Raw genomic sequence first — 57,671 nt, forward strand, 5'->3', positions numbered from 1 at the left:
CGATGCACACGCCCCCCACGCTGATGGGGGTGCCGGCATGCCAGCGGGCCTCGGCGGCGCGCGCCATGCTCAGTGCAGCCTCGGCATCGAGCGCGTAGGTGGCGCACAGCACGGGTTCGCAGCGCTCGATGTGCTGCAGCACCGCCTGGGTCACTTCGACGGGCGACAGGCTGCCGTCGCGGTAGGCCGCCACCATGGCAGAGGCGGAAAGGGCGTGGAGATCACTCATGGGTCAGGGGTCCTGGGGGTGGGAAAACAAAGGAGAGGAGCACCGTGGCGCTCACATCGGGTCCAGCGGGTAGATGGGGCGGCGCACCCGTTTGAATTGCAGCGCACCGTAGTCGGAGGTGGTCACGCCCAGGCCGTCGCACTCGATCACCTCGCGGGCCAGGTCGCCAAAGCCGGCGCGCCAGTGCACCCGGCTCTTGAGGATGACAAAGCGCTTTTGCAGCGGGTCGACGCCGACGCTGGAGAGGCAGTTCAGGTCAAACGGCTCCTGGTGCTCGGAGATCAGCACGATCTCCAGGCCGCCCACCGCCAGCACCACGGTGGGGCCCAGCCGGGTCTGCACGCCCTGGTACATGGGCCCGCGGTTGCGAAAGCGCCCGTCAAAGGCCAGCTTGACCCGGCCCGTCACGCTCAGGGGCGGGCTGTCGCGGCGCAGCGCGGGCATGGCCGTCTTGCCGCCCAGGCTCAGCGTGATCTCGCTTCCGATGCCGGCGGCCAGCGCCTGCTGCACGGCCTGCGGGTCCCAGATGGCGTAGAAGACGGCCTCGTCCAGCCCCTGGCGCAGCACCTCGGACAGCACTTCGGTGGTGTCCATCGAGCCGCCCGAGGCGGAGTTGTCGCAATGGTCCAGCAGCACCACGGGGCCCGAGGGGTCGACAGGGCAGGCCTTGGCCCGGGCCACGGCCTCGGCCAGTGGGGTGGGGTGGAACACAAAGCCCTCGCGGGCCTGCCAAGCCTGGGCCAGCAGGGCCTCGCAGTGCTGGCGGGCCACCTCGGGCGCCGCATCGGTGCAGACCACGGCGCTCAGGCCGGCCTGGCTGATGTCGGCATGCGGAAAGCCCACGAACACCGAGGCTGCCAGCACCTCGGCACGGGCCTCCAGGGCCTGGCAGCGCGCCTGCAGCGAGCGGTTGGGCTCGGCATGCGTGCCCTGGCGCATCACATGCGGCAGCATGGGGGCCTGGCCCCACTGCATCACGGGGCGGATGGCGCCGCTCAGGGTGCGCAGGATCAGCTCGGCGGCGCGCACGCCCGCGGCATGGATATCGACATGGGGGTAGGTGTGGTAGCCGGTGATCACGGTGGCGTGGCGCACCATGTCGTCGTACACATTGGCGTGCATGTCCAGGGTGACGCCCACGGGGATGTCGGGGTCGATCTCGCGCAGGCGGCGCAGCAGCGTGCCTTCGGCATCTTCCAGCGATTCGGTGACCATGGCCCCATGCAGGTCGAGCAGCACGGCATCGAAGCCGCCGCGCGCCACGCGCGACAGGATGGCCTGGCTGATGCGCTCGTAGGTGGCGTCATCGGTGGGGCGGCTGGGTTGGGCCTCGGCGGCGGTGGCGATCACCACCTCGGCGCCCACGCGCTCGGCCACGTCGATGAAGCCGCCCAGGGCCAGGCCGGTGCCGCGGTAGGCGGCCAGCAGGCTGGCCTGGTCGGCATCGGCCGGCACAGCGCGGTAAAAGCGCTCCATCGGGGTGGGCACCGGCGAGAAGGTGTTGGTCTCGTGCTTGAACTGGGCCAGCAGAAGTCGCATGGTGGGGGTCCTGTGTCCTGTGTCGTGAAAAGGGTCAGGCCCGGCGGGCCAGCTCGGCCCGGGGGGCTGCGGCCAGCAGGCGGCGGGTGTAGTCGTGGGCCGGCTGCTGGAACACCTGGGCCGTGGGGCCTTGCTCGACGATCTCGCCCTGGCTCATCACGATCACGCGGTCGCACAGCTGGGCCGCCACCCGCAGGTCGTGGGTGATGAACAGGATGCCCAGGCCCAGGTCGGCCTGGATTTCGCGCAGCAGGGCCAGGATCTGGGCCTGCACCGACACGTCCAGGGCCGACACGGCCTCGTCGGCCACCAGCACCTGCGGCTGGCAGGCCACGGCGCGGGCAATCGCCAGGCGCTGCCGCTGCCCGCCCGAGAACTGGTGGGGGTAGCGGTCAAGGGCGGTGCGGGGCAGCTGGATGCGGTCCATCAGCTCTTCGGCGGTCTGGCGGGCCTGGCGCTCGCCCATGCCGAAGTTCATCGCCCCTTCCATCAGCGACGAGCCCACGGTGCGGCGCGGGTTCAGTGAGCGGTTGGGGTCCTGGAACACCACCTGCACACGCGAGCGCAGGGGGCGCAGCCGCCCCTCGGGCAGGCTTTGCACCGGGGTTTCGCCCCACAGGATGCTGCCTTCGGTGGGGTCGATCAGGCGGATCATGCAGCGCGCAAAAGTGGATTTGCCCGAGCCCGACTCGCCCACCACGCCCACGGTCTCGCCGCGGTGCACGGCCACGCTGGCGTCGCGCAGCGCGGTGTTGGGCTTGGCCCGGCCCAGCCAGTCGCGGCGCACATAGGTCTTGCCCACGCCGGTGGCGCTGAGCAGGGCGCGCCCGCCGGGCAGCTCACGCGGGGGGGGCGGGGTCATGCCGGGCACGGCGTCCAGCAGCATGCGGGTGTAGGCCTCGCGCGGCGCGTGGAGCACCTGCTCGGCCGGGCCCTGCTCGACCACGCGGCCGCGGTGCATCACCATCACCTGGTCGGCAATCTCGGCCACCACGCCCATGTCGTGGGTGATGAAGAGCACGGCCGAGCGTTGCTCCACCTGCAGCTCGGCGATCAGGCGCAGGATCTCGGCCTGGGTGGTCACGTCCAGCGCGGTGGTGGGCTCGTCGCAGATCAGCAGCCGGGGCTTGAGGATGATGGCCATGGCGATCACGATGCGCTGCCGCTGGCCGCCCGAGAGCTGGTGTGGGTAGCTGTCGTAGATGCGCTTGGGGTCGGGCAGGCGCACCCGGTCGAAGATGGCCAGGATGTGGGCCTTGCGCTCGTGGGCGGGCCACTGGGTGTGGGTGCGCAGCAGCTCGTCCACCTGTTCGCCGCAGCTGTGCACGGGGTTGAGGGCGGTCATGGGCTCCTGGAACACCATGCCCATGCGGGTGCCGCGCCAGGCACGCAAGCGCGATTCGGGGGCCAGGCGGGCCTGGTCCATCAGGGTTTCGCCGGCCAGGCGGATGTGGCCCTGGGTGGCCTTCAGGCCCTTGGCCAGCAGGCCCATGACGGTGGTGGCCAGCACGGACTTGCCCGAGCCCGACTCGCCGACGATGCACAGGGTCTGGCCGGCTTCGATGCGCACGTCCAGGTGTTCGATGGCAAAGGGGCGGTCGGCATCGGCCGGCAGGGCCACCTGCAGGCCCTGCACGTCGAGAATCACCTCGGCGGGCCGGGGTTGAGGGGGCGGCGCCGAGTCCAGGAAGACGGGGGTGGGGGAGGTCAGGGTGTTCATGGCAGGGGGGCTCGCTCAGGCTCGCTTGGAGAACTTGGGGTCCAGCACGTCACGCAGGCCGTCGCCCAGCAGGTTGATGGCCAGTACGGTGGGCACCAGGAACAGCGCCGGAAACATCACATTGCCGGGGCTCTGGGCAAACTGCACCCGCCCTTCAGCCATGATGTTGCCCCAGGTGGGCACGTCGGCCGGCAGGCCCAGGCCGAGAAAGCTCAGGATGGCCTCGGTCAGCACCGCCGAGGCGGCAATGAAGGTGCCCTGCACGATCAGGGGGGCCAGCGCATTGGGCAGGATGTCGCGCCACAGAATGGTGAGGTTGGAAGAGGCCAGGGCCCGTGCCGCCTCGACAAAGGGCTCGTCGCGCAGGCCCATCACCAGGGCGCGCACCAGCCGTGTCACGCGGGGGATCTCGGGCACGGCGATGGCCAGGATCACGGTGGGCAGGCTGGCCCCCAGCATGGCCACCAGGGTGATGGCGACCAGCACGGCGGGGATGGCCATCATGCCGTCCACCAGGCGCATCACCACCGCGTCCACGGGCCTGAAGTAGCCCGCCAGCATGCCCAGCAGGCAGCCACCGGTGATGGCCAGCACGGCGGTGCACAGCCCCACACCCAGCGAGACGCGGGTGCCGAAGAGCACGCGGCTCCAGATGTCGCGGCCGAAGTTGTCGCTGCCCATCCAGAACACATGCTGCAGGGTCTGGCCGTCGGGCAGGGTGACTTCGCCACGGGTGCCGGCGGCCACCGAGATGAAGCTGGGGTCCATCGCCGACGGGTCGAAGGTGCCCAGCCACGGGGCCAGCACGGCCAGCAGCAGCAGGACGGCCAGCACCGCGCAGCCCAGGCGCACGGCGCTGTTGCGCCAGAGTTTGTTCCAGTTGCTCATGGGAGATCCGGGGAAGGGGGGTCAGTAACGGATGCGCGGGTCGAGGAACAGGTAGCTCAGGTCGACCAGCAGGTTGATCAGCACATAGGCCAGCGCAAAGAACAGCACCACGCCCTGCAGCACCGGAAAGTCGCGGTTCAGCACCGCATCCACCGTGAGCTGGCCCAGGCCGGGGATGGCGTACACGGTCTCGGTCACCACCACGCCGCCCAGCAGCAGGGCGGCACTGACGCCGATCACGGTGATCACCGGCACAGCGGCGTTGCGCAGCGCGTGGTGGGTCAGCACGGCCAGTTCGGTGATGCCCTTGGCGCGGGCGGTGCGGATGTAGTCCTCGGTCAGGGCCTCGCTGACGGCGGCGCGGGTGACCCGGGCCAGCAGGGCCACATAGGTGACCGACAGGGTCAGGCAGGGCAGGATCAGCTGGTGCAGCCAGGGCCAGACACCGGCCTCCAGGCGCCGGTAGCCCTGCACCGGAAACCAGTGCAGCTGCAACGCCATCACATAGATCAGCACATAGCCCACCACGAACACCGGCACCGAGAAGCCGGCCACCGAGAACGCCATCACGGCCTTGTCCAGCCAGCTGCCCATGCGCCAGGCGGCCAGGGTGCCCAGGGGCAGGGCCAGCACGATGGCCAGCAGCAGGGTGCCGGCGGCCAGCGACAGGGTGGGCTCCATGCGCTGGGCGATCAGCTCGACCACGGGTTTGTTCATGAAGAACGAGTGGCCCAGGTCGCCCTGCAGCACGGCCCCGCCCCACAGGCGGAACTGCTGCCACAGCGGCTGGGTCAGGCCCAGCTGGGCGCGGATGCGGTCCAGGTCTTCACTGGTGGCGCTGTTGCCGCCGATCACGGCGGCCGGGTCGCCGGGCGTGAGCCGCACGATCATGAAGACCGCCACGGCCACCACCAGCAGCACCGGCAGGGTGGCCAGAAGTCGTTTGGCCAGGAAAGAAAGCATCAGGAAATCTCCGGAAAACAAAGGCCCCTGGGCCGGCTGCGCACACGCTGGTGAAGGTGAAGGCGCAGGCCAGGCCCATCAGGCTGGGAGGCAGGCAAGTCAGAGAGCCAGGGCCCTGATCAGGGCTTCTTGATGTTCCAGTACACCTGGGCGCCGGCCGGCACCAGGCCGGTGATGCCCTTGCGCACGGCAGCCGGCTGGCTGTACTGGCCCACGGGCACGTGGGTCACGGTCTCGAAGGCGCGCAGCTGGGCGGCCTGGGCCAGCTTCTTCTTGTCGGCGTCGGTGCTGGCCTGCGAGAACTGCAGCTTGATCTTCTGCAGCTCGGGGTCGTCCTGCCAGCCGAACCAACCCTTGTCGCCACCGGCATTCATCATGGCCATGGTCAGGGGGTTGAGGATGTCGGAGGCGGTCCAGGAGGTCATGAAGGCGTTCCAGCCGCCGGCGCTGGGCAGGTCTTTCTTGGCGCGACGGGCCACCAGGGTCTGCCAGTCCATGGTCTGCAGGTCGACCTTGAAGCCCGCCTGCTCCAGCTGCTGCTTGGCCACCAGGGGCAGCTTGGCGATGGCGCCCAGGTCGGTGGGGCGCATCAGCACCACCGGCTCGCCCTTGTAGCCGGCCTCGGCCAGCAAGGCCTTGGCCTTGGCCGGGTTGGCGATGCCGGTGTACTCACCGGTGGCATCGGATTCAAAGGGCGTGCCGCAGGGGAACATGCTCTTGCAGTAGCGCGACATGCCGGGGGCGCCCACCTGGGTCTTGAGGAAGGCTTCCTGGCCCATGGCCAGCATGGCGGCGCGGCGGATCTTCTCGTTGTTGAAGGGCGCGTGCAGGAAGTTGAAGCGGAAGATGAACTGGTTGCCCGCGGGTTGCGCATCCACCAGCGTCAGGTCGGGGTTGCTGCGCAGGGTGGCGTATTGCTCGAAGGCGGGCTGCTCCAGGATGTCGACCTCGCCGTTGATCAGGGCGTTCATCTGGGTCTGGGCATCGCGCACGATCACCCACTCGACCCGGTCCACATACACGTTCTTGCCGCCGGTGGTGCCCGAGGGGGCTTCGGCGCGGGGCTTGTAGCGGGCGTTCTTCAGGAACACCACCTTTTCGCCGGGGCGGTACTCGTCGGCCTTGAAGGTGTAGGGGCCCGAGCCGATGGTTTCCTTGATCTGGGTGTCGCCCGGGGTGTCGGCCACGCGCTTGGGCATGATGAAGGGCACGTTGGCCGAGGGCTTGCCCAGGGCTTCGAGCACCAGGCCGAAGGGCTCCTTGAGCACCAGCACAAAGGTCTTGGCGTCGGGGGTCTCGTAGCGGTCCAGGGCCTTGGCCAGCTGGCCGCCCATGGTGTCGCGGCTGGCCCAGCGGGTCAGCGAGGCCACCACGTCTTCGCTGGTGACGGGCTTGCCGTCGTGGAACTCCAGGCCGTCGCGCAGCTTGAAGGTCCAGGTCTTGTTGTCTTTGGACACGCTCCACTTGTCGACCATCTGCGGCTTGATGCGGCCTTCCAGATCGGTGCCGAACAAGGTGTCGTAGATCATGTAGCCGAAGTTGCGCGAGATGTAGGCCGTGGTCCAGATCGGGTCGAGCACCGTGATGTTCGAGTGCGGGATGATGCGCAGCGTCTTGGTGTCGGCCAGGGCACCCAGGTGGGTGCCGGCGGCGGCCAGGCCCAGCAGCAGGCCGGCGGCCAGCTGGCGGCGGCGTGCGCTGTTGAAGGAACGTTCGGACAAGGCTTTGTGCAGTGGCAGGGGCATGGACAGGTTCCTGTTCGGTAGCTAGGGGGGGTGACGGTGCCGTTGACGGGCTGCGGTCGCTGTGCGGGGCCGCCTTCAGCGATGGGGGTATTTAGTCACGTCCGATACCAATTGACTATGTACAGTTGAGGCCATGAAGATCAGCACAGTACGCACCCGATCCGCGCCTGCATGCCCCAGCAGCAGGCCCCTGGCGCACCGTTTTCAGGCATGCGCTGCCGCTCTTGGCAGGGGTGCACCACGATGATCACCTTGCAGCCCGACAGCGCCACGCCGCTGGTGCGCCAGGTGTTCGAGGCCCTGGCCGCCCTGATCGACAAGGGCAGCCTGCGCCCCGGCACCCGATTGCCCTCGGTGCGGGGCCTGGCGCGCGAGCAGGGCATCAGCACCATGACGGTCACCCACGCCTACCAGCGCCTGGTGGCCGAAGCCTATGTGGAGGCACGCCGCGGCAGCGGCTACTACGTGGCGGCCCCGGCCAAGGCGCAGCCGCGCCACCGCCCCTTTGTGGGCCGCACGCAGGTGGATTCGCTGTGGCTGATCCAGCGCGTGTTCGAAGACGACAGCGCCTTGCTCAACGCCGGCTGCGGCTGGCTGCCCCCCGACTGGCTGCACCTGGAGGGCGTGCGCCAGGCCCTGGCCAGCCTGGCGCGCAAGAGCCCCGCCGGCCTGGCCCATTACGGCACGGCCCACGGCTACCTGCCGCTGCGCCAACAGATCCAGACCCAGCTGGCGGCCCGCGGGGTGCAGGCCAACCCGCACCAGCTGGTGCTCACGCATGGCGCCACGCAGGCCCTGGCGCTGCTGGGGCGCTGCCTGCTGCAGCCGCGCGACACGGTGCTGGTCGATTCGCCGGGGGCCACCAACTTCTTCGCCGCGCTGCGCGCCATGGACCTGCGCCTGATCGGGGTGGAGCGCCGGCTGGACGGCCCCGATGTGCAGGCCCTGGCCACCCTGGCCCAGCGGCATCGGCCCAAGGCCTTTTTCACCACCACCACGCTGCACAACCCCACCGGCAGCCAATGCTCACCGGCGGTGGCGGCCCAGGTGCTGAGGCTGGCCGAGCAGCATGATTTTCATGTGGTGGAGAACGAGGTCATGGCCGGCCTGGAGCCCCCGGGTTCGGTCAACCTGGCCGCCCTGGCGCCGCTGGGGCGGGTGTCTTATGTGGGCAGCTTCTCGAAGACCATCACGCCCAGCCTGCGGGTGGGCTTTGCGGCGGTGAGCGAGGATCTGGCCGAAAAACTGGTCTACCAGAAGATGCTGGGCAGCCTGACCAGCTCCGAGCTGACCGAGAAGCTGGTGCACACGGTGCTGGTGGACGGGCATTACCGCAGCCACCTGGCGCGCCTGGGCGAGCGCCTGGCCCAGGCCCAGCGCCAGGTGTGCGACGGGCTGGAGGCGGCCGGCATGCAACTGTTCACCCGCCCGCAGGGAGGGCCTTTTGTGTGGGCCGGCCTGGGCCGCGACGGGGTGGATGTGCAGGCCGTGGCCCAGCGCGCGGTGGCCGAGGGGCTGATGCTGGCCCCGGGCAACCTGTTCCGGCCCGACCTCAAGCCCACGCCCTGGCTGCGCTTCAACGTGGCCTATGCCCATGATCCTCGGCTGTACCGGTTCTTGAGCCTGGAGGTGAAGCGCGCTGCGCGCCACTGAATCGGGAGCGTAAGAGGGGGCGCAAGAGGGTGGGGCAGCGGGTGAAGGAGGTGATGCAGCCACCGCCTGATCGGGTGGGCTGCCCGCCCACACGCTAAAATGCCGGGTTTTCCACGCACCGCTCGGGTCAGGGCGGGCCGGTCCCATTCAGCGACCGGCCGTTCTGCCCCCAGCCCCTGCAGCACCACCCAAACAGGCCGCCCAAGTGACCTCGCACCCCTCGCCCACGATGCACCACCTGCACATCAGCACCTTTGAAGGCGGCAACGCCCTGAGCGCTTTCCGGGTTCAGCAACTGCTGCCCCGGCTGCAAGTCATCCACGACCGCATCTCCGGCATCGCTGCGCGCTTTGTGCACCTGGTGGCGTCCGAACAGCAGCCCGACGCGGCCACCCGCGAGCGCCTGGCCGCCTTGCTGACCTACGGCGACCCCTACACCGGCCCCACCGAGGGCGAACTGCTGCTGGTCAGCCCGCGCTTTGGCACCGTGTCGCCCTGGGCCTCCAAGGCCACCGACATCGCCCACAACTGCGGCCTGGCCCTGAAGCGCGTCGAGCGTGTGACCGAGTACGTGATCACCCTGAAGCAGCCTCTGCTGGGCAAGGCGGCCCTGAGCGAAGAGCAGCGCCTGGCCGTGGCCGCCCTGCTGCATGACCGCATGACCGAGTCGGTGATGTTCGAGCGCGCCCAGGCGGCCGGCCTGTTCACCGAGCTGCAGGCCCAGGCCATGGAATACGTGGATGTGCTGGGCGGCGGCCGGGCCGCCCTGGAAACCGCCAACACCCAGTTCGGCCTGGCCCTGGCCGACGACGAGATCGACTACCTGGTGGCCGCCTTCACTGGCCTGCAGCGCAACCCCACCGATGTGGAGTTGATGATGTTCGCCCAGGCCAACAGCGAGCATTGCCGGCACAAGATCTTCAACGCCCAGTTCACGATTGACGGCGTGGCGCAAGAGAAAAGCATGTTCGGCATGATCCGCAACACGCATCAGCTGGCCCCGCAGCACACCGTGATTGCCTATTCGGACAACGCCTCGGTGATGGAGGGCCATGTGGTGGAGCGCTTCAATGCCGCCTCGGCCCAGGGCCAGTCGGTGGCCTATGCCAAGAGCGAAGCCACCCACCACGTGCTGATGAAGGTGGAAACCCACAACCACCCGACTGCGATTTCGCCTTTCCCCGGTGCCTCGACCGGCGCGGGCGGCGAGATCCGCGACGAAGGCGCCACGGGCCGGGGCTCCAAGCCCAAGGCCGGCATGACCGGCTTCACCGTGTCGCGCCTGGTGTTCGACGAGCAGCAGAGCACTGAGTTCGGCAAGCCCGAGCACATCGCCAGCCCCCTGCAGATCATGGTGGAAGGCCCCCTGGGCGGCGCCGCCTTCAACAACGAGTTCGGTCGCCCGAACCTGGTGGGCTACTTCCGCGAGTACGAGCAGACGATTGAATCTGACGTGGACAGCATCCGCCGCGGCTACCACAAGCCCATCATGATCGCGGGCGGTCTGGGCGTGATCGACGCCAACCTGACCCAAAAGATCGAGTTCCCGGCCGGCACGCTGCTGATCCAGCTGGGCGGCCCGGGCATGCGCATCGGCATGGGCGGTGGCGCCGCCAGCTCGATGGCCACCGGCGCCAATGCGGCCGAGCTCGACTTTGACTCGGTGCAGCGCGGCAACCCCGAGATCGAGCGCCGGGCCCAAGAGGTGATCAACCATTGCTGGGCCCAGGGCGCGGGCAACCCGATCCTGGCCATCCACGATGTGGGCGCCGGCGGCCTGTCGAACGCCTTCCCCGAGCTGACCAATGATGCCGGTCGAGGCGCCCGCTTCGATTTGCGCAAGGTGCCACTCGAAGAGTCGGGCCTGGCCCCCAAGGAGATCTGGAGCAACGAAAGCCAGGAGCGCTACGTGCTGGCCATTGCCCCGGAGTCGCTGGACCAATTCAAGGCCTTCTGCGAGCGTGAGCGCTGCCCGTTTGCGGTGGTGGGCGTTGCGACCGAAGAGCGTCAACTGGTTTTGTCGGACGAGGGGCAAGCGACTCCCGTTGACATGCCGATGAACGTTTTGTTGGGCAAGCCGCCCAAGATGCACCGCGATGTGAAGACCGTGGCGCGTCAGTTCAAGCCGGTGGACCTGACCGGCGTGAGCCTGCAGCAGGCCGCCATTGAGGTGCTGGCCCACCCGACCGTGGCCAGCAAGCGCTTTTTGATCACCATCGGCGACCGCACCGTGGGCGGCATGAGCCACCGCGACCAGATGGTGGGCCCGTGGCAGGTGCCGGTGGCAGACTGCGCCGTGACCCTGGCCGATTACAAGGGCTTTGCCGGCGAAGCCATGAGCATGGGCGAGCGCACCCCGCTGGCGGCGCTGGACGCCCCGGCCTCGGGCCGCATGGCGGTGGCCGAGGCCATCACCAACCTGCTGGCGGCGCCCATCGAGCTGCCCCGCGTGAAGCTGTCGGCCAACTGGATGGCCGCCTGCGGCGAGGCCGGTGAAGACGCCGCCCTGTACGAAACTGTGAAGGCCGTGGGCATGGAGCTGTGCCCGGCCCTGGGCATCTCGATCCCGGTGGGCAAGGACAGCCTGTCCATGCGCACGCAGTGGAAGGATGAATCGGGGCAGGCCAAGAAGGTGACCTCGCCGGTCAGCCTGATCGTGAGCGCCTTTGCCAGCCTGGGCGACGTGCGCGGCACGCTGACGCCGCAGCTCGATGCCAGCGTGGACGACAGCACCCTGGTGCTGATCGACCTGGGCAAGGGCCAAAACCGCATGGGCGGCTCGATCCTGGCCCAGGTGCTGAACCAGGTGGGCGACTCGGTGCCCGATGTGGACGACGCGCAAGATCTGAAGAACCTGGTGAACGCCGTGAACGCCTTGCGTGCTCAGGGCAAGATCCTGGCCTACCACGACCGCAGCGATGGCGGCCTGTTCGCCAGCGTGTGCGAAATGGCCTTTGCCGGCCATGTGGGCGTGGCCCTGAACGTGGACATGCTGGTCACCGAAGGCGACGGCATCAGCGACAGCCGGGCCGACTACGGCGACAGCAAGAACTGGGCGCAGCAAGTCAGCGCCCGCCGCGAAGAGCTGACGCTCAAGGCCCTGTTCAGCGAAGAGCTGGGCGTGGTGCTGCAGGTGCGCACCGCCGAGCGCAACGAGGTCATGCAGACCCTGCGCGAGCATGGCCTGAGCAAGCACAGCCACTTCATCGGCAAGACCCGCCCCGCCGGCGCCGCACTGGACGTGGGCAAGGGCGAAATCCAGGTCTGGCGCGACACCAAGAACGTGTTCAGTGCCAGCCTGTCGGACCTGCACCAGGTCTGGGATGCGGTGAGCTGGAAGATCTGCCAGCGCCGCGACAACCCGGCCTGCGCCGATGCCGAGCACGCCGCGGCCGGCGCGCCCAGTGACCCGGGCGCCCATGTCAGCCTGAGCTTTGACCCGGCCGACAACGTGGCCGCACCGTTCCTGAACCTGAGCCGTCCCAAGGTGGCGATCCTGCGCGAGCAGGGCGTGAACTCGCACGTCGAGATGGCCTATGCCTTCACCGAGGCAGGCTTCGAGGCCTACGACGTGCACATGACCGACCTGCAAAGCGGCCGGGCCCAGTTGGGCGACTTCAAGGGCGTGGTGGCCTGCGGTGGTTTCAGCTATGGCGACACGCTGGGTGCCGGCATCGGTTGGGCCCGCTCGATCACCTTCAACCCGGTGCTGGCCGAGCAGTTCAAGGGCTTCTTCGGCCGCAGCGACACCTTCGGCCTGGGCGTGTGCAATGGCTGCCAGATGTTTGCCGAGCTGGCCGACATCATCCCGGGCGCCGAAGCCTGGCCGCGCTTCACCACCAACCAGAGCGAGCGCTTCGAGGCCCGCCTGTCCATGGTGGAAGTGCTGGAGTCGCCCAGCCTGTTCCTGCAAGGCATGGCCGGTAGCCGCCTGCCGATCGCCGTGGCGCACGGCGAGGGCTATGCCAACTTCAAGTACCGGGGCAATCCGGCCGAGGCGATCGCGGCCATGCGCTTTGTGGACCACTTCGGTGCCGCCACCGAGGCCTATCCCTTCAACCCCAACGGCAGCCCCGCGGGCCTGACCGCCGTGACCACGGCCGACGGCCGCTTCACGGCCATGATGCCGCACCCCGAGCGCGTGTTCCGCAACGTGCAGATGAGCTGGACTTCGGGCGACAAATCGGAGTTCAGCCCCTGGATGCGCATCTGGCGCAACGCCCGCAAGTGGGTGGGTTGATGCCCATGCGCTTGGGCTGACCCCACGCCCGGGGTGCCAGCGAGCTCGAAAAGGCCCGGCAGATAACGTCTGTCGGGCCTTTTCGCTTTCCGGGCCGATGCTGCTTGACACGCATCAAGAGGAATGAACCTTAAATGAGATACACTCGCGTCGAAATTTCAGTTTCTGTTTGTAAACCTTCGCCGGATGTCGTTCTACTGGGTTGTTCCAGCCTGAGCGCCCGGCCTGCTTGATGGGGAGTGTCGTGATGAGTGGAAGCCGCGCCAAATGGCGTGACCTGAGCCTGGGGACCCAGCTGTCCCTCAGCAATTTTCTGCTGGTGCTGGTGGTGTTGACGGCCCTGATTGCCGCGATCACCTGGTCGGTCTCCCGGACCACCGAGGAGCGTGCCACCCAGGAAGTGAGCGACAAAACCCAGCTGCTGGTGCATCTGATCAAGGCCACTGACGACGACTTGCGCCTGCGGACCTCGGCCCTGGCCCTGGCCTTCAACGCCCGGCTCAACGGGCTGGTCAGCCTGAACGGCGAAACCGTCGACATGGGTGGCAAGGCCGTGCCGGTGATGCTGCTGCATGGCCGCCAGGTGAATCTGGACAACAGCGTGGTGGATGAGTTCTCGCAACTCACCAAGAGTTCGACCACGGTGTTCGTGCGTTCGGGCGATGATTTCATGCGCATCACCACCTCCCTCAAGACCGAACAAGGGCAGCGTGCCAACGGCACCGCCCTGGACCGTCAGCACCCGGCCTACGCGCTGGCCTTGCAGGGACAGCCCTTCGTGGGGCTGGTGTCGCTGTTCGGGCGCCAGTACATGACGCGCTACGACCCGCTCAAGGACACCGCCGGCAAGGTGGTGGGCCTGACCCTGGTGGCCCAGGAGTTCACCGAGTACCTGGCCATTCTCAAGAAGACCGTCCGCGAACTGAAGATTGGCGAAAGCGGCTACTTCTATGTGCTGGACGCACGCTCGGGCCCGAACTATGGCAACCTGGTGATCCACCCGGCCAAGGAGGGCAAGAACATGCTCGACTCGAAGGATGCCGACGGCAAGAACTTCGTGCGCGAGATGCTGGAGCGCAAGACCGGCGTGCTGCGTTACCCCTGGATCAATGCCGAACTGGGCGAGACCCGGGCGCGTGAGAAGGTCATCTCTTTCACCTACTTCAAGGAGTGGGACTGGGTGATTGCCGGCGGCACCTATGCCGAGGAGTACTCCGCCGGGGTGGTGCACCTGCGCAATCTGTATGCCTTGCTGGGCGCCGTGATCGTGCTGCTGATCTCGGTGGCCTGGTGGCTGCTGTTCCGCAAGCTCGTGGTGCAGCCGCTGGTGGCTGTGGGCCAGGCGGCCGACCAGATCGCCCAGGGCGACCTGACCGTGAACCTGCGCGTGCGTCGGCGCGATGAGGTGGGGCGCTTGCAAGAATCGATCAACCGCATCGGCCAGGGCCTGGCCGGGGTGGTGCGCTCGGTGCGTGAGAACTCGCAGAGCGTGGCCACGGCCAGCGCCGAGATCGCCCAGGGCAACCAGGACCTGAGCGGGCGCACCGAAAGCCAGGCCAGCGCGCTGGAGCAGACCGCGGCCTCGATGGAGGAACTGGGCTCGACCGTGCGGCAGAACGCCGAACACGCTCGCACCGCCAGTCATCTGGCGGTGACCGCCAGCAGCGTGGCCACCCGCGGCGGCGAGGTGGTGGGCGAGGTGGTGAGCACCATGCGCGGCATCAACGACAGCTCGCGCCGCATTGCTGACATCATCAGCGTGATTGACGGGATCGCCTTCCAGACCAACATCCTGGCCTTGAATGCCGCCGTGGAGGCAGCCCGGGCCGGTGAACAAGGCCGTGGCTTTGCCGTGGTGGCCAGCGAGGTGCGCAGCCTGGCCCAGCGCAGCGCCGAGGCCGCCAAGGAGATCAAGTCGCTGATCAACGACAGCGTGGAGCGGGTGGAAAAGGGCAGCGATCTGGTCGATCAGGCCGGCCACACCATGCAGGAGGTGGTGGAGGCGATCCGCCGCGTCAGCGAGGTGGTGAGCGAGATCAGCACCGCCAGCAACGAGCAAAGCGCTGGCGTGGCCCAGGTGGGCGAGGCGGTGACGCAGATGGACCATGCCACCCAGCAAAACGCCGCCCTGGTCGAAGAGATGGCCGCTGCCGCCAGCAGCCTGCGCAACCAGGCCGACGAACTGGTGCGCTCGGTGTCGCTGTTCAAGGTGGGCGAGGGCGTGCCTTCATTTCGTCCGGCCGCCACCCCTGCGCCCGTCGCATCGACCCCACCCAAGCTGAACCCGGGTGCAGCCCGCCCCCCGTTGAAACTGGCCTCGGCTGCAGCGCCTCGTGCGCCTCAGGCTCCCTCGGCCTCGGTGACGGACCCAAGGCGGGCTACCGGCACCACCGACCCCGAAGGCGACTGGGAGAGTTTTTAAGCTGAACGGGGCAGGGCACCTGCCACCTGCGGGCACAGTGTTCGTTCAGCCCGCGGGAAGCTGCTTCATCTCGCGCCGCAAGGCCACGGCGTCCAGATCGGAGACCGAGGCCTCGCCGTGGGCCAGGCGGAACAGGCGCATCGAATGGCCGACCTCGTCAACCTCGATGTGCAGGGCCTTGGCGGCGGCAGCCAGTTGCTCCACCAGGGCTGCGTTTTGCTGGGTGATCGAGTCCATGTCGGCCACGGCCGAGTTGATCTGCGCGATGCCGCCTTGCTGCTCGGCAGCTGAGTGGCTGATTTCGTGCAGCACCATGCTGACCTTGCCGACGGCGGCCAGCGCCTCGTCCATGCGACCCCGGGCATCCTGGGTCTGCTGGCTGCCGCTGTCGATGCGCTCGGAGGATTCAATGATCAACTGGCGGATCTCCTTGGCCGCGCCGGCCGTGCGCTGGGCCAAGGCGCGCACCTCGGACGCCACCACGGCGAAGCCGCGACCGCTTTCGCCGGCACGGGCAGCCTCAACGGCAGCGTTCAGGGCCAGGATGTTGGTCTGAAAAGCCACCCCTTCGATCAGGTGGATGATTTCACCGATCTTGTGGGATGAGTCGGTGATGCCCGTCATGGTCTGGGCCACCGATTGCACGGCCTGGTTGCTGCGCTCGGTGACGTGCGAGGTTTCGGTGGCCAACTGGGCGCCTTGGGCGGCCGCCGCAGCACTCTGGCTGACCATGCTGTTGATCTCTTCCATGGCGGCTGCAGTCTTCTCGAGGCTGGCGGCCTGGGATTCAGTGCGGGTGGACAGGTCATGGTTGCCCGCGGCCACCTCGCGCACGGCGTCGCCCAGGTAGTCGACCTGTTGGCGCACATCGCGCACCACGGTGCGCAGATTGACTGACAACTGGTGCAGGCTTTGCTGCAACTGGCCCAGCAGGCCCGGGGCCCCGGTCTTGATTTCTTCGGACAGATCGCCCGAGGCCAGGCGGTTGGCATCGTTCATGACCTGGCGCAGCGGGGCCACGCTCCAGGCATGGGTGAAGTATCCGGCCGCCAGGGCTGCAGCCAGGCCTACAGCGGCCGTGAGGCCAGACGGCGCACCGAACGCGGCACAAGCCCAGGTGGCTCCTGCCACGGCAGCGTACAGAGCACTCAGTCGCAAGGGGGCGACCAGGCGTGTGGCCTGCTGCCAGCGGCCAGCCAGTCCGGTGCGCCGCACGGCCCCCTGGTGCAGCACATGCCGCAGGTGCCCTTGCCGGGCTTCTTCGCGCATGGTGGCGTAAAGCGCTTCGGCGGCATCGATCTCTTCACGGCGAGGGGCGGTTCGGACGGAAAGAAAGCCCGTGATGCGTTGGCCATCCAACATGGGCGTGGCATTGGCCCGCACCCAGTAGTGGTCGCCGTTCTTGCGCCGGTTCTTGACCAGCCCGGTCCAGGGCTGGCCTTGCTGCACCGTGGCCCACATGTCGCGGAAAGCCTCGGCAGGCATGTCGGGGTGGCGCACCAGGTTGTGGGGCTGGCCCAGCAGTTCTTCTTTGGCGAAGCCGCTCAGCTCGATGAAGTCCTGGTTGCAATAGGTGATGCGCCCCTTGGTGTCTGTGACCGACACCGGGGTCGTGTGGGGCGGGTAGAGGTGCTCGCGCTGTGTGATGGGTTCATTGATTCGCATGAAAGTCTCTTTGTAGGCCACCCACCACGGAGGGGAGCAGGGTTGTACACGACAACGCACCGGTGACACTTCGGCACTGACAGCCTTGAAATGTAAACCGCCGTGAACGCTCGTAAAAAGATCACTCCTGCAAAACCAGCATATTCAACGGAAAACCTAGAGCGATTCGGCCCGAATCTGTCACTTGTGAGGAGGTAAAACCTTTGGCTGGAGTTTTTCCATCAGATCAAGCCATACCCCATGTCAGTTCAGTCTCGTGCAGGCAGGTTCAGGCCGCGCTGCACAGCCGGACGGGCCACGAAAGACGCCAACACGCGTTGCACCTGCACGAAATCAGCCTGCCCAACCAGATCACCGGCCTCGTAGAAACCAAACAGATTGCGCACCCAAGGCCAGATGGCGATGTCGGCAATGCTGTAGTCATCACCCACGATCCAGGTGCGACCTTGCAACTGCTGCTCAAGCACTCCCAGCAAACGCCGGGACTCGGCCACGTAGCGGTCACGCGGGCGCTTGTCCTCGTAGTCCTTGCCGGCAAACTTATGGAAGAAGCCCAACTGGCCAAACATGGGGCCAATGCCGCCCATCTGGAACATCAGCCACTGCAGGGTCTGGTAGCGACGCGCCGGATCAGCAGGCAACAACTGCCCGGTCTTTTCGGCCAGGTAGACCAGAATGGCGCCCGATTCGAACAAGGCCAGGGGCTGGCCACCCGGGCCTTGGGGGTCGAGGATGGCCGGGATCTTGTTGTTCGGGTTGAGCGAGAGGAATTCGGGCGACAGCTGATCCTGGGTCTGAAAGCTCACCAGATGGGGTTCGTAGGGCAGGCCGATCTCCTCCAGCATGATCGACACCTTGACCCCATTGGGCGTGGGCAGTGAATACAGCTGCAGGCGATCCGGGTGTTGGGCAGGCCATTTGTGGGTGATGGGGAAAGAGGAGAGGGTGGTCATGGGGTTTCCGGTGTTGGGCTTCGGTCCCTCTGAGGGCCAGCCGAGGGATGGATCAAAAACCTGATTGGACCTACTGCGAGAAAGGCCCGCAAGCGTGGCCGGCGTTGCCACTTTGGATTTCAGGGGTAAGTGAGAGGTGAAAATCCCGGCCGGGGCTGCTGGCCCCGCATTCAAGGATTTCAAGATGGATCTGTCTGCCCTGCAGGCCACGTTGCGTCAGTTTGCCGCCGACCGCGCCTGGCAACCCTTTCACAACCCCAAGAACCTGGCCATGGCCTTGATGGTCGAAGCCGCCGAACTGACCGAGATCTTTCAGTGGATGACGCCCGATGAAGCGGCGCGCACCCGCGACACACCCACCGTGCAGCAGCACCTGGGCGAAGAGATGGCCGACGTGCTGCTGTACCTGTTGCAACTGGCCGACCACACCGGCATTGACCTGGAGCGGGCCGTGGCCGACAAACTGATCAAGAACGCCCAGAAGCACCCGCCGCTGCCACCCGCATGAAGCCGGGGCAGGGCGGGGACATTTCAGTGCGCCTGGCCACTGCCTGCCGCGGGGGCAGGTGCAACATGACCTCGAGCCACGAAGGGCACCAAACCCAGCACAAAGCCCAGCACCGACAGGGCGCCCACATAGTGCGCGGGTGCCAGCACGTCTTTTTGCAACCAGGTGGTGATGATGATCGGCGTCAGCCCGCCAAACACGGCATAGGCCATGTTGTAGGCAAATGACAGGCCGCTGAAACGCACCCGGGGCGGAAAGGCGCGCACCCCCACGATGGGCACGATGGCGATGGTGCCCACAAACAGGCCGGTGATGGCGTAGTGCCACATCAGAGCAGCCGGCGTACCAGGCAGGTCGGTGTAGAACAGGTAACTGCTGATCAGCAGGCCGGCGAAGCCGACCAGCATCACGGCCCGTGTGCCCACACGGTCGCTGGCCCAGCCCACCAGGATGCAACCGAGGGTCAGCATCAAGGTGGCCAGGGCGTTGGCCTGCAGCGCCAGGGTCACCGGGATGTGGTGAACCTTTTGCAGATAAGTGGGGGTGAACAACACCACCACCACGATCGCCGCCGACAGCACCCAGGTCAGCAAGGCCACGATCACGCAGGCCCAGCGGTGCTCGCGCAACACGGTCTTCACGGGCAGTTCATCAGCGATATGGCGCAGCTGCTCCAGCTCCTTGAAGATCGGGGTTTCCTGCAGAAAGCGCCGCAGGTACACCGACACCATGCCAAAGACGCCCCCGAGGATGAACGGAATGCGCCAGGCAAAGCCCTGCACCTCGGGCGCTTCGTAGTGGCTGTTGATGCCGATGGCCACCAGCGAACCCAACAAGATGCCGCCAGTGATGCCCGAGGTGAGCGTGCCGATGCCCAGGCCATAGTGGCGCTGGGGCACGTGTTCGGCCACAAACACCCAGGCGCCCGGCATTTCGCCACCGATGGCCGCCCCCTGCAAGACCCGCATGGCCAGCAGCAACAAAGGCGCCGCCACACCGATCGAGGCATAGGTAGGCAACAGGCCGATCACCAGCGTGGGCAGCGCCATCATGAAGATGCTCAGCGTGAACATGCGTTTGCGCCCCAGCTTGTCGCCAAAGTGCGCAATCACGATGCCCCCGACCGGGCGTGCCAGGTAGCCGGCCGCGAAGATGCCGAAGGTCTGCAACTGCCGCAACCAGTCGGGCATGTCGGCCGGGAAAAACAGGCCTCCCAACACGGTGGCAAAAAAGACGTAGATCACAAAGTCATAGAACTCCAGTGTGCCCCCCAGCGCGGACAGCGCAAGGGTCTGGTAGTCATGGCGATTGAGGGGTCGGTGCGGTGCCTGCGGCGCCACACTCTGGGCAGTGGAAGTCATGGAGAGCTCGGATGGGTCGCCGGTGCGGCAACAATGCGTGGTGAAGGCCGCAGGTCGTGTGGCAGGATCTCAGCTGTTCAGGGGCCTGGGGTGGATGGCCACACGCACGCAGACCACGATGGCGACCTGCGCTTGGAACAGAATGGGCCGCCTTGCACAGCCCAAGCGATGTATTTTAGGGTTAACCCTAGGCACATGGGAGGCTCAGGACTTGAATCGAGCTGCCATCGGGTCATGCAGCGCCACTCGGTCATGCTTGTCTGATGCGCTGTGGCCGGCATCTGCTTGGGTGCGTCACGCCTTGTAAGGGCCCCCGGTTTGGGCTTGCGCCTGGCTCTGAACGACATGAATTTACTTTATACAATGTATATTATGTCAAATCACATTGCAACCCAAGGAGATCGACTGGCAGGCCTGTGCGCGGTCCGCACTCCTCATTGTCTTGCACCTTCTCCGGCACAGGGCCATCGTGCCAATCGCTTGGGCCCTGGCAGCACATCTGACGCTGAACTGGCGGCACTGATGCCGTGCAATCGACACCCCGGAGTTCGGGGCTGGCAAGCAGCCAACAGCAGGCGGTTTGGCCAAGGGGCGGTTCATTGGGGGGCCTTGCACGAGCGGCCGTGGGTGCCCTTGCTGGCGGGCCCAAGCCTTGTGCCTGCGCTCTGCCTGCCACCCTGTTTCGGGGCGATGTCGGCGCCAGGCTTTCTGTCTGCAAATTAAGCTTCTGAGTTCATCGTGGAAGTTCGCTGAGCCCAAAGAAGATCTACCGACTTGGCCCAGCGATGAGACCTGCTTTTGTGGCGCGAGACGGGATGGCGCCATCTGCCTTTGCAATTGCATGCGCCCTGCGTGCGCGGTCGGCCTGTGGGGGCCCTCGAATGGCTCTTCCCATTCTGAAGGTTTGGGTTTGGGATCGGGATTGGGATCACATGTCCAACCTTCACCCCCCCGCAGCGTTGGTATTTCAAGCTTTTTTAGAGTCTCCCGTCTCCCTGTTCGATTTTCTGAACCCGTGCGTCAATTTACCCATGATAAGTGATGCTTATCGGTTTTCATTTATCAAAACATAATTAATAGCACATGCTATGTTTTAAATATTACATACATGCGCGCCCAACATCTACATGCGTCCATGGGCTCGAAAACAGGCACTCAGGCGTCTCACGCAAGTTCCAAGACGCAAAAAGGCCCCTCTGCGGTCAAATCCGAAGCATCCAAGGCTTTTCGCACGGACGGATGCGAATCTCGTGGTTGTTTTTCAATGGGTCACTTATGATCAATTACCCATTGATACAAATACAGAGGGAGCCCCATGCCAGTCCGGTTCGTTCAAGCGCATCGGGTGAGCCACCACAAAGCGTGGCGCTGCGAAAGGATGCGCACCCCGTGAGCACGGAGACACGCCCTCAAGGCCAGGGGGTATCACCCCTGACTCTGCAGGAAAAGCACTTATTGAACGCAGAAGTGTTGACCCTGGTGTATGGGTCGACACGCCGAAGTACTCTGGTGGCCCTGTTGGTGGCGGCCACCGTCCTGGCGCTTCAGCATGGAGATGCGGCACGGATCTCCTGGTGGATCTGGGCAGGCCTGACGACGTTGACTTACGGAGCCCGCGAAATGCTGGCCTGGCAGTTCCGCACCCGTCCCATGTCAGGCACGCCGACGACGCACTGGCTGCCCGCGTACCGCGTGGCCACCGCCGCTTGCGGCGCAGTGTGGGGGTTGGCTGGATGGCTGTTCTACCCTGACGGCGACACAGTTGGCCAAGCTTTTCTGGTGGTGATCCTGGTCGGGGTGTCCAGCGGCGGCATCATGGCCTACCTGATTGATCCCCCCTGCGGGCGTCTTTTCTGTGCAGGCATCTACCTGCTGGCCTTGCCCGGGTTTTTGACCCACGGCAGTTCCTTCTCAGTGTCTCTGGCGCTGATGCTCGCCTTGTTCATGGTCTATATCAGCCTGTCCAGTGCTTCGATGTCCCACCACCTGCGCGAGAACATTGGCCTGCGCATCGTGGCCAATCAGCGGTCACAGGCCGTCCATGAGATGGCCGAACGTCAAGCACTGCACATCCGCCAAACCCCCATGGGGGTTGTCGAATGCGACATTCACTTCAGAGTAACCGTCTGGAATGCCGCTGCGGAATCCATGTTCGGCTATACCGCCCAGGAAATGCTCGGGCAGCCTCTGACTCTTTTGATGCCGCCTTGGGAGCGTGAGCGCGTGGTGCATGTCATGCGTCATCTGTTTGTGGATGGGCTGGCCCAGAACAATCAGAGCGAGAACTTGCGCAAGGATGGCCAGATCATCATCTGCGACTGGTTTGCCACCCCGCTGAAAGACATTGACGGACGCATCATCGCGGCAGCCGCCCTGGTGGTTGACAAGACCGAAGCCCAGAAGAACCTCGAGGCGGTGCACCAACTGGCCTACTACGACATGCTGACCGGCTTGCCCAATCGCCGCCTGCTGCTCGACCGGATCGAACAAGCCTTTGCATTGAGTGCCCGGCAGAAGGACCACGGGGCCGTGGTATTTCTCGACCTGGACCGTTTCAAGACCCTCAACGACATGAAGGGCCATTCTGCAGGAGACCTGCTGCTCAAGCAGGTCGGTAGCCGGCTGCGCGACATGATGCGCAGCCATGACACGGTGTCACGCTTCGGGGGTGACGAGTTTGTGGTGGTGCTGGAGGGCCTTGGGGACAACCCGGAAGCTGCCGTGATGGGGTGTCGCCAAGTGTCCCAGAAGATCATTGCCGAATTGAACAAGCCTTTTGATATCGCAGGCTTTGAGTACCAGACCTCTCCGAGCCTCGGAATATGCTTATTCCATGCCCATGATTTGAGTGTCAACGAAGTTCTGAAACGGGCCGACATGGCCATGTACCAGGCCAAACAGGCCGGCCGCAATACCGTCTGCTTTTATGACCAGACCCTGCAGCCACAATTGGAAGCCCGAGCCAATCTGGAGGCCGAGTTACGCCATGCCATCGCGCAGTCGGAGCTGGTGGCCTATTACCAGTTGCAGGTGGATGGGCGAGCCGAGGTGCTGGGCGCCGAATTGCTGCTGCGGTGGCGCCATCCTCGTCGGGGCTGGGTGTCACCGGCCGACTTCATTCCGATTGCAGAAGAGTCAAATCTGATTTGTGAGATCGGAGAATGGGTTTTGTTGACGGCATGCCAACAGTTGCGCTCCTGGCAGGTGCAGCCCGCAACGCGGGATCTGCGGCTTTCGATCAATGTCAGTGCACGTCAGGTCGAGAAAAGTGATTTCGTCGAGTCTGTTGCGCGCTGCCTCGAGGTCACTGGCTGTTCGCCCGCCTTGTTGCGGCTGGAGTTGACCGAAGGCCTGATGCTGCGCAGAAGCCAGGAACTGATCGCCAAGCTCCAGACCCTGCACGACATGGGCCTTTCGCTGTCGATCGATGACTTCGGCACTGGCTACTCGTCCTTATCGATGCTGAAGCACTTTCCACTCAACGAGCTGAAGATCGATCGCAGCTTTGTCTCTGATCTGCCTGGCAACACGGACGACGCCACCCTCATCAAGACCATCATCGCAATGGGTCGCAACCTGGGCCTGGAAGTGATTGCCGAGGGGGTGGAAACCTCCGCCCAGTTCGAGTTCCTGCGCCAGTCGGGCTGCATGGCCTACCAGGGTTACCTGTTCGGACGGCCGGTGCCGATTGAGGCCTTCGAGCGGCAGTTGGCGGAACGCGTCACGGCGATGCCAGTCTGAGCCCCCTGCCCTCCCCTCGCCTGGCGCGCCTCAAAGATCGAAAACCTGCCCCTGGCTGTTGCGCTTTTGCCGCTTGAACGGCGGCAGCCCCGCCAGCAGGCGCTGGCCAAAGCTGGTGCTGATCAGGCGCCGGTCGTAGCAATACACATGGGCCTCATCGGTTTCGCTGCGGATGGCACGGCCCACCCACTGGGCCAGGCGGATGCTCACCGCGGGCACCACCAGCTCCATGAAGGGGTCGCGCCCTTTGGAGCGCAACCACTGGGAGCGTGCTGAGCTCACCGGATCCGAGGGCGGCGCAAAGGGCAGCTTGCAGATGAACACGCTCTCGCACAGCCGCCCCGGCAGATCCAGCCCTTCGCCAAAGGACTGCATGCCGAAGATGATGGAGGCGTCGCCGCGCTCCACCTTTTCGCGGTGGCGCTGCAACAAGGTCTGGCGCGGCAGGTCGTTTTGCACCAGCACCCGGCTGCGCAGGCTGCCGGTCAGGCTGTCCACGGCCGTGCGCATCTGGTCGCGTGAGGTGAACAGCACCAGCGCGCCGGCCTGCACCTGGGCCAGGTCGGCCATCAACTCCTTGCACATGGCCTGGTTGTACTCGCCAGCCCGCTTGGGGTCGGCTGGGGTGTCCACCGCCACAAAATGGCCCTGTCGGGCAAAGTCGAACGGGCTGCTGACCACCCGGGTGCTGACGTTGTCCAGCCCGCGCAAGCCGGTTTCGTTGAGGAAGAAGTCAAAACTGCCGCAACTGGTCAGTGTGGCCGAGGTGATCACCACGCCGCGGGCCTTGGCCCACAGCTTGTGGCGCAAGGCACTGGCGGGCAGGATGGGGCTGGCCGAGGCGGTGATCGACAGGAATTCGCCATACAGCCCAAAGGTGAACCAGCGCGCCGCGGGCACCTCGGTCTCCAGCAACATCAGCGCAGCCCAGGCCTGCACGGCCTCCAGGCGCGGGGCCAGCACCCCCAGCTGGACGTAATGCGTGGCCAGCTCGCGCGAGTCTTCGGGGCGCTCCTTCATCTGGGTGCGCAGGGCGGCCGAGATGGCCTGCAGGTGTTTGAGCATGGCGCCCGAAATCGTCAGCACCTCGCTGACCGGGTTGCTCAGCACGCCGGGCAAGGGCCCGATGGGCAGCAATTCCACCGGCTCGTCGCTCAGGCCCTTGGGGCGGTACAGGGCCAGGGCCTGCTGAGCCACCTCATTGAGGTGGGCTTTGAGCGCACTGCCCTGCCCTGTCAGTTCGGCCGCCGCATCGAGGTCGAGCATCTCGGCCGTCTTGCGGGCGCGCAGCGCCAGTTGTTCGACCCAGCGCAGCCGGGTCAGGTCGGTGCTTTCCTGGAAATGGTTCAAGGCCACGGCGGGCAGGTGGTGGCCTTCGTCCAGCACCAGCAGGCAGTCCGACAGGTCGGGCAGCGTGTTGCCGTTCAGCGTGGCCAGCAGCAGGTCGTGGTTGGCCACGATCACCTGCGAGGCGGCCAGGGCCTTGCGCTGGTCGAAGTAGACGCAGTCCTGGTAGTCGGGGCAATGCTTGGCGGTGCAGCTGCTGGCCTCGGCGGCCACCGGGCTCCACATTTCGGGGCTGGGCGGCACGGCCAGGGTGTCGCGGTCGCCATCCCAGCGGCGCTCCTTCAACTCGGTGGCCATCTGGCGGTAGAAATGAAGCTGGTACTCGGTCGGCGCCCGCCCGTTGCTCGACGCGCTCGGGGCTGTGCCCGCCGGCAACTCGTCGGCAAACAGATCCGGCTCACCCTCGCCGTTCACCCAGCGCATCAGCTTGTATTTGCAGACGTAGCGCCCGCGTCCCTTGGCCAGGGCGTGGGTGAAGGGCTCGGGCATCAGCTGGCTGAGCAGGGGCAGGTCTTTGTGCACCAACTGCTCTTGCAAGGCCACGGTGGCGGTCGAGATGATGACGCGGGTCTTGCGCGCCAGGGCTGCGGCAATGGCGGGGGCTGCATAGGCAATCGATTTGCCCACGCCGGTACCGGCCTCGATCACGGCAAAGGCGCGCTCAGGCTCGTCCTCGCATTTGCCCAGCGTGGGCGTGCTGAAGGTCTGCGCCACCAGCTCGGCCATGTGGCGCTGCCCCTCCCGGGCCCTGAAGCCAGATGAGGCTGCCACCACATGGTCAAACGCCGCCAGGGCCGTGGCTTGGGTCGTCTCGGCGCTCACCAGGTGCCCTTGGGCTGGCGGGCACGCAGGGCCGAGGCAATCGCCTCGACATTGGCGGTGCGCCCCACCTGCTGGGCAAAGTCGATGGCGGTGAGGCCCTTCTCATTGCGCAGCGAGGCATCGGCCCCCTCTTCGATCAGCACCTTGAGCACATCGCTGCGCCCGTACATGGCCGCCATCATCAGCGGCGTGCTGCCATTGGGCGAGGCTGCATCGATGTAGGCCGAGTTGTCCAGCAGCAGGCGCACCATCTCGACCTGGTTCTGCGTGGTGCCTGAGGCGGCGTAATGCAGCGGCGTCCAGCCGGTCTTGTTGACATCGGCATCGTGCTCGATCAGCAGCTTGGCCAGGGCCAGATCGCCGCGGATGGCGCACAGCATGAGGGCACTCTCGCCCTTCTTGTTGCGCACCTCGGCCTGGATGTTGGGCGCACTCAGCAGCGCCTCGACCGCACGCACCGATTGCAGGTCCACCGCCATCATCAGACCGGGCTGGCCGGCTTCGTCCACCGTGTTGGGGTCGAAGCCACGCCGTATCAAGGTCTGGAGCGTGCTGGCGTCATTGCGCCGGATGGCGGTGAAAAAGTCTTCGAAAGAGCCCGCATGAGCGCTCTGGCCCAGCAAGCTCAGCCCGGCGCTGGCCCCCAGGGCGAGCAGGCATTGGCGGCGATGGGGGTTCATGCGGCACTCCCGGTGGCTGGACTCATCACGCCCGGGAACAGGCGCTCGAAGTTGGCACTGGTCTGCGCCCCCACGGCCTCGGCGCTCAGGCCGCGCAGTTGCCCGATCTGGGCGGCCACGTGGGGCACGTACGAGGGGTTGTTGGTCTTGCCACGGTAAGGCACCGGGGCCAGGTAGGGGCTGTCGGTTTCGATCAGCATGCGGTCCAGCGGCACAAAGCCTGCCACCTCACGCAGGTCGCTGGCACTCTTGAAGGTCAGGATGCCGGAAAACGAGATGTAAAAGCCCAGATCCAGCGCCGCCCGGGCCACCTGCAGACTTTCGGTGAAGCAATGGAACACGCCGCCGGCCGCGCCTTCACGCCCGTCTTCGCCCATTTCACGCAACAGGGCCAGGGTGTCGTCCGAGGCGCTGCGGGTGTGGATCACCAGCGGCTTGGCGCAGGCCTGCGCGGCCCGGATGTGGGTGCGAAAGCGCTCGCGCTGCCACGCCATGTCGGCCACCGTGCGGTCGCCCAGGCGGAAGTAGTCCAGCCCCGTCTCGCCGATGCCCACCACCCGCGGCAGCGCCGCACGCTGCAGCAGGTCGTCCAGGCTGGGCTCCATCACACCTTCGTTGTCGGGGTGCACGCCCACGGTGCACCAGAAATTGTCATGCTGCAGGGCGAGCGCATGGACAGATTCAAACTCTTCGAGCGTGGTGCAGATGCACAGCGCGCGGTCAACCTGGGCTTCGGCCATGGCACGGCGGATGGCCGGCAACTCGGCCGTCAGCTCGGGAAAGGTCAGGTGGCAGTGGGAATCGACAAACATGGAATACTCAACGGAAAGCTCAACGGCAAGGCCCGCAACAGGGCGGGCATCATTCAAACAGGGGCTGGTCCGACCCGCACCACACGGGGGGCCGGCAGGCTTCAGATGGTCTGGGTTGGGCGCTCGGAGGCCAGGTGGCTGCCCAGCATTTCCTCGATCTTGATCTTCAGCAGGCGGGACTTCTCATCGCGCGGAAACTGGATGCCCACGCCCTGGGTGCGGTTGCCCGCGGCGCGTGGCGGCGTGACCCAGGCCACACGGCCGGCAATCGGGTAGCGCTGCGGGTCGTCCGGCAAGGAGAGCAACACGTACACATCGTCGCCCAGTCGGTAGTCGCGCGCGGTGGGGATGAACATGCCCCCCTCGGCAAACAAGGGAATGTAGGCGGCATACAAGGCCCCCTTTTCCTTGATGGCGAGCTGCACAACACTGGGGCGCGGGGTACTGGGACTGTTCATGGCGTGGACTCTGTGGCCGAGTTTAGGGCGATTTGCGCCTCGCTCACAAGCGCTTCCAACATCAAACCGGGGTTATAGGGGTGATCTGCCGTGCGCGCCGCCTCGCTCAGGCTGCGGGCCCAGCGCAGCAGCACCTTGTGGGCCGGAGGCCGGGGCAGCTCGTTGGCCGCGAAATAGCGCGGCGCCGCCCCGGAGGCCATGGCCAGCAGGTCGTGGCAGATCTTCTGCAGGCTCTGGATGTTGCGCGCGGCAGGCCAGTTGGCCAGCACGCCAGGGTCGCCCCGCAGCAGCGCGCGGGGCAACTGGGCCCAGGATTCAGGTGTCAGGCCTTCGGCGGCCAGCATCAAAGCGTCTTCCGGCCGGCCGCCGGCGGCACGCAGCAGCACTGAGGCGGCAGCGCCCGGCAGGCCTTGACCCGCCAGCCAGTGGCCAGCCTCGTCAGCGCCCGGCCAGACCAGCGAGTGCGTCAGGCAGCGACTGCGGATGGTGGGCAGCAATTGGTGCGCGGCCTCGCTGGCCAGCACGAAGCGCACATCGCCCGGGGGTTCCTCCAGGGTCTTGAGCAGTGCATTGGCCGTGATGTGGTTCATGTCCTCGGCCGGGTACACCAGCACGGCCTTGCCGCGGCCACGCGACGAGGTGCGCTGGGCGAACTGCACGGCCTCGCGCATGGCCTCGACACGGATTTCACGGCTGGCCTTGCGTTTTTTATCGTCGATCTCGGACTGCGCCTTCTCCGACAGGGGCCAGCCCAAGGCCAGCAGGGCCGTCTCGGGCATCAACACCATCAGGTCGGGGTGGGTTCGCACGCGCACGGCATGGCAACTGGCGCACTGGCCACAGGCGCCGTGGGGCGTGGGGGCGTCGCACAGCCAGGCCTCGACCAAAGCCAGGCCCAGCGGGTACTGGCCCAGGCCCGAGGGGCCTTGCAGCAGCCAGGCGTGGCCGCGCTGGCTCAGCAGGTTGTCGAGCTGCCGCTGCAACCAGGGCGCCAGGGGCAGACGGGTGTCGCGCTCATCGCTCATTGCGGGCCTCCGTGGGCGGCCACCATGATGGCCAGCCAGCCCTTGCGCACCAGCACCCGGGTGATCTGCTGCCACACCTGGTGCCGGCTTTGGGCGGCATCGATGCGTTCAAAGCGGCTGGGCGCAGCGGCTGCCCGGGCCGCATAGCCGGCCGCCACCTGGCCAAAGAAGGCCACGGGCTGCGATTCGAACCGGTCGGGCACGCGGGCATCGGCCAGGCGTTCGGCAGCCACTGCCGGGTCCAGATCGAACCAGATCGTGAGGTCGGGCTGCCGCAGGCTGCCGCCGGGCCGGCCTTGCACCATGCGCTCGAGCTGGGCCAAGGTGTCCAGGTCAAAGCCCCGGCCGCCGCCCTGGTAGGCAAAGGTGGCGTCGGTGAAACGGTCGCACACCACCACCTCGCCACGGGCCAGGGCCGGCTCGATCACCTGCTGCAGGTGGTCGCGGCGGGCGGCAAAGATCAGCAAGGCCTCGGTCAGGGGGTCCATGGCGTCGTTCAGCACCAGGGCGCGCAGCTTTTCGGCCAGCGGCGTGCCACCGGGCTCGCGGGTCTGGCACACCACCCGCCCCTGGGCGCGAAAGGCCGCCACCACGCCCTCGATGTGCGTGGTCTTGCCGGCACCGTCGATGCCTTCGAAGCTGATGAACAAGCCGGGGGTGGTTGGGGTCATGGGCGACGCTGAAATTGATTGACGGCCCGATTGTGCTCGTCAAGGGTGGCGCTGAAATGGCTGCTGCCGTCACCACGTGCGACAAAGTACAGCGAACGGCTCTCGGCAGGGTGCACGGCGGCCAGCAAGGCCCCCCGGCCGGGCATGGCGATGGGGGTGGGTGGCAGGCCGGCGCGGGTGTAGGTGTTCCAGGGCGTGTCGGTGAGCAGATCGCGCTTGCGCAGATTGCCGTCAAAACGTTCGCCCATCCCGTAAATGACGGTCGGGTCGGTCTGCAACAGCATGCCCGCGCGCAGCCGGTTCACGAACACGCTGGCAATCAGGGGGCGGTCGCTGCCACGCCCGGTTTCCTTTTCGACGATGCTGGCCAGGATCAGGGCCTCATCGGGCGATTTCAGCGGCAGGTTGGGGTCGCGCGCCTGCCAGGCCGCCTCGAGCTTTTTGTCCATGGCACGCAGCGCGCGTTGCAGCACGGCCAGGTCGCTGCTGCCCTTGGAGTAGGTGTAGGTGTCGGGGTAAAAACGGCCCTCGGGCAAGGTGCCGGGGCGCCCCAGGCGGTTCATGATGGCAGCGTCGTCGAGCTCGGTGCTGTCGCCCTTGAGCTGATCGGCCCGCGCCAGGGCCTGACGCACCTGTCGCCAGTTCCAGCCCTCGACCAGGGTGACGGCACGCAGGGCCTCCTCGCCGCGCACCAGCTTGCTGAGCAGCCGCCTGGGCGTGATGGTGGCATCCAGCTCATAGCTGCCCGCCTTGATGCCCCGGGCCTGGCCTGAGAAGCGGAACCAGGCATACAGGAACAGCGGGTTCACCTCCACCCCGGCATCCTGCACGTCCTGCGCCAGGGCGCGCGGCGAGGTGCCGGGTTCGATCGACAGGTCGATCGTGGGAGCGGCCAGGCGCATGGGCGCATCCAGCCACCAGTAAACGGCACCGCCCAGGGCTGCTGCCACCAATACCAACATCACCAGCAAAGCACGCACAGCCCAAGCCCCATCGCGAACAAGTTTTTGACGGGGGATGATAATTCACGCATGACACAAGCCTTGAATTCTCCCCAGGCGCTGCTGCACGGTGTGGCGCCCTTGTCCGCTCTGGGCGTGATTCGCGCCCGTGGCGACGATGCTGCTTCGTTCCTGCATGGTCAATTGACCCAGGACGTGGTGCTCTTGCCTGACGGCCAGGCCCGCCTGGCGGGCTACTGCTCGGCCAAGGGGCGGCTGCTGGCCAGCTTCGTGCTGCTGCGCCTGAGCGCTGCCGAAGTCTGGCTGGTGTGCCCCAAGGAGCTACTGGCGGCCACCTTGAAGCGCCTGTCCATGTTCGTGCTGCGCGCCAAGGTCAAGCTCGATGACGCCAGCGCCGAGTTGGCCGTGCGAGGCCTGGCCGGCGAACCCGCCCTGGCCGCCCTGCCCGCGGACAGCCTGCCCTGGTCAGCCGCCCCCCATGCGGCGGGGTACGCGGTGGCCTTGTACCCGGCAGCCGGCGTTGCGCGGGCGCTGTGGATCGGCCCCGCATCAGACGCTGCCTGGCCTGGCCCGGCCCTGTCCGAGTCGCTGTGGGCCTGGTCGGAGGTGCTGGCGGCCGTGCCCACCCCCGGCGCGACGCAGTCCGACAGCTTTGTGCCCCAGATGCTGAACCATGAGTCGGTGGGCGGCGTGAGCTTCAAGAAAGGCTGCTACCCCGGCCAGGAAGTGGTGGCTCGCAGCCAGTTCCGAGGCACCCTGAAGCGCCGCACCTGCCTGGCCCATGCAGAGGGGCTGGAGCAGCCCCCCAGCCCTGGGCAGGAGGTGTTCCTGGCCGGCGACGCGGCCGACCAACCCAGCGGCGTGGTGGTCCAGGCCGCCGTGTCGCCCACCGGCGGGGTCGATCTGCTGGCCGTGGTGCAGGTGACGGCCAGTGCGGCCGGTACGGCCTTGCACCTGGGCGCGCCGGATGGCCCGGCACTGATGGTGCAGCCCCTGCCCTACCCGCTTCTCGCCGATATCTGAGCGAAGGTCAGAGCACCCGCACCATTTCGATGTGCGGGATATCGACCTCGTAGAACACGTCGCCACGCGGCTGGAAGCCCAGCCTTTCGTAGAACCCGCGGGCGCTCGTCTGGGCATGCAGCAGCACCTCGCGGTCGCCGCGCTGGCGGGCGGCCTCCATCAGGGTGCGCAGCACATCGGCCCCCAGGCCGGTGCCCCGCATGGGCCGCAGCACCGCCATGCGGCCGATGCGCGCCACCCCAGGGGCATGCACCAGCAGGCGGCCTGTGGCCAGGGCCTGGTCCAGGCGGTTGTAGACCACGGCATGCACGGCCGTGGCATCGGCCTCGTCCCATTCCTCATCGAGGGGAATGGCCTGCTCCTGCACGAACACCTCGGTGCGCACCCGGGCCGCATCGGTGCCCAGCGTGCTCCAGTCGCCGCTGCGCACACTCACCACGGGCTGGCCCGCGGCGTGCTCCAGCAGCAGGCTGCGCAGCGCGTCGGGCACGCGGCGCGAGGTCTGGGTGGCCGGGTCGGCGAACACGTACAACAGCTCGCCCGACACCAGCAACTGCTCGCCCCGGAAAATGGCGCCCACCAGTTCGATCGATGAGTTGCCGATGCGCCGGCAGCTCAGGCCCACATCGAGCACATCGTCGTAGTGGGCCGAAGCGTGGTATTCGAGCGCCAGGCGCTTCACGTACAGCTCGCCGCCCAGCAGTTCCATCGAGGCCTCGTAGGGCAAGGCCAGCTCACGCCAGTAGTCGCCCATGGCGGTGTCGAGGTACATCGCGTAGTGGCCGTTGAAGACGATCTTCTGCATGTCCACCTCCACCCAGCGCACGCGCAGGCGGTGGAAGAATCGGAAATCGGTGCGTTTCGGTGCAGGGGCGCTCATGGTGACTCCGTGGAAGGGTGCAGGGCGGCGCGCATCGCATCAGCCGCCTGCTGGTGGGCTTGCAGGGCTTCGGGAATGGCCCGGCCCATCTTGATGAACTCGTGGGTCACGCCGCGGTAGATCTCCAGGTCCACGGCATGACCGGCCAGGCGCAGCTTGTCGGCGTAGGCAATGCCCTCATCCACCAGCGGGTCGAATTCGGCCAGGCCCAGCCAGGCCGGGGCCAGGTGTTCGGTGTCGGGGGCCAGCAAGGGGGCAAAACGCCAGTCTTCACGCTCCTGGCGCGACGGCACGTACTGGTCGAAGAACCACTGGATGTGGGACGCCTCCAGCACCAGACCGTGGGCAAAACGCTGGTGCGACACCGTGTCCTGGTGGGCGGTGGTGCCGGGGTAGAACAACAACTGCAGGGCCAGCGGGAGCCCCTCCAGCGCAGCCTGCACCGCCAGGGCGGCGGCCAGGGTGCCGCCGGCACTGTCGCCGCCCACGCCGAGCCGGGCCGTGTCCAGCCCCAAGCCGGCGCCGTGGCCATGCAGCCAGCGCAAGGCGTCCCAGCCATCGTTGAAGGCGGTCGGGAAGCGGTGCTCGGGGGCCAGGCGGTAGTCGAGCGACACCACCGCACAAGCCGAACGCTGGGCCAGGCTGCGGCACAGGATGTCGTGGGTGGCGATGCTGCCAATCATGAAGCCGCCACCGTGCAGGTACAGCAGCACGGGCTGGCCTGGTTCCAGACTGGGCCGGTAAAGCCGGGCTGGCAAGGCAACGCCGTCGCGGGCCGGGATCGTCAGCTCACGCACCTCGGGCAGCTCGGGGCGGGCGATTTCAAGCACGTCGGCCCCTGCCGCGTAGGCGGCGCGGGCCTGCCTGGGGGACAGCGTGTGCAAGGCGGGGCGCTTGGCTTTGACCATGCGGTCGATCACGCTTTGCATGGCGGGGGTGAGTCGGTAGGCACTGACAGAAATGCTGGCGGAAGGGCTGGTAGACATCAGTTTCGTATCGTTGCGGCACGGAGCGCCCGGCTTTGTCACCAGGGTGACGGCAAGCGCGCTCAGCCTGGGGTTTGAACGTCTGGTCAGGCCAGGCGGCAGCCGGTAAAGTCAGCCGCGCATCGTACAACGTGGCGCCTGGGCTGCCCGGCGACCGGTGTTTCCTCAACCTGCTCGACCTTCCACTTTCCGCTTCATGGCCTTCATCAACTACGTCACCCAGATCCAGTTCGAGTTTGGCACCGTGCGCCTGCTGGCGGCCGAATGCGAGCGCGTGGGCATTCAGCGCCCCCTGATCGTCACCGACGCCGGGGTGCGCGCCGCCGGCGTGCTGCAAAAAGCCCTGGACGCCCTGCCCGGCCTGCCCCTGACCGTGTTCGACCAGACCCCCTCCAACCCCACCGAGGCCGCCGTCCGTGCGGCGGTCGAGCTGTACCGGGCTCAGGGCTGCGATGGCCTGATCGCCGTGGGCGGCGGCTCGGCCATCGACTGTGCCAAAGGCATTGCGATTGCGGCCACCCATGAAGGCCCGCTGACCACCTACGCCACCATCGAGGGCGGCTCCACCCGAATCACCGAACGCGCAGCGCCCCTGATCGCGGTGCCCACCACCAGCGGCACCGGCAGCGAGGTGGCGCGTGGCGCCATCATCATCGTGGACGACCACCGCAAGCTGGGCTTCCACTCTTGGCACCTGGTGCCGCGGGCCGCCATCTGCGACCCCGAACTCACCCTGGGCCTGCCTCCAGGCCTCACGGCGGCCACCGGCATGGATGCGATTGCACACTGCATGGAGACCTTCATGTCGGCCGCCTTCAACCCCCCAGCCGACGGCATCGGCCTGGATGGCCTGGAACGCGGTTGGGCCCACATTGAACGCGCCACCCGCAACGGCCAGGACCGCGAGGCCCGCCTGCAACTGATGAGTGCCTCGATGCAAGGCGCCATGGCCTTCCAGAAAGGCCTGGGCTGCGTGCACAGCCTCAGCCACAGCCTGGGCGGCGTGAACCCGCGCCTGCACCACGGCACCCTGAACGCCATGTTCCTGCCCGCGGTGGTGCGCTTCAATGCCAGTGCCGAGTCGGTGCAGCGCGAACGCCGGCTGGACCGCATGGCCCACGCGATGGGCCTGCGCTCAGGCGGCGACATCCCCGATGCCATCCGCGACATGAACGCCCGCCTGGGCCTGCCCACCGGCCTGGCCGCCATGGGGGTGAGGCGGGATCAGTTCGACGATGTGATCAAGGGCGCCCTGGCCGACCACTGCCACAAGACCAACCCGCGCATCGCCAGCCCTGAGGAATACCGCGAGATGCTGGAAACCTCGATGTAAACCGTGTCAGTGTCGGGCGCCGGCCTCGTCCAACAAAGCCTCCAGGGTGGGCGCGCTGAACATCTGCTCAGACCAGGCTTCCAAGCGCTCCACAGAGGCGCTCTGAAGCCGCTGGTAGGCCCAGGCGGGCACGGGGGCGAAGCGCTGCTCGATCACTCGGGCCAGCATCATGGCGATGCCTTGTGAACGGCCCTGGGTAAGGCCTTGAGTAATGCCTTGAGTAAGGCCCTGGGAGAGCCCTTGAGAGAGCCCCAGCGACAGTCCTTGTGAATGTCCTTTGGAAAGTCCTTTTTCAATGGCTTCGTTGTAAAGGCGTTCCAGGGTTTCTTCGAGCATGGTCGGGCCTTTCAGAAGGTCATGGATTTGATCGAGTTCGTCGGTGGCGATGTCCGGCATTTTGCGCCGTATCAGGCGACGGAGCCAGACATTGAGGGTTCTTCTCAATTTCTGATGCTCGGGGGCCTGGAGCGCCTGACCCATCGCGTACGCCAGCCTGGCAATGTCGGACCGGTTGGCGCTGTGCTCCAACTTGAACAAGGCTTCGGTCACGTTCCGAACCTCGTCTGACGGGGATAGCTTCAATCTGGCTTCATCGATCAGGTGATACAGCAAGCGCGGCCTATAGGGCTCCAGAGCCGGTAGGCCGGGAGCGAAACAGTCTGATACATCAAGCGCTGAAGACCATGGGCGATGCCCCTTGTAGAGAACCATGGGCAACAAGGGCGGAAGTCTGCCCTGGTCCAACTGCCCTTCCTTGATCAGATGCTGGGCCAGCAGACCGACATAGACCATCATGCGCACCGCCATCCATTCATCGGGCTGGCTTTGGAACTCCAGCAGCAGATAGACCCAGACCCAGCGCGGCCCCACCTGCAGCCGCCAAACCATGTCGTCGTGGCGCTGCTTGTCGGATTCGCTCACATAGCTGGCATTGACTCGCTCCAGGGTCTCAAACCGAGCGTCCTGGACCCAGTCACCAGGCACGAAGCCGAGCAGCAGGTCGCGCACCATCTCCGGGTGGGAGAAGAGCAGCTTGTAGTCGTTGTCGTGGTGCGTGGGCATGGCCCATGCTGCCCTCGCAGGTGCGTCAACTGGGACGACAGCCGCCAGAATGCGGGCTCAGCCAGACAGTGGGCAGCCACCCTGCCTCGTGGAAGGGTTCAGAGGGCCTCGACCCGGCCCATGTCCGGGGCCTGCAGCCACTCGGCGAACTCGTCAGCCAGTTGCTGGCTGGCCTGCACCGCCCGGGTCCAGGCGGCGGAGCGGCCGGCGTGGTCGTTGCCGTAGTGGGTGAAGTCCTTGCGGTCGGGCAGCTTGGCATTGGGCAGGGTCTGCACCCAGGCCGGATCGGGAGCCAGCACCAGCATGGGGTCCAGAAAGGCACTGGCGCGATGGCGCCATTTCAAGGCCTTGTCCAGCCAGCCCGGCACCACGGCCTGCTGAAAATGCGGGTACAGCACCACGCCCGGGGCGGGGTTCCGGTAGTCCAGGTGCATGTGGTAGTCGGTGATGCCGCCGTCCCAGTAGGCCCCCGGGGGCGCGCCGGCAATGGCACTGACCGAGCGCAGCACGAAGGGGATGGAGCAACTGGCCTGCACCGCATCCATGAAATTGGCCGGCGTGAGCGCCACCTGGCGGCTGCGGTAGTCGCGGGTGCCAAAGGGCAAGGCCGCGTGCTGGCTTGAGAAAACCACCCGCTCCAGCCAGGCGCCCATGGCACGGCGCTGCACCGTGTTGCTCACAAACGCCCCCAGGTAGCCCAGCGGCGTCGCCAGGCCATGCTCGCGGGCCAGCAGGTGGCGCCCGCGCGAGGCGATCACATGCAGCCGGTAGCGTGGGTGCTGCAGCACCTCATGCTCACGCCCGCCAAAGAACAGTTTCAGGTTGTCGGCAAAGCGCTCGCTGACATGCTCGGCCGTGGGGCGCTTCTGGCCCGGCGCCAGGTCATAGCGCTGGGCGATGTAGTCGTGTTCCAGCCGGGCAAAGGCCTCGCCCGGGCGGTCCAGGCAGGCGGTGGCCATGCGCCAGGCGCCAATCGATGCCCCGACCAGATCGACGGGCTGGCTGGATCGGGCCAGCCAGTCGCCGAAAAGAAACCGGTCCAGCGGGCCCAGCACCAGCCCCTTGGGGCCGCCCGCGGCGGCAGGCACCACGCGCACGTGCTCGGGTTGGAGCCCATGGGCCTGCAAATGGGCGCGGGCCTGCGGCCCGGCATAGAGGCGAAGCGCTTTCATCAGGGCCGTGGCTCAGACAAAGGCACCCACTTCCTGGGGCGTGGTCCAGTCGATCGGGTCTTGCTGCAACACCATGTCGATGTCGAGCTCCAGCGCCAGGCCGACGGTGTCGGGGAAGGTCACCGCCAACTCCCGGTCGGTGAAGCCAGCCTCCTTGGCCCGGGTGCGCCATGAGGCCAGGTGGATGACACCGGCCAACGGTTCGTAGACCTCATTCTCGAAGGGGGCAATCTGGTACTCCAGCGCATCGACGATGGCGGCCGGAAACTGCCACTTGCGGGCGAAGCCTGAACTCACCTGGGCGTAGCAAAAACCCAGGCGTTTGCGCTCGCTGCGGGCCCGTTTGAGGTCCAGCGGGCCGTGCTCCAGGTTGAGCAAGGCCATGTCACGCGGCATGCCCATGTGCATGGCCAGTTCGCCGACCGCGTGCAGCAAGCCCGAGGTGAAGGCCGCGCTGGGGTTCTGCCGCACCACGCCGGCCAGAATGCGCGACACCTTGGCGGTGTCCAGGCTGTAACGCCAGAACTGCTGCAGATTGATGCCCGCCACCCCACGGAAGGCGCCCCCCACAGCGGCCGCCGACACCAGGGTGCGCACATGGTTCAGGCCCAGCACGGCCAAGGCCTCGGCCACGCCGTTGACGCGCCGCTCCAGATGGAAGAAGGCCGAGTTGGCCAATTGCAGCAGGCGCGCCGTCAAGGCTGGGTCGGTGCTGATCAGTTGCGTGATGCGACGCAGGTCCGACTCTTCCTTGTCCAGCTCCAGCATGAGCAAAGCCACCACCCGCGGAATGCTGGGCAGGGCGATTTCAGAGGCCAGAAGGTCGTCGAGCTCCATGGAAGTTGATTTTGAAACTTATTGTTTCTGATTATCGTCAGCGCGAGCGGTTTTGCAGCTTGGCAAATGCAGAAGCCATGGCGGAGGGGGCTGCCGCGTCGTTTTGACGCCGCTGCCCGCCACCCTGGTGCTGGCGACCCGCACCTTCAAAGCGGTTGTCGCGCGGCCCATCGCGCCGCGCCGGTGCGGCATCGAGCTTCATGGACAGGCCGATGCGCTTGCGCTCCACATCCACCTCCATCACCTTGACCTTGACGATGTCGCCGGTCTTGACCACTTCGCGCGCATCGGTGACGAACTTATGGCTGAGCTGGCTCACGTGCACCAGACCGTCCTGGTGCACGCCCAGGTCGATGAAGGCGCCAAACTGGGCCACGTTGCTCACGGTGCCTTCGAGCACCATGCCTTCGCGCAGGTCCTTGATGTCTTCCACGCCTTCATTGAAGCGCGCCACCTTGAAGTCGGGTCGCGGGTCGCGGCCCGGCTTTTCCAGCTCGCCCAGGATGTCCTTGACCGTGATGACGCCGAACTTCTCGTTGGCGAACAGCTCGGGCTTCAGGGTCTTGAGCATGTCGGCACGGCCCATCAGCTCGGCCACCGGCTTGCCGGTCTTGGCCATGATCTGCTCCACCACGGGGTAGGTCTCGGGGTGAACGCCGGTCATGTCCAGCGGGTTCTCACCGCCACGGATGCGCAGAAAACCGGCACTCAGCTCGAAGGTCTTGGCGCCCAGGCCGCTCACGCTCAGCAGTTGCTGGCGGCTGGCAAAGGCGCCATTGGCTTCGCGCCAACGCACCACGGCCTTGGCCACCGCGGCGCTCAGGCCCGACACCCGCGACAGCAAGGGCACGCTGGCGGTGTTCAGGTCCACCCCCACCGAGTTCACGCAGTCTTCCACCACCGCTTCGAGCGTGCGGGCCAGCTCGCTCTGGTTCACATCGTGCTGGTACTGGCCCACGCCGATGCTCTTGGGGTCGATTTTGACCAGCTCGGCCAGCGGATCCTGCAGGCGGCGGGCAATGCTGGCGGCGCCGCGCAGGCTCACGTCCACATCGGGCATCTCCTGCGAGGCGAACTCGCTGGCAGAGTACACCGAGGCACCGGCCTCGCTGACCACCACCTTCTCAACGTGGCGTTCGATCTTGGCCAGCAGCTTGATCAGGTCGGCCGCCAGTTTGTCGGTTTCGCGGCTGGCCGTGCCATTGCCGATGGCAATCAGGTTCACGCCGTGCTTCTCGCACAGGCGGCCCAGGGTGTGCAGCGAGCCGTCCCAGTCCCGGCGCGGCTCGTGCGGGAACACGGTGCTGGTGTCCACCAGCTTGCCGGTGGCGTCCACCACGGCCACCTTGACGCCGGTGCGGATGCCCGGGTCCAGACCCATCACCACGCGCGGGCCGGCAGGCGCCGCCAGCAACAAATCGCGCAGGTTGTCGGCAAACACCTTGATGGCCACTTTTTCAGCGTCTTCGCGCAGGCGCGAGAACAGATCACGCTCGGTGGACAGGCTCAGCTTGACGCGCCAGGTCCAGGCCACGCACTTGCGGATCAGGTCGTCGGCGGGGCGGCCGCCATGGCTCCAGCCCAGGTGCAGGGCGATGCGCCCTTCCGCCACCGAGGGTTGGCCGGCTTCGGGCGGCACCGGCAGCACCAGCTTGGCTTCCAGGATCTCCTGCGTGCGGCCGCGGAACACCGCCAGCGCGCGGTGCGAGGGCACGCGACCGATGGGCTCGTCGTAGTCGAAATAGTCGCGGAACTTGGCCACATCGGGGTGGTTCTCGTCCTTGCCCTCGATCTTGCTGCTCTTCAGCAGGCCTTCGTTCCACAGCCATTCGCGCAGGTTCTGCACCAAGGCAGCGTCCTCAGCCCAGCGCTCGGACAGGATGTCGCGCACGCCGTCGAGCACGGCCCCGGTGGTGGTGAAGTCGCTGCCGTCTTCGCCCTTGGCGGCCTTCACAAAGGCCTGGGCCTCGTCGGCCGGCACCCGGGTGGGGTCGGCAAACAACAGATCGGCCAGGGGCTCGATGCCGGCCTCGCGGGCGATCTGGCCCTTGGTGCGGCGCTTTTGCTTGTAGGGCAGGTACAGGTCTTCCAGCTCCTGCTTGGTGGGCGCCGCGTCAATGGCGGCGCGCAGGGCGTCGGTCAGCTTGCCTTGCTCGGCAATGCTCTTCAGGATGGCCTCGCGGCGGTCTTCCAGCTCGCGCAGGTAGGCCAGGCGGGCTTCCAGCTCACGCAGCTGGATGTCGTCCAGGCCCTGGGTCACTTCCTTGCGGTAGCGGGCAATGAAGGGCACGGTGGCGCCCCCGTCCAGCAGTTCCACAGCGGCGCGCACCTGCGCCTCGTTCACCCTGATTTCAGCGGCCAGTTGCCGAATGATCTTTTGCATGTCTCTCGCAGCGTCACGGTCGAATCCGAAGCCGGCGAGTGTGCCACAGCGCCCTGCCCCTGCCGCGCAAGTGGCCGTCGGCCAGCGTGAAACTTTGCCGCTGTCGGCCCGCGATCGCGCAGCCGCTAAACTGCCCGGCAGAATGGAGTGAGGAGTGCAATGGCCATCGAGCAAGGCAGTGATCTGTTGAAAACCGTGGTGCTGCTGGGCGCCGGGGTGCTGGCCGTGCCGCTGTTCAAGCGGCTCGGGCTGGGTTCGGTGCTGGGCTACCTGGCGGCCGGGCTGGCCGTGGGGCCCTTCGGCCTGGCGGTGTTCAGTGAATCCCAGACCATCCTGCATGTGGCAGAGCTGGGGGTGGTGATGTTCCTGTTCGTGATCGGCCTGGACACCCAGCCCAGCCGGCTGTGGAAGCTGCGCCGCCAGATCTTCGGCCTGGGCCTGATGCAGGTGCTGACCTGTGCCACCTTGCTCACCACCCTGGGCCACCTGTTGGGCCTGAGCTGGCCGGTGGCCTTTGTGGCGGCGATGGGTTTTGTGCTTTCCAGCACCGCCATCGTGATGCAGGTGCTGGACGAGCGCGGCGAGTCCTCCAGCCCGGCGGGCCAGCGCATCGTGTCGATTTTGCTGATGGAAGACCTCTCCATCGTGCCCCTGCTGGCCATCGTGGCCTTTCTGGCGCCCGCGCCGGCCGACCAGGAGCCTGTGTCGCGCTGGGTCACCATGGGCGTGGCGCTCAGCGCCATCCTGGGGCTGGTGGCGGTCAGCCGCTGGCTGCTCAATCCGCTGTTCAGCCTGTTGAGCAAGGTGCGCGCCCGCGAGGTGATGACCGCCGCAGCCCTGCTGGTGGTATTGGGCGCGGCCCTGGCCATGCAGTGGGGCGGGCTGTCGATGGCGCTGGGCGCCTTCGCCGCCGGGGTGATGCTGTCCGAATCGACCTTCCGGCACCAGCTGGAGGCCGACATTGAGCCCTTCCGGGGCCTGCTGCTGGGCCTGTTCTTCATCGGCGTGGGCATGTCGCTGGACTTGCCCCTGGTGCTGCAGGGCTGGCCCAAGCTGCTGGCGGGCGTGGTGGGCTACATGCTGCTCAAGGGCCTGGGCGTGTACACCGTGGCCCGCCTGACCCGTTGCAACCGGCGCGACTCGGTGCTGCGTGCCGCCATGATGGCCGAGGGCGGCGAGTTTGCCTTTGTGCTGTATGCCACGGCGGCCCATGCGGGCCTGATCGAGGCCGAGATGAATGCGGTGCTGAATGCCGCGGTGATCCTGTCGATGGCCCTGAGCCCCTTGCTGCTGGCCGGTGTGCGCCGGGCCCTGGCGGCTCTGCCTGCCCCGCCTGATCTGAACGGCATCCAGTCGGTGGACGCCGCGGCCGAGCTGGCCCCCAGCGTGCTGGTGATCGGTTTCGGCCGCTTCGGCCAGATCGCCAGCCAGAACCTGCTGGCCCGCGGCATCGAGATCGCCATCATCGACCGCGACACCGACATGATCCGCGCTGCTGCCCAGTTCGGCTTCAATGTGTACTACGGCGACGGCACCCGCCTGGACGTGTTGCAGGCCAGTGGCGCCGGCACGGCCCGGGCGGTGCTGGTGTGCGTGGACGACAAGGCGGCCACCACCCGCATCGTCGAGTTGATCAAACAGAGCTTCCCCCTGACCCCGGTGCTGGCCCGGGCCTTCGACCGCCAGCACGCCATCGAGCTGCTGCGCCATGGCGTGGACTACCAGATGCGCGAGACCTTCGAGAGTGCCATGGCCTTCAGCCTGGAGGCCCTGCGCCAACTGGGCGTGGAGGCCTCAGAGGCCGCTGCCGTGGGCGAGGACATCCGCCGGCGCGACTCGGAGCGCCTGGAGATGCAGCTCAATGGCGAGGCCAAGGCGGCTCTGGCCCTGCTGCACGGCAACCGCTGGGCCCCCACCCCGCTGACCACCCCACAACGCGAAGGCCAGGCCCTGAACACCGAGGCCGAAGCAGTGATCCATGGCAACGCCGAAGCCGGCCCAGTGACCGCCCCGAGCCGGAACTGACCCCATGGACCTGTTCCAGACACTGCTGCGTCTCATCAAGAACCTGCTGCTGGGCTTGCTGGCCCTGCTGCTGGTGTTCGAGGAATGGGGTTGGGACACCCTGTCGGCCCTGGTCGGGTGGATCGCCCGCCTGCCACTGCTGGCCTGGCTGGAGCGCCGCATCCGCGCCCTGCCCCCCTGGGCCGCGCTGCTGATGTTCACCGTGCCGGCCCTGGCCCTGCTGCCAGTGAAGCTGGGTGCCCTGTGGCTGTTCGGCCAGGGGCATGCGGCCCTGGGCCTGGTGCTGCTGCTGGGTGCCAAGCTGCTGGGCACAGCCGTATTGGCTCGCCTGTTCCACCTGACCCAGCCCGCCCTGATGCAGTTGGCCTGGTTTGCCCGCTGGTACCCGCGCTGGAAGGCCTGGAAGGACCGGCTGCTGGCCTATGTGCGCAACAGCGCCCCCTGGCGCACGGCCCGCGCCTTCAAGACACGGGTGGTGACGCAGGTGCGCGCCTGGTGGCAGGCCTGGCGGGGTTGAGGCCCTAGGCCTGCGGCACCCAGCCCCGAACCAGGCTGCCGAGCACCAGCCCCGCCGCCAGCAAGGCGGCAAACTGCATCTCGAAACGGAAGCTGGCGATCAGCAGCGCGCTGTAGTCATCGGCTTGCGTACAACGCCGCAAGCCACGCAGCAGCTGCCGTGCCCGTGGCCAGAGCAGGAGGGGCAGCAGGCACAAGGATGAGCCCGCCAGCCAGGCCATGGGCAGCAGCAGGGCAAAAGGGCTGACCAGCAACAGCGCGTGCACGCGACGCGCGTTGGCCGCCCCCAGACACACCGCCAGGGTGCGGCGCCCCACCCGCGCATCGTGCGCCAGGTCACGCAGGTTGTTGACGGCCAGGGCGGAGGCGGCCAGGCCGCCCATGCAGAGCGCGGCCAGCACACTGAGAGCGTCAAACCCGCCCGTCAGCAGCCATTCACTGCCCAGCACGGCCACCAGGCCGAAAAACACCAGCACGGTCAACTCGCCGAAAGGCGTGTAGGCAATGGGCCGAGGCCCGCCCATGTAGGCCAGGGCCGCCAGCAGCGAGGCACTGCCCATCGCCAGCACGGGCCAGCCTTTGAGCAGCACCAGCCACAGGCCGAAGACGGTGGCCAGCAGCGCCAGGCCGGCCACCGCCCACTGCATGTGCCGCAGCGATATCAAGCCCAGGGCGGTGGCCCTTGGCAGGCCGGTGGCCGCGGCCGATTGGTGCGCGCCACGCCGGGTGTAGCCGACATCGTTTTGCAGGTTGGTGATGACCTGCATCAGCAAGGCCGCCACCAGCGCAGCCGCCGCAGCCCAACCATCCAGTGCGCCGGTGCGGCGCCACCCCAGGGCAGCCCCCACCAGCACCGGGGCCAGCGCCACCCACAGGCTGCGCGGGCGCACGGCCAATGACCAAGCTTGCCAGGCAGGCTGACGCCCCCCGCTGGGAGCCATCTGTGTCATCGGGGCAGGTTGGCGTGGGAGTTTGTTCACGGGATCGATTGCTACAGAACGAAACAACGGATTCTGCCAGCCGCCCCTGGCTGGGGAAGGCGTGACGACCCCATCGCATTTGCTTACCAAAACACGGGCCTGGTACCCGGGCGAGCCAGCACCACTGCCCAGAATCGCGCACCGCCCCTAACACCCTGCCCACCCAGGAGTCTTTGTGGAAGCCGCTCTTCGCCTTGTGATCGACCCGCTCAACCATTTGCTGTGGAGTCATGTGCTTATTTACGCCCTGCTGGGTGTCGGCCTGGTGATGACCCTGGGCACCGGCGCAGTGCAACTGCGCGGCCTGGGCCACAGCCTGGACGCCTTGCGCCGCGATGGCGGCAGCAGCGGCATCACGCCATTGCAGGCCTTTGCCACCGGCCTGGCCAGCCGGGTGGGCACGGGCAACATTGCCGGTGTGGCCACGGCCATCGCCCTGGGGGGGCCAGGAGCAATTTTCTGGATGTGGCTGACCTGCCTGCTGGGCATGGCGTCGGCCTTCACCGAATCCACCCTGGCCCAGATCTACAAGCAGCGCCACCCCGACGGCAGCTTTCGCGGCGGGCCGGCCTATTACATCCAGCATGGGCTGGGTTCGCGCCGCTGGGGCATGGCCTTCGCGCTGGCCCTGATCGTGGCCTTTGGCCTGGTCTTCAATGCAGTGCAGGCCAACTCGATCGTCGATGTGCTGCACGGCGCCTATGGCTGGGACAAGGCCGGCATCGGGGTCGCGCTGGTGGTGCTCAGCGCGCTGTCGATCTTTGGCGGCCTGCGCCGCATCGGCCGCATTGCGCAGTGGTTGGTCCCGATCATGGCCCTGGGCTACCTGCTGGTGGCCGTGTATGCCCTGGTCGTGAACATCGAGCGCGTGCCGGGTGTCTTTGCCCTGATCTTCAGCAGCGCGTTCGGTCTGCAGGAGGCGGCCAGCGGCCTCATGGGCTACGGCGTGGCCCAGGCCCTGCAACTCGGTGTGAAACGGGGCCTGTTCTCCAATGAAGCCGGCATGGGCAGCGCGCCCAATGCCGCCGCCACGGCCACGGTGCAGCACCCTGTGTCGCAAGGCCTGCTGCAGATGGTGGGGGTGTTCGTGGACACCATCGTGATCTGCACCGCCACCGCGCTGATCATCCTGCTGTCCGACCAGTTCGTGCCCGGCGGCGCACTCAAGGGTGCTGCCCTGACCCAGGCCGCCGTGCAGTCGCACATCGGCAGCGCGGGCCAGGCGTTCATGGCCTTGGCGGTGTTCTTCTTTGCCTACACCTCGATCATCGGCAACTATGCCTATGCCGAGGGCAATGTCGAGTTCCTGCGCCGCAGCAAGCCCCTGGTGATGGTGTTCCGCGTGCTGGTGCTGTGCATGGTGATGTTTGGCGCCCTGGCCAGCGTGCCGCTGGTGTGGGACATGGCCGATGTGGCCATGGGGGTGATGGCGCTGATCAACCTGGTGGCGATCTTCAGGCTGCGCCCCATGGCCTTTGCAGCCTGGGCCGACTACCGCCGCCAGGTGGCGGCGGGCAGCGCCGAGCCGGTGTTCCGGGCCGGCGTGCTGCCCGATCAAGGCCGCAGCACGGCGACCCAGGGCGTCTGGCGGCCCTGACCAGGCCCCCCAGACGACCGCCGCCTGCCGAAGCCCCTCAGGCGGCGCGCAAGGCCGCCTTGAGCTGCTCGCCCAGTTCGGGCTTGTGGGAGAACGGGTCGGTGGGGTTGCGGCCCTGCACCACGTCTTCCAGCCGGGTCTGCACCGAGCCCAGGGCGTGCGGGTGGCTGTAGATGTAGAACTGGTCGGCACTGATGGCGTCGAACACCTTCTGGGCCACCTGGGCGGCGGTCACCTTGCCCGAGCCCACGGCCTTGTCGCTCATGGCCTGGCCGATCAGCTGGCTCTTGGTGGGCTTTTGATCACGCAGTTCGGCCGGCTGGTTGCGATGGCTCTGGTTGATGCCGGTGGGCACAAAGAAGGGGCACAGCACGCTGGCACTGATCTGGTCGCTGACCAGGCGCAGGTCCTGGTACAGGGTTTCGGTCAGGCTGACCACGGCGTGTTTGCTGACGTTGTAGATGCCCATGTTGGGTGGGGTCAGCAGGCCGGCCATGCTGGCGGTGTTGACGATGTGGCCCCGGTAGGCCGGGTCTTTGGCCGCGGCCTCCAGCATCATCGGGGTGAACAGGCGCACGCCGTGGATCACGCCCCACACGTTCACACCCAGCACCCATTCCCAGTCCTTGACCGAGTTCTCCCACACCAGGCCGCCGGCTCCGACGCCAGCGTTGTTGAACACGAAATGCGGCGCACCGAAGCGCTCCTTGACCGCCGCGGCCAGGGCTTCCATCTGATCGGCCTTGGACACATCCACCCGGCGGGCCAGCACCTGGGCGCCGGCGGCTTCGAGTTCGGCCTGGGCCTTGTCCAGGGCATCCTGCTGCACATCGACCAGCACCAGGTTCATGCCCAGGCGGGCGCCGATGCGGGCGCATTCCAGGCCGAAGCCCGAGCCGGCGCCAGTGAGCACAGCGGTGGTGTTCTTGAAATCCTTGATCATTTTTTGTCTCCTTGATTGAACGGGGGGCCCAGGCGCTCAGGCCGCGTCGAGTGCACGCAGCACGTAGCCGATGCGCGGGAAATGGACATGCACGGTGCCGGCGCGTTCATCCGTACGGCGCAGGGTGTAGTGCATGCGGGTGGCGGCCACCAGTTCGCCTTCGGTGGTTTCGGTGCCAAAGGTCTCGGCGGCGATGCTCACGCGGCTGCCCAGGGCAATGCCATGTTCGTCCTGGAAGGGCTCATCACCCACGGGCGCCGGCTGGCTGGCGGCGGCCACGGCGATGGCGTCTGCCGAGTCGAACTTGTCCATGCGGCCGTGGCCCAGGGCGGCCAGCCGGTCCATCCAGCCCAGCACACCCGGGGTGGCTTGCAGGATGTCGCCCATCACGGGGTTGCGCACCCGGCTGAACCAGAGCGGGTGGTAGGCCGCAAAGTCGGCCACCGTGGGCGCGTTGCCCAGCAAAAAGGGATGGTCGTCGAGCATGTTGGCCAGGCGGCGCAGGTAGCTCTTGTAGGCGGCCGTGGCGTCGCCCGGGCGCAAGCGGGTCATGCCGGTGGACATGGCGCCCCGGTCGGCGGCGAAGGCCTTGGCCACCTCGGGCGGGGCGCCGGCAAACATGGCCGCCGCGCCCTTGGGGCTCAGGTTGTAGGCCATGGCGGCCCAGAACAAGGTGGTGTCGGCCCACTGGGCCAGCACCCGGGCCACGCCTTTTTGGTGGTCGGGGTACAGCGTGGGGCTGGGCTGGCGGTGCTCCAGCACGTCACAGATCAGGGCCGTGTCGCAGTAGATGTCGGCACCGATCTGCAGAAACGGGGTCTTGCGGTAGCCGCCGGTCAGGGCCAGCACATCGGGCTTGGGCATGATCGAGGGGATGATCACCGACTTCCAGGCCAGTTGCTTGTAGCCCAGGATGAGGCGGATCTTCTCGGAAAACGGCGAAGTGGGGTAATGGTGCAGGATCAGGTCGTGCATGGCGTGCTCCGGGTGAGAGGGGGATGCGGGGCTGGCGGAATCAGGGGGGGGCCATCGGGCCCGGCTGGCCCGCCCTGCCCCGGGAACTCAGATCAGCTTGACCAGTTGTTTGCCGAAATTCTTGCCCTTGAGCAGGCCCAGGAAGGCCTCGGGGGCCGATTCAATGCCCTGGGCCACGCTTTCACGCGGGCGCAGCTTGCCGCTGGCCACCAGGCCGCCGAGCTCGGCCAGGGCCTCGGGCCACACTTCCATGTGCTCGCCCACGATGAAGCCCTCCACCTTGAGGCGGTTGATCAGGATCAGCGCCGGGTTGGCCAGCGGCAGCGGCTTGCCGTCGTAGCCGGCAATCATCCCGCACACCGCGATGCGCGCGAAGGCGTTGGTGCGCAGCAGCACCGCGTCCAGGATGTAGCCGCCCACGTTTTCAAAATAGCCGTCAATGCCATTGGGGCAGGCCTCTTTGAGGGCCTGCGACAGGCTTTTGACATCGGGGTGGGTCTTGTAGTCAATGCAGGCGTCAAAGCCCAGCTCGTTCACGGCGTAGGCGCATTTCTCGGGGCCACCCGCAATGCCCACCACGCGACAGCCGCGCGCCTTGGCCACGGCGGCGTAGGTGCTGCCCACCGCGCCGGTGGCGGCACTGACCACCACGGTCTCGCCGGCCTTGGGGTTGATGATCTTGACCAGACCGTACCAGGCGGTCACGCCGGGCATGCCGACGGCGCCCAGGTAGTGCGACAGCGGCACATGGGTGGTGTCCACCTTGCGCAGGGTGCCGGGGGTGGTGGCATCGACCACGCTGTATTGCTGCCAGCCGCCCATGCCCACCACCTTGTCGCCTGCGGCGTAGCGGGGGTGGCGGCTTTCCAGCACCTCACCCACGGTGCCACCGATCATCACCTGACCCAGGGGCTGGGGCTGGGCGTAGCTCTTGCCGTCATTCATGCGGCCGCGCATGTAGGGGTCGAGACTGAGGTAATGGTGTTGCACCAGCACCTGGCCCTCTTGCAGGGGGGCGGTGTCGGTGACGACGAGCTTGAAGTTGTCGACGGTGGCCTCGCCCTGGGGGCGGTTGTCGAGCACGATTTGCTTGTTCTGGGGCATGGGGTTCTCCGGTTCGGCCGCCGCGGCGGCCTGGTTTGGGTAGGCTGTGGGTGTTTCAGTCGGTCGACACGGCCGCCGGGCCCTGGCCCGGCGTCTCGGTGCGTTTCACGTACTTGAAGGTGCCGGTCGAATGCGCACAGGCCTCGCCGGCTTCGTTGTAAACAGTGGCTTCGGTGAAAGCCATGCTGCGGGTGCGGTGCATCAGGCGCCCCTTGCCGGTCAGTCGACCGGTGCCCGGGCGCATGAAGCTGGTCTTCATTTCGATGGTCACCACCCCCATGTCGGGGGCCACGCTGCGCGCCGCCGTGGCCATGGTCACGTCCAGCAAGGTCATGATCGAGCCGCCGTGCGCCACCTGAAACGAGTTCATGTGCTCCGGTCGCGGCTCATAGACGATCTCGGAGTGCCCGCCCTCGAAGTGGGTCAGGTCAAACCCCAGCAGGGTGACAAAAGGAATTTCAACGCCAAAGCTCATAAACAGGTCCAGGGAAGTCCAGGGAGATCAAGGGCGCCAGTTTGCGCCCTGTGGCTACCCAGTTGTGGGCATTTTCAGCCCGCCGTCACGATCGAGGTACCGCCATCGACCGCCAGCCACTGCCCGGTGATGTGCTTGCCGGCGTCCGAGGCATACAGCAGGCACAGGCCCTTCAGGTCTTCATCATCGCCCAGGCGGCCCAAGGGGGCATGGGCGGCCAGGCGTTCCTCGCCCAGCGCCTTCAGCGTGCCCACGGTCATCTTGCTCGGGAAGAAGCCCGGGCAGATCGCATTGACGCGGATGTTGTGCTGGCCCCATTCGGCCGCCAGGGCGCGGGTGAAGTTGATCACCGCCCCCTTGGAGGTGTTGTAGGCGATGGTGTTCATGCCCTTGGGGTTGCCACCCAGACCCGCGATGGAGGCCAGGTTGATGATGCTGCCCTTCTTGCGGGCAATCATGCTGTGCTTGGCCACGTGCTGGCTGAGGATGAAATAGCCGCGCACATTGAGGTTCATGACCTTGTCCCAGGCCTCTACCGGGTGGTCTTCGGCGGGCGAGCCCCAGGCGGCGCCTGCGTTGTTCACCAGGATGTCGATGTGGCCCAGGCGGGCGATCGATTCATCGGCCAGGCGGCGGATGTCGTCCTCGCGGGCGCAGTCGGCGGCAATCCAACTGGCGTCGATGCCGGCGGCCTTGAGCTCGGCTGCGGCCTCTTCCAGGTCTTCGGCCTTGCGCGAGCTCAGCACGATGCGGGCACCGGCCTCGCCCAGGGCGTGGGCCAGTTGCAGGCCCAGGCCACGCGAGCCGCCGGTCACCAGGGCGGTGCGGCCTTGCAGATCGAAAAGTTGTTGCACGTTGCGGGTCATGTCGGAGGTCTCCTGTTGTGGGGTGGCGAACCCGGCGCTGTGCACGGGCTCAAGCCAGGGTCATAGAACCGAAGGAAAAGGAATGAAATGAATGGGAAGGATTCTGGGCATTCCGGGCCTTGCCACCTGTCTCGGCGGCGATACCGCCGGGCCCTCAGCTGTCCTCGCGGGCCTGCAGGGCAGCACGCACAAAAATCAGCAGCACGCCCAGCACGGCGGCCAGGCCGCCCCAGAGCAGCAACGCCCTGCCCTGCCCCGGCGCGATGCGCTCGGTGGCCAGGCCCAGCACGGCGCTCAACAGCCCGCCGTAGATCAGCCACCAGATGAGCTGCTGCAGGCGCAGCAACAGGCGGCGGCTGACACGCAACAGGGCCATGGCACGGGCCCTCAGAAGGCGTCTTCAGGCAACTCGGCGCAGGTCTGGTCGCGGGTCTCGACCACCCGCAGCCAGGCCCCGATCTTGGGCAGCTCGTAGTGGAAGAAGAAGCGGGCGGCGGCCAGTCGGCCCTGGGCCGTCGCGTCGCTGCTGCCGCTGGCCCGCACGGCCAGGGCCACATCGAGCCAGATCCAGGCCAGCACCGTGTGGCCGAAGGCCTGCAGGTAGGGCACGGCATTGGCCAGGGCATCGGTGGGCACGCCCGTGGCCCAGGCCGCCTTGGTGGCCGCGCCCACATGCTGCAAGGCGGCAGCCAGTGCGTTGGCATGGCCGGCCAGCTCGGGCTGCTGCAGGGCCCGTTCGATGGTGCTGTTGATGCGGGCGGCCAGCAGTTGCAGGCCACGGCCGTTTTCCATCAATACCTTGCGCCCCAGCAGGTCCATGGCCTGGATGCCGTGGGTGCCCTCGTGGATCATGTTCAGGCGGTTGTCGCGCCAGTACTGCTCCACCGGGAAGTCGCGAGTGTAGCCATAGCCCCCATGCACCTGGATGGCCAGCGAATTGGCCTCCAGGCACCACTCGCTGGGCCAGCTCTTGGCGATCGGGGTCAGCACCTCCAGCAGCAGCCGGGCATCGTCGGCCGCCTCCGGGGCGCCGGTGTGTTGTTCATCGACCAGGCGGGCGCAGTACAGCTCCAGGGCCAGGGCCCCTTCGCAGTACGACTTCTGGGCCAGCAGCATGCGCTTGACGTCGGCGTGCTCGATGATGCGGATCTGCGGCTGGGCCGCGTCCTTGCCGCCCACGCCCATGGGCCGGCCCTGGGGCCGGTTGCGGGCGTAATCGAGCGAGGCCAGGTAGCCCGCCATGCCCAGCATGGTGGCTGCCATGCCTACGCCGATGCGGGCCTCGTTCATCATGTGGAACATGCATTTCAGGCCTTCGCCCGGGCGCCCCACCAGGTAGCCCACCGCACCGCCCTGCCCGCCCGGCTGGAACTTGCCCTCGCCAAAGTTGAGCAAGGTGTTGGTGGTGCCCCGCCAGCCCAGCTTGTGGTTCAGCCCGGCCAGGGCCACGTCATTGCGTTCGCCGGTCAGGCGGCCCTCGGTATCGACCAGCTTCTTGGGCACGATGAACAGCGAGATGCCTTTCACGCCTGGGATGGTCTTGCCATCGGGGCCCGGGATCTTGGCCAGCACCAGGTGGATGATGTTCTCGGTCAGCTCGTGTTCGCCGGCCGAGATCCACATCTTGTTGCCCTTGAGGCGGTAGCGCGGGCCCAGCGGATCGGCCTCGAAGCCCGCGCCATCGGGCACGGCCCGGGTGGCCACGTCGCTGAGGCTGGAGCCGGCCTGCGGCTCGGACAGGCACATGGTGCCCGACCAGCGGCCGGCGAATTCGTTCTTGGCGAACACTTGTTTCTGCAACTCGGTGCCATGGGCCATCAGCAGGTTGGCGTTGCCGGTGGTCAACATGCCCGAGCCGATGCTGACCGAGGCGCAGCCGAAAAAGGCGTTGGCAGCAGACTCCACCGTGTAGGGCAGTTGCATGCCTCCCCAGTCGTAATCTTGCGCGGCACTCAGCATGCCCGATTCGGCATAGGCCTTCTGCGCATCGTGGGTGGCCTGGGGCAAGGTCACCTTGTCGCCGTCGAAATGCGGCTCCTGGGTGTCCACCAGGCGGTTGAAGGGGGCGTATTTCTCACGCGCGATGCGCTCGCTGGTGTCCAGCACCGCGTCAAAGGTGTCGCGGCTGTGGTCCGCAAAGCGCTCGCGCTGGTTCAGGTTGTCGGCTTGCAGCCACTGGAACAGAAGGAAATCGATGCTGGAACGGAGGCTCATGGCGTGGACTCTGGGCGTGGGTGAGAGAGACCGGCAGCCAGACAGGTGCCGGGGGCTGGCCGCAGGGGCTGCGAGCCCCGTGTCGGCACCAGGGCCGGGGCCGGCTCGGGTCGCGGCCCCGGGGCTGTGACAGGGTCAGAGCACTTCGAAGATGCCGGCAGCGCCCATGCCGCCGCCAATGCACATGGTCACGGCCACGCGCTTGGCGCCGCGGCGCTTGCCTTCGATCAGGGCGTGGCCGGTCAGACGCTGGCCGCTCACACCATAAGGGTGGCCCAGGGCGATGGCGCCGCCGTTGACGTTGAGGCGGTCGGCCGGAATGCCCAGCTTGTCGCGGCAGTAGATCACCTGCACGGCAAAGGCTTCGTTCAGCTCCCACAGGTCGATGTCGCTGACCTTCAGGCCCAGGCGGTCCAGCACCTTGGGCACGGCGAAGACCGGGCCGATGCCCATCTCGTCAGGCTCGCAACCGGCCACGGCAAAGCCCAGGAAACGGCCCAGCGGCTGAAGGTTGTGGCGGGCGGCGTATTCTTCGCTGACCACCACGCAGGCGCCCGCGCCGTCGGAGAACTGGCTGGCATTGCCGGCCGAGATGACGCCGCCGGGCATGGCGGGCTTGATGCCGCTGATGCCTTCCTTGGTGGTGCCTTCGCGGGTGCCTTCGTCGCGGCTCACGGTCACTTCCTTGGTGCGCAGGCCCATCACGGGGTCGGCCACGCCGGCGGTCACGGTGATGGGGGCGATTTCGGCATCGAACAGGCCGGCGGCCTGGGCAGCGCAGGCTTTTTGCTGGCTGGCGGCGCCGTATTCGTCCATCACATCACGGCCGATGTTGTAGCGCTTGGCCACCTGTTCGGCGGTCTGCAGCATGGACCAGTAGATTTCGGGCTTGATCTTCAGCAGGGCCGGGTCGGACAGCATGTGCTGGTTCATTTCCTGCTGCACGCAGGAGATGCTTTCAACGCCACCGGCCACGTACACCTCGCCTTCGCCCGCGATGATGCGCTGCGATGCCAGGGCGATGGTCTGCAGACCCGAGGAGCAGAAACGGTTCACGGTCAGGCCCGACACATTCACGGGGCAGCCGGCCATCAGGGCGATCTGGCGGGCAATGTTGGCGCCGGTGGCCCCTTCGGGGTTGGCGCAGCCCATGATCACGTCCTCGACGTGGGCGGCATCGATGCCGGCCCGCGCAATGGCGTGCTTGACGGCATGACCACCCAGGGTGGCGCCATGGGTCATGTTGAACGAACCCTTCCAGCTCTTGGCAAGCGGGGTGCGGGCGGTGGAAACAATAACGGCCTTGGTCATGGCGGAGTGCCTTTCTGTCGGTTATGGGGTTCGGCTGTGCTCACGAAGCCTGGGAGGCATTGCGCAGCAGTTGTTGATAGAACTGGATCGCTTCCACGTAATTGCTCACCGAGATGCGCTCGTTGGTGCCATGGAAGCGTGGCAAGTCTTCGGGGTGCGCACGCACCGGCGAGAACTTGTAGATGTTGCGGCTGAGGTCGCCGAAGAAGCGCGAGTCGGTGCCGCCCACCATCAGGCCCGGGGCCACGACCGCACCGGCGAACAGCTCACGCACCGTGCGGTTGATGAGCTGGTAGCCCCGTGCCGAGGTGGGCGAGACGGCCGAGGGTTCGGCGCTGTCGCGCAGGCGCTGCAGTTGCACGGCCTCGTTGGCCACCACGGTCTTCACGTGCTGTTCCACCGAGTCCAGGCTGTCGCCGGGCAGCAGGCGGAAGTTCACCGTGGCTTCGGCATGGCCGGGCAGCACGTTGAGCTTGTTGCCGGCGTTGACGATGGTCAGGGCCGTGGTGGTGCGCAGCATGGCGTTCGAGCTGGGTGACTTTTCGAGTTGCTGTCGCACCAGCGGCCCGAACAGCCACAGGTTGGACAGCAGCACGCGGTTCACGCCGGTCATCTCGGGGGCCAGGGTGTCGAACAGGTCCTGGGCCACGCCGGTCACGCCTGCGGGCAGCTGGTTCGCCTCGAGTTGCGTCAAGGCCTTGCTCAGCATGCCGATGGCGGTCTGGGGTGGCGGCATCGATGAATGCCCGGGGGCCGTGTCGACGCTGAGCTGCCAGGTGCCGATGCCCTTTTCTGCCACACCGATGAGCGCCGCCGGCCCTGGCAGGCCGGGCAGCACGCCTTCGGTGACCAGCAGGCCTTCATCGAGGATGAAGTCGAACTGGATGCCGCGCTGTTTGAGCACCTGGGCCATCTCGCGCGCCCCGGCCCCCCCAACCTCTTCGTCACCGCCCGACAGCAGGTACACCGTCTGACGAGGCTGGAAACCGCTGGCCAGCAACGACTCGATGGCCTCCAGCTGGGCCAGCAGGTTGCCCTTGTCGTCCCAGGCGCCCCGGCCCCAGACGAAACCGTCCTGGATGCGGCCCTCGAAAGGGGGCACGGTCCATTTGGCTTCGGTGCCCGGAGCGATGGGCACCACGTCCTGGTGGGCCATCAGGGCCAGCGGCAAGGCTTTGGGGTCGCTGCCGGCCCAGATGAACATCAGGCTGTGGGCGCCGAAGCGCTCAAGCTTGAGCTGTTGGTGCACCCGCGGAAACTGCTCGGCCAAATAGGCGTGCAGCCGGTCGAACTCGGCGGCGTTGAGCTGGGCGTCAGCTTCCGACGACACGGTCTGGATGCGCACGGCCCCGGCCAGGCGCCGCGCCGCGGCATCGGCATCGACCCGTGGGGGCTCGATGCGTTCCACCGCCAATTGGCGCGAGGGCTTGAGCAGGGTGTTGCCCACCACCGCCGCACCCAGGCCGGCGCACAGCACCAGCACGGCCAGGGAGATTCGCTTGAGGCTCATGTCGTTTCAGGGGCTGACGGCTTGGCTCAGCTGAAGGTCTTGCCTTCGGCCACCAGACGGGCCAGCAGCGGGGCCGGCTGCCAGAACTTGGCGTCGTCGAGCGGGTTCTTGGCAAAGCGCTTCATGGCTTCGGCCACGTTGAACAGGCCCAGCTGATCGGCATAGTGCATCGGGCCGCCGCGCCAGATCGGGAAGCCATAGCCGGTCAGGTACACCATGTCAATGTCGCTGGCCTTGCTGGCAATGCCCTCATCCAGAATGTGGGCGGCTTCGTTGACCAGCGAGAACACCAGGCGCTGCACGATTTCCTCGTCGGAGATCTTGCGCGGGGTGATGCCCAGGTCCTTGCGGTGCTTCTCGATCATGTCGACCACCAGCTGGCTGGGGATGGCGTCGCGCTTGCCCGGCACATAGTCGTACCAGCCGGCACCGGTCTTCTGGCCATAGCGGCCCAGTTCGCACAGCAGGTCGGCGGTCTTGCTGTACTTGAGGTCGGGCTTCTCGGTGTAGCGGCGCTTGCGGATGGCCCAGCCGATGTCGTTGCCGGCCAGGTCGCCCATGCGGAACGGGCCCATGGCAAAGCCAAACTTCTCGACCGCCTTGTCGACCTGGGCCGGGGTGGCGCCTTCTTCGAGCAGGAAACCGGCCTGGCGGCTGTACTGCTCGATCATGCGGTTGCCGATGAAGCCATCGCACACACCCGAGACCACGGCAGTCTTCTTGATCTTCTTGGCCACGGCCATCACGGTGGCCAGCACATCCTTGGCGGTGGCCTTGCCACGCACCACTTCGAGCAGCTTCATCACGTTGGCAGGGCTGAAGAAGTGCATGCCCACCACGTCTTGCGGACGCTGGGTGAAGGATGCGATCTTGTCGACATCGAGCGTCGAGGTGTTGGAGGCCAGGATGGCGCCGGGCTTGGCCACGGCGTCGAGTTGCTTGAACACGGCTTCCTTGACGCCCATTTCCTCGAACACCGCTTCGATGATCAGGTCGGCATCCTTCAGGTCGTCGTAGCTCAGGGTGGTGCTCAGCAGGCTCATGCGCTGCTCGTACTTGTCTTGCTTGAGCTTGCCCTTCTTGACCTGGGCTTCGTAGTTCTTCTTGATGGTGGCAATGCCGCGGTCCAGGGCTTCCTGCTTCATTTCCAGCATCTTCACGGGGATGCCGGCGTTCAGGAAGTTCATGGTGATGCCGCCACCCATGGTGCCGGCGCCGATCACGCCCACCAGGCGGATGTCGCGCTTGGGGGTGTCGTCTGCCACGTCAGGGATCTTGGAGGCAGCGCGCTCGGCCACGAACAGGTGGCGCAGGGCGCGGCACTCGGGGGTCCACATCAGGTTGATGAAGAGGTCGCGCTCGAACACCATGCCGTCGTCGAACTTCTTCTGGGTGGCGGCCTGCACGGCGTCCACGCACTTGCCCGGGGCGGGGAAGTTCTTGGCCATGCCCTTGACCATGTTGCGGGCAAACTGGAAGTAGGCGTCGCCCAGTGGGTGCTTGCAAGGCAGGTTGCGCACCAGCGGGAAGGCCGAGCCGTCGGCGTGCTTGGCGGCCACTTCGCGGGCCAGGGCCAGGGCTTCTTCGGGCAGCGACTCGGCCGAGGCGGCCAGCTTGTCGAACAGCTTCTGGCCCGGCAGGCTGGCCAGCAGTTCGCTCTTGACGGGCTCGCCGCTCACGATCAGGTTGAGGGCGGTTTCGACGCCCAGCACGCGCGGCAGGCGCTGTGTGCCGCCGGCCCCCGGGATCAGGCCCAGCTTGACCTCAGGCAGGGCCACCTGGGTGCCGGGTGCCGCGATGCGGTAGTGCGCGCCCAGGGCCAGCTCCAGGCCGCCCCCCATGGCCACGCTGTGAACAGCGGCGACCACCGGCTTGGCCGATTTCTCGACGGCACCGATCACGCTCAGCAGGTTCGGCTCTTGCAGCGCCTTGGGGCTGCCGAATTCCTTGATGTCGGCGCCGCCCGAGAAGGCCTTGCCAGCGCCGGTCAGCACGATGGCCTTGACGGCGGCATCGGCATTGGCTTGTTCGAGACCAGCCACGATGCCCTGGCGGGTCGCGAGGCCCAGGCCGTTGACCGGGGGGTTGTTCAGGGTGATCACGGCGATATCGCCATGGACTTTGTATTCTGCCGTCATGCGGGTGTTCCTCGATGAATAAAAAAGAACGATCGTGCGATTTTGATTTTAGGGAAAGCTTGTTGCACCGCAACGACCGGGATGTCCCAGCCGGGACAAAATGAGCGGTTTTGGCCGGTCCCCAAGGGAAAACCCCTAACTGATTCGGTGCAGGGTGGCCGCCCACCACCCTGCCCTTTGCACAAGTCCTGGCCCAAGCCTGGGTTCAGACCTCCAGCCACTCCTTGCGCACGTCGGCATCGGCACGCAACTGATCGGGCGTGCCTTCGAACACGATGCTGCCGTGGCCCATCACCAGCGCCCGGTCGGAGATCGACATGGCAATCGTCAGCTTCTGCTCGATCAGCAGCACCGAGATGCCGCGCGCCTTGAGGTTCTGCAGGTACTGGCCCACCAATTCGACGATCTTCGGGGCCAGGCCCTCGGTGGGCTCGTCGATGATGATCAGATCGGGGTCGCCCATCAGGGTGCGGCACAGCGTGAGCATCTGCTGCTCGCCGCCCGACATCACGCCGGCCTCGGTGTGCTGACGCTCCTTCAGGCGTGGAAACATCTCGTACATGTCGTCAAACGACCAGCGCGAGCCCTTGCCATTGCCCTTGCGGCCCAGCAGCAGGTTCTGGTGCACCGTGAGCTTGGGGAAGATCTCGCGGTTCTCGGGCACGTAGCCGATGCCCAGGTGGGCGATCTCGTAGGCCTTGCGACCATTGAGCGCCTGCCCTTTCCAGTTGATCGTGCCCTCCCAGTTGACCAGGCCCATGACGGCCTTGGCCGTGGTCGAGCGGCCCGAGCCGTTGCGCCCCAGCAGGGCCACGATCTCGCCCGGCTGCACATCGAAATGCACGCCATGCAGCACATGGCTTTTGCCGTAGAAGGCGTGCAGGTTCTCTACCTTCAGCATGCTCAATGTCCTCCGGCCTGGTTCTCGGCCACCACA

Annotated in this window: 45 protein-coding genes (2 of these 45 cut by a window edge); 10 read left to right on the top strand and 35 right to left on the bottom strand. The window is 66.7% G+C overall.

The window, feature by feature from the left end; translation table 11 throughout:
* From F624_RS0116690 to F624_RS0116715, 6 genes are all read right to left on the bottom strand, one after another.
* Positions 1-229, bottom strand: partial view of an amidase gene (locus F624_RS0116690; RefSeq protein WP_043426126.1) — the beginning only. Its footprint begins 1,190 nt before the window's first position; 229 of the gene's 1,419 nt are visible here — the first part of the coding sequence; its start codon is at positions 227-229; its stop codon lies beyond the left edge, outside the window.
* 51 nt (positions 230-280) lie between these two features.
* Positions 281-1,768 (bottom strand): M81 family metallopeptidase, encoded by a 1,488-nt coding sequence (locus tag F624_RS0116695; RefSeq protein ID WP_019575470.1) that lies wholly within the window; start codon positions 1,766-1,768, stop codon positions 281-283.
* A 34-nt stretch (positions 1,769-1,802) separates the two neighbouring features.
* Positions 1,803-3,488, bottom strand: coding sequence for a dipeptide ABC transporter ATP-binding protein (locus tag F624_RS0116700; RefSeq protein ID WP_019575471.1), 1,686 nt, complete (start codon positions 3,486-3,488; stop codon positions 1,803-1,805).
* Positions 3,489-3,503: 15 nt separating this feature from the next.
* Positions 3,504-4,376: an ABC transporter permease gene (locus F624_RS0116705; RefSeq protein ID WP_019575472.1), complete on the bottom strand. Its 873-nt coding sequence runs from the start codon at positions 4,374-4,376 to the stop codon at positions 3,504-3,506.
* Between the two features lie 21 nt (positions 4,377-4,397).
* A complete protein-coding gene (locus F624_RS0116710; protein ID WP_019575473.1) occupies positions 4,398-5,339 on the bottom strand; it encodes an ABC transporter permease in 942 nt (313 codons plus the stop codon).
* Positions 5,340-5,458: 119 nt separating this feature from the next.
* Positions 5,459-7,084: an ABC transporter substrate-binding protein gene (locus F624_RS0116715; protein ID WP_019575474.1), complete on the bottom strand. Its 1,626-nt coding sequence runs from the start codon at positions 7,082-7,084 to the stop codon at positions 5,459-5,461.
* 243 nt (positions 7,085-7,327) lie between these two features.
* On the opposite strand from F624_RS0116715, the gene F624_RS0116720 reads away from it, so the two are divergent.
* From F624_RS0116720 to F624_RS36265, 3 genes are all read left to right on the top strand, one after another.
* Entirely contained in the window at positions 7,328-8,737 is a 1,410-nt protein-coding gene (locus F624_RS0116720; RefSeq protein ID WP_157443498.1) for an aminotransferase-like domain-containing protein, read from the top strand.
* Between the two features lie 229 nt (positions 8,738-8,966).
* Positions 8,967-12,977, top strand: coding sequence for a phosphoribosylformylglycinamidine synthase (purL, locus tag F624_RS0116725; RefSeq protein ID WP_019575476.1), 4,011 nt, complete (start codon positions 8,967-8,969; stop codon positions 12,975-12,977).
* A 247-nt stretch (positions 12,978-13,224) separates the two neighbouring features.
* On the top strand, positions 13,225-15,399 hold the full coding sequence (locus F624_RS36265) for a methyl-accepting chemotaxis protein (protein ID WP_019575477.1): 2,175 nt from the start codon (positions 13,225-13,227) through the stop codon (positions 15,397-15,399).
* A gap of 45 nt (positions 15,400-15,444) precedes the next feature.
* On the opposite strand, the gene F624_RS0116735 is transcribed toward F624_RS36265, so the two are convergent.
* The gene (locus F624_RS0116735) at positions 15,445-17,064 is read right to left on the bottom strand and encodes a methyl-accepting chemotaxis protein (protein ID WP_031255305.1); all 1,620 of its coding nucleotides are present in this window, start codon (positions 17,062-17,064) and stop codon (positions 15,445-15,447) included.
* Positions 17,065-17,312: 248 nt separating this feature from the next.
* Positions 17,313-18,017, bottom strand: coding sequence for a glutathione S-transferase N-terminal domain-containing protein (locus F624_RS0116740; RefSeq protein WP_019575479.1), 705 nt, complete (start codon positions 18,015-18,017; stop codon positions 17,313-17,315).
* Positions 18,018-18,201: 184 nt separating this feature from the next.
* Here F624_RS0116740 and F624_RS0116745 point away from each other — a divergent pair, with 184 nt between their 5' ends.
* Positions 18,202-18,525 (top strand): nucleotide pyrophosphohydrolase, encoded by a 324-nt coding sequence (locus F624_RS0116745; RefSeq protein WP_031255307.1) that lies wholly within the window; start codon positions 18,202-18,204, stop codon positions 18,523-18,525.
* Positions 18,526-18,548: 23 nt separating this feature from the next.
* On the opposite strand, the gene F624_RS0116750 is transcribed toward F624_RS0116745, so the two are convergent.
* On the bottom strand, positions 18,549-19,886 hold the full coding sequence (locus tag F624_RS0116750; RefSeq protein WP_019575481.1) for an MFS transporter: 1,338 nt from the start codon (positions 19,884-19,886) through the stop codon (positions 18,549-18,551).
* A gap of 1,509 nt (positions 19,887-21,395) precedes the next feature.
* Between F624_RS0116750 and F624_RS0116755 the strand changes: the two genes are divergently transcribed.
* Positions 21,396-23,627 (top strand): putative bifunctional diguanylate cyclase/phosphodiesterase, encoded by a 2,232-nt coding sequence (locus F624_RS0116755; RefSeq protein ID WP_169426623.1) that lies wholly within the window; start codon positions 21,396-21,398, stop codon positions 23,625-23,627.
* 30 nt (positions 23,628-23,657) lie between these two features.
* Here F624_RS0116755 and dinG read toward each other — a convergent pair whose 3' ends face one another.
* The 7 genes from dinG to mltG form a co-directional block, all read right to left on the bottom strand.
* On the bottom strand, positions 23,658-25,796 hold the full coding sequence (dinG, locus tag F624_RS0116760) for an ATP-dependent DNA helicase DinG (protein ID WP_019575482.1): 2,139 nt from the start codon (positions 25,794-25,796) through the stop codon (positions 23,658-23,660).
* Positions 25,793-26,476 (bottom strand): ankyrin repeat domain-containing protein, encoded by a 684-nt coding sequence (locus F624_RS0116765; RefSeq protein WP_019575483.1) that lies wholly within the window; start codon positions 26,474-26,476, stop codon positions 25,793-25,795. The genes dinG and F624_RS0116765 overlap by 4 nt, the downstream gene beginning before the upstream one ends.
* Entirely contained in the window at positions 26,473-27,288 is an 816-nt protein-coding gene (locus tag F624_RS0116770) for a TatD family hydrolase (RefSeq protein ID WP_019575484.1), read from the bottom strand. The genes F624_RS0116765 and F624_RS0116770 overlap by 4 nt, the downstream gene beginning before the upstream one ends.
* Before the next feature lie 101 nt (positions 27,289-27,389).
* Positions 27,390-27,746: a PilZ domain-containing protein gene (locus tag F624_RS0116775; protein ID WP_027474505.1), complete on the bottom strand. Its 357-nt coding sequence runs from the start codon at positions 27,744-27,746 to the stop codon at positions 27,390-27,392.
* Positions 27,743-28,771, bottom strand: a complete 1,029-nt coding sequence (locus F624_RS0116780; protein WP_019575486.1) for a DNA polymerase III subunit delta' — start codon at positions 28,769-28,771, stop codon at positions 27,743-27,745. The genes F624_RS0116775 and F624_RS0116780 overlap by 4 nt, the downstream gene beginning before the upstream one ends.
* Positions 28,768-29,442: a dTMP kinase gene (tmk, locus tag F624_RS0116785; protein WP_019575487.1), complete on the bottom strand. Its 675-nt coding sequence runs from the start codon at positions 29,440-29,442 to the stop codon at positions 28,768-28,770. Before tmk ends, F624_RS0116780 begins: the two co-directional genes overlap by 4 nt.
* Positions 29,439-30,404 carry an endolytic transglycosylase MltG gene (gene mltG, locus F624_RS0116790; RefSeq protein ID WP_031255310.1) on the bottom strand — a complete coding sequence of 322 codons (966 nt, stop codon included), beginning with the start codon at positions 30,402-30,404 and terminating at the stop codon, positions 29,439-29,441. The genes tmk and mltG overlap by 4 nt, the downstream gene beginning before the upstream one ends.
* A gap of 69 nt (positions 30,405-30,473) precedes the next feature.
* On the opposite strand from mltG, the gene ygfZ reads away from it, so the two are divergent.
* A complete protein-coding gene (ygfZ, locus tag F624_RS0116795; protein WP_019575489.1) occupies positions 30,474-31,427 on the top strand; it encodes a CAF17-like 4Fe-4S cluster assembly/insertion protein YgfZ in 954 nt (317 codons plus the stop codon).
* Between the two features lie 7 nt (positions 31,428-31,434).
* On the opposite strand, the gene F624_RS0116800 is transcribed toward ygfZ, so the two are convergent.
* Together F624_RS0116800 and F624_RS0116805 are read right to left on the bottom strand one after the other, a co-directional pair.
* Positions 31,435-32,307, bottom strand: a complete 873-nt coding sequence (locus F624_RS0116800) for a YbgC/FadM family acyl-CoA thioesterase (protein ID WP_019575490.1) — start codon at positions 32,305-32,307, stop codon at positions 31,435-31,437.
* On the bottom strand, positions 32,304-33,293 hold the full coding sequence (locus tag F624_RS0116805) for an alpha/beta hydrolase (RefSeq protein ID WP_245573660.1): 990 nt from the start codon (positions 33,291-33,293) through the stop codon (positions 32,304-32,306). The genes F624_RS0116800 and F624_RS0116805 overlap by 4 nt, the downstream gene beginning before the upstream one ends.
* A gap of 196 nt (positions 33,294-33,489) precedes the next feature.
* Here F624_RS0116805 and F624_RS0116810 point away from each other — a divergent pair, with 196 nt between their 5' ends.
* Positions 33,490-34,626 carry an iron-containing alcohol dehydrogenase gene (locus F624_RS0116810; protein ID WP_019575493.1) on the top strand — a complete coding sequence of 379 codons (1,137 nt, stop codon included), beginning with the start codon at positions 33,490-33,492 and terminating at the stop codon, positions 34,624-34,626.
* A 6-nt stretch (positions 34,627-34,632) separates the two neighbouring features.
* Here the strand turns inward: F624_RS0116810 and F624_RS0116815 are convergent, their stop codons facing one another.
* The 4 genes from F624_RS0116815 to F624_RS0116830 form a co-directional block, all read right to left on the bottom strand.
* Positions 34,633-35,688, bottom strand: a complete 1,056-nt coding sequence (locus tag F624_RS0116815) for an Rpn family recombination-promoting nuclease/putative transposase (protein ID WP_019575494.1) — start codon at positions 35,686-35,688, stop codon at positions 34,633-34,635.
* Positions 35,689-35,786: 98 nt separating this feature from the next.
* A complete protein-coding gene (locus tag F624_RS0116820) occupies positions 35,787-36,860 on the bottom strand; it encodes a patatin-like phospholipase family protein (protein ID WP_019575495.1) in 1,074 nt (357 codons plus the stop codon).
* A gap of 12 nt (positions 36,861-36,872) precedes the next feature.
* Complete coding sequence (locus tag F624_RS0116825; RefSeq protein WP_019575496.1) at positions 36,873-37,697, bottom strand: HDOD domain-containing protein; 825 nt, start codon at positions 37,695-37,697, stop codon at positions 36,873-36,875.
* A 37-nt stretch (positions 37,698-37,734) separates the two neighbouring features.
* Positions 37,735-40,080 (bottom strand): Tex family protein, encoded by a 2,346-nt coding sequence (locus tag F624_RS0116830; protein ID WP_019575497.1) that lies wholly within the window; start codon positions 40,078-40,080, stop codon positions 37,735-37,737.
* 159 nt (positions 40,081-40,239) lie between these two features.
* Here F624_RS0116830 and F624_RS0116835 point away from each other — a divergent pair, with 159 nt between their 5' ends.
* A complete protein-coding gene (locus F624_RS0116835) occupies positions 40,240-42,105 on the top strand; it encodes a monovalent cation:proton antiporter-2 (CPA2) family protein (protein ID WP_019575498.1) in 1,866 nt (621 codons plus the stop codon).
* A gap of 4 nt (positions 42,106-42,109) precedes the next feature.
* Positions 42,110-42,622, top strand: a complete 513-nt coding sequence (locus F624_RS0116840) for a hypothetical protein (RefSeq protein ID WP_019575499.1) — start codon at positions 42,110-42,112, stop codon at positions 42,620-42,622.
* A gap of 4 nt (positions 42,623-42,626) precedes the next feature.
* Here the strand turns inward: F624_RS0116840 and menA are convergent, their stop codons facing one another.
* Positions 42,627-43,601: a 1,4-dihydroxy-2-naphthoate octaprenyltransferase gene (gene menA, locus F624_RS0116845; protein WP_245573661.1), complete on the bottom strand. Its 975-nt coding sequence runs from the start codon at positions 43,599-43,601 to the stop codon at positions 42,627-42,629.
* A 175-nt stretch (positions 43,602-43,776) separates the two neighbouring features.
* On the opposite strand from menA, the gene F624_RS0116850 reads away from it, so the two are divergent.
* Positions 43,777-45,198 carry an alanine/glycine:cation symporter family protein gene (locus F624_RS0116850; protein ID WP_157443500.1) on the top strand — a complete coding sequence of 474 codons (1,422 nt, stop codon included), beginning with the start codon at positions 43,777-43,779 and terminating at the stop codon, positions 45,196-45,198.
* Between the two features lie 37 nt (positions 45,199-45,235).
* On the opposite strand, the gene F624_RS0116855 is transcribed toward F624_RS0116850, so the two are convergent.
* From F624_RS0116855 to F624_RS0116910, 12 genes are all read right to left on the bottom strand, one after another.
* Positions 45,236-46,141, bottom strand: a complete 906-nt coding sequence (locus F624_RS0116855) for an SDR family oxidoreductase (protein ID WP_019575502.1) — start codon at positions 46,139-46,141, stop codon at positions 45,236-45,238.
* A gap of 36 nt (positions 46,142-46,177) precedes the next feature.
* On the bottom strand, positions 46,178-47,116 hold the full coding sequence (locus F624_RS0116860) for a glutathione S-transferase family protein (RefSeq protein ID WP_019575503.1): 939 nt from the start codon (positions 47,114-47,116) through the stop codon (positions 46,178-46,180).
* Between the two features lie 87 nt (positions 47,117-47,203).
* Positions 47,204-48,220: an NADP-dependent oxidoreductase gene (locus F624_RS0116865; RefSeq protein WP_019575504.1), complete on the bottom strand. Its 1,017-nt coding sequence runs from the start codon at positions 48,218-48,220 to the stop codon at positions 47,204-47,206.
* 55 nt (positions 48,221-48,275) lie between these two features.
* A complete protein-coding gene (locus tag F624_RS0116870; RefSeq protein ID WP_019575505.1) occupies positions 48,276-48,695 on the bottom strand; it encodes a PaaI family thioesterase in 420 nt (139 codons plus the stop codon).
* A gap of 74 nt (positions 48,696-48,769) precedes the next feature.
* Positions 48,770-49,561: an SDR family oxidoreductase gene (locus tag F624_RS0116875; protein ID WP_031255313.1), complete on the bottom strand. Its 792-nt coding sequence runs from the start codon at positions 49,559-49,561 to the stop codon at positions 48,770-48,772.
* Between the two features lie 154 nt (positions 49,562-49,715).
* Positions 49,716-49,937, bottom strand: coding sequence for a hypothetical protein (locus tag F624_RS0116880; protein ID WP_019575507.1), 222 nt, complete (start codon positions 49,935-49,937; stop codon positions 49,716-49,718).
* 11 nt (positions 49,938-49,948) lie between these two features.
* A complete protein-coding gene (locus F624_RS0116885) occupies positions 49,949-51,775 on the bottom strand; it encodes an acyl-CoA dehydrogenase (RefSeq protein ID WP_019575508.1) in 1,827 nt (608 codons plus the stop codon).
* 135 nt (positions 51,776-51,910) lie between these two features.
* Positions 51,911-53,086, bottom strand: a complete 1,176-nt coding sequence (locus F624_RS0116890) for an acetyl-CoA C-acyltransferase (RefSeq protein ID WP_031255314.1) — start codon at positions 53,084-53,086, stop codon at positions 51,911-51,913.
* Positions 53,087-53,126: 40 nt separating this feature from the next.
* Positions 53,127-54,596: a M20 family peptidase gene (locus F624_RS0116895; RefSeq protein WP_019575510.1), complete on the bottom strand. Its 1,470-nt coding sequence runs from the start codon at positions 54,594-54,596 to the stop codon at positions 53,127-53,129.
* 26 nt (positions 54,597-54,622) lie between these two features.
* Positions 54,623-56,734 carry a 3-hydroxyacyl-CoA dehydrogenase NAD-binding domain-containing protein gene (locus F624_RS0116900; protein WP_019575511.1) on the bottom strand — a complete coding sequence of 704 codons (2,112 nt, stop codon included), beginning with the start codon at positions 56,732-56,734 and terminating at the stop codon, positions 54,623-54,625.
* A 205-nt stretch (positions 56,735-56,939) separates the two neighbouring features.
* Positions 56,940-57,635 carry an ABC transporter ATP-binding protein gene (locus F624_RS0116905; RefSeq protein WP_019575512.1) on the bottom strand — a complete coding sequence of 232 codons (696 nt, stop codon included), beginning with the start codon at positions 57,633-57,635 and terminating at the stop codon, positions 56,940-56,942.
* 2 nt (positions 57,636-57,637) lie between these two features.
* Positions 57,638-57,671, bottom strand: the final stretch of a protein-coding gene (locus tag F624_RS0116910; RefSeq protein WP_019575513.1) for an ABC transporter ATP-binding protein. The gene runs 749 nt beyond the window's last position; the window shows 34 of its 783 coding nt (coding positions 750-783); the start codon falls outside the window, past its right edge — the gene reads right to left on this strand; its stop codon occupies positions 57,638-57,640.

Origin of the sequence: Curvibacter lanceolatus ATCC 14669, from assembly GCF_000381265.1 — a bacterium.
GTDB classification, from domain to species: domain Bacteria; phylum Pseudomonadota; class Gammaproteobacteria; order Burkholderiales; family Burkholderiaceae_C; genus Curvibacter; species Curvibacter lanceolatus.

Excerpts from the sequence above, each read along its gene's own strand:
- F624_RS0116900 (WP_019575511.1), bottom strand. The coding sequence starts at position 56,734 with ATGACGGCAGAATACAAAGTCCATGGCGATATCGCCGTGATCACCCTG.
- F624_RS0116815 (WP_019575494.1), bottom strand. The coding sequence starts at position 35,688 with ATGCCCACGCACCACGACAACGACTACAAGCTGCTCTTCTCCCACCCG.
- F624_RS0116740 (WP_019575479.1), bottom strand. The coding sequence starts at position 18,017 with ATGACCACCCTCTCCTCTTTCCCCATCACCCACAAATGGCCTGCCCAA.
- F624_RS0116820 (WP_019575495.1), bottom strand. The coding sequence starts at position 36,860 with ATGAAAGCGCTTCGCCTCTATGCCGGGCCGCAGGCCCGCGCCCATTTG.
- F624_RS0116855 (WP_019575502.1), bottom strand. The coding sequence starts at position 46,141 with ATGATCAAGGATTTCAAGAACACCACCGCTGTGCTCACTGGCGCCGGC.
- F624_RS0116860 (WP_019575503.1), bottom strand. The coding sequence starts at position 47,116 with ATGCACGACCTGATCCTGCACCATTACCCCACTTCGCCGTTTTCCGAG.
- ygfZ (WP_019575489.1), top strand. The coding sequence starts at position 30,474 with ATGACACAAGCCTTGAATTCTCCCCAGGCGCTGCTGCACGGTGTGGCG.
- F624_RS0116775 (WP_027474505.1), bottom strand. The coding sequence starts at position 27,746 with ATGAACAGTCCCAGTACCCCGCGCCCCAGTGTTGTGCAGCTCGCCATC.
- F624_RS0116800 (WP_019575490.1), bottom strand. The coding sequence starts at position 32,307 with ATGAGCGCCCCTGCACCGAAACGCACCGATTTCCGATTCTTCCACCGC.
- F624_RS0116810 (WP_019575493.1), top strand. The coding sequence starts at position 33,490 with ATGGCCTTCATCAACTACGTCACCCAGATCCAGTTCGAGTTTGGCACC.
- F624_RS0116865 (WP_019575504.1), bottom strand. The coding sequence starts at position 48,220 with ATGCCCCAGAACAAGCAAATCGTGCTCGACAACCGCCCCCAGGGCGAG.
- F624_RS0116870 (WP_019575505.1), bottom strand. The coding sequence starts at position 48,695 with ATGAGCTTTGGCGTTGAAATTCCTTTTGTCACCCTGCTGGGGTTTGAC.
- F624_RS0116735 (WP_031255305.1), bottom strand. The coding sequence starts at position 17,064 with ATGCGAATCAATGAACCCATCACACAGCGCGAGCACCTCTACCCGCCC.
- F624_RS0116695 (WP_019575470.1), bottom strand. The coding sequence starts at position 1,768 with ATGCGACTTCTGCTGGCCCAGTTCAAGCACGAGACCAACACCTTCTCG.
- F624_RS0116705 (WP_019575472.1), bottom strand. The coding sequence starts at position 4,376 with ATGAGCAACTGGAACAAACTCTGGCGCAACAGCGCCGTGCGCCTGGGC.
- F624_RS0116765 (WP_019575483.1), bottom strand. The coding sequence starts at position 26,476 with ATGAACCCCCATCGCCGCCAATGCCTGCTCGCCCTGGGGGCCAGCGCC.
- purL (WP_019575476.1), top strand. The coding sequence starts at position 8,967 with ATGCACCACCTGCACATCAGCACCTTTGAAGGCGGCAACGCCCTGAGC.
- F624_RS0116905 (WP_019575512.1), bottom strand. The coding sequence starts at position 57,635 with ATGCTGAAGGTAGAGAACCTGCACGCCTTCTACGGCAAAAGCCATGTG.
- mltG (WP_031255310.1), bottom strand. The coding sequence starts at position 30,404 with ATGTTGGTATTGGTGGCAGCAGCCCTGGGCGGTGCCGTTTACTGGTGG.
- F624_RS0116890 (WP_031255314.1), bottom strand. The coding sequence starts at position 53,086 with ATGACCAAGGCCGTTATTGTTTCCACCGCCCGCACCCCGCTTGCCAAG.
- F624_RS0116805 (WP_245573660.1), bottom strand. The coding sequence starts at position 33,293 with ATGTCTACCAGCCCTTCCGCCAGCATTTCTGTCAGTGCCTACCGACTC.
- F624_RS0116840 (WP_019575499.1), top strand. The coding sequence starts at position 42,110 with ATGGACCTGTTCCAGACACTGCTGCGTCTCATCAAGAACCTGCTGCTG.
- F624_RS0116780 (WP_019575486.1), bottom strand. The coding sequence starts at position 28,771 with ATGAGCGATGAGCGCGACACCCGTCTGCCCCTGGCGCCCTGGTTGCAG.
- tmk (WP_019575487.1), bottom strand. The coding sequence starts at position 29,442 with ATGACCCCAACCACCCCCGGCTTGTTCATCAGCTTCGAAGGCATCGAC.
- F624_RS0116895 (WP_019575510.1), bottom strand. The coding sequence starts at position 54,596 with ATGAGCCTCAAGCGAATCTCCCTGGCCGTGCTGGTGCTGTGCGCCGGC.
- F624_RS0116835 (WP_019575498.1), top strand. The coding sequence starts at position 40,240 with ATGGCCATCGAGCAAGGCAGTGATCTGTTGAAAACCGTGGTGCTGCTG.
- F624_RS0116720 (WP_157443498.1), top strand. The coding sequence starts at position 7,328 with ATGATCACCTTGCAGCCCGACAGCGCCACGCCGCTGGTGCGCCAGGTG.
- F624_RS0116885 (WP_019575508.1), bottom strand. The coding sequence starts at position 51,775 with ATGAGCCTCCGTTCCAGCATCGATTTCCTTCTGTTCCAGTGGCTGCAA.
- F624_RS0116700 (WP_019575471.1), bottom strand. The coding sequence starts at position 3,488 with ATGAACACCCTGACCTCCCCCACCCCCGTCTTCCTGGACTCGGCGCCG.
- F624_RS0116745 (WP_031255307.1), top strand. The coding sequence starts at position 18,202 with ATGGATCTGTCTGCCCTGCAGGCCACGTTGCGTCAGTTTGCCGCCGAC.
- F624_RS0116880 (WP_019575507.1), bottom strand. The coding sequence starts at position 49,937 with ATGGCCCTGTTGCGTGTCAGCCGCCGCCTGTTGCTGCGCCTGCAGCAG.
- F624_RS0116715 (WP_019575474.1), bottom strand. The coding sequence starts at position 7,084 with ATGCCCCTGCCACTGCACAAAGCCTTGTCCGAACGTTCCTTCAACAGC.
- F624_RS0116825 (WP_019575496.1), bottom strand. The coding sequence starts at position 37,697 with ATGGAGCTCGACGACCTTCTGGCCTCTGAAATCGCCCTGCCCAGCATT.
- F624_RS0116750 (WP_019575481.1), bottom strand. The coding sequence starts at position 19,886 with ATGACTTCCACTGCCCAGAGTGTGGCGCCGCAGGCACCGCACCGACCC.
- F624_RS0116770 (WP_019575484.1), bottom strand. The coding sequence starts at position 27,288 with ATGTTTGTCGATTCCCACTGCCACCTGACCTTTCCCGAGCTGACGGCC.
- F624_RS0116875 (WP_031255313.1), bottom strand. The coding sequence starts at position 49,561 with ATGACCCGCAACGTGCAACAACTTTTCGATCTGCAAGGCCGCACCGCC.
- F624_RS0116710 (WP_019575473.1), bottom strand. The coding sequence starts at position 5,339 with ATGCTTTCTTTCCTGGCCAAACGACTTCTGGCCACCCTGCCGGTGCTG.
- F624_RS0116830 (WP_019575497.1), bottom strand. The coding sequence starts at position 40,080 with ATGCAAAAGATCATTCGGCAACTGGCCGCTGAAATCAGGGTGAACGAG.
- F624_RS36265 (WP_019575477.1), top strand. The coding sequence starts at position 13,225 with ATGAGTGGAAGCCGCGCCAAATGGCGTGACCTGAGCCTGGGGACCCAG.